This window comes from Luteitalea sp. TBR-22 (assembly GCF_016865485.1).
GTDB lineage: Bacteria > Acidobacteriota > Vicinamibacteria > Vicinamibacterales > Vicinamibacteraceae > Luteitalea.
Genome location: NZ_AP024452.1, coordinates 2139544 through 2197214, shown reverse-complemented (window position 1 = coordinate 2197214; position 57671 = coordinate 2139544). Strand labels below are relative to the sequence as shown.

General features: G+C 71.2%; 46 protein-coding genes (1 of these 46 running past the window's edge). 18 read left to right on the top strand and 28 right to left on the bottom strand.

Annotated elements, in window-relative coordinates; genetic code table 11:
* The 5 genes from TBR22_RS08940 to TBR22_RS08920 all read right to left on the bottom strand — a co-directional run.
* Positions 1-2203, bottom strand: partial view of a xanthine dehydrogenase family protein molybdopterin-binding subunit gene (locus TBR22_RS08940; protein WP_239492628.1) — the 5' portion only. Its footprint begins 20 nt before the window's first position; the window shows 2203 of its 2223 coding nt (coding positions 1-2203); its start codon is at positions 2201-2203; the stop codon falls past the left edge of the window.
* Complete coding sequence (locus TBR22_RS08935) at positions 2200-3177, bottom strand: xanthine dehydrogenase family protein subunit M (protein WP_239492627.1); 978 nt, start codon at positions 3175-3177, stop codon at positions 2200-2202. Before TBR22_RS08935 ends, TBR22_RS08940 begins: the two co-directional genes overlap by 4 nt.
* Positions 3178-3181: 4 nt before the next feature.
* Positions 3182-3649, bottom strand: a complete 468-nt coding sequence (locus tag TBR22_RS08930; protein WP_239492626.1) for a (2Fe-2S)-binding protein — start codon at positions 3647-3649, stop codon at positions 3182-3184.
* A 147-nt stretch (positions 3650-3796) separates the two neighbouring features.
* On the bottom strand, positions 3797-4600 hold the full coding sequence (locus TBR22_RS08925) for an SDR family oxidoreductase (RefSeq protein WP_239492625.1): 804 nt from the start codon (positions 4598-4600) through the stop codon (positions 3797-3799).
* A 31-nt stretch (positions 4601-4631) separates the two neighbouring features.
* Entirely contained in the window at positions 4632-5051 is a 420-nt protein-coding gene (locus tag TBR22_RS08920) for a heme-binding protein (protein ID WP_239492624.1), read from the bottom strand.
* Between the two features lie 237 nt (positions 5052-5288).
* Here TBR22_RS08920 and TBR22_RS08915 point away from each other — a divergent pair, with 237 nt between their 5' ends.
* The 6 genes from TBR22_RS08915 to TBR22_RS08890 all read left to right on the top strand — a co-directional run bounded on the left by TBR22_RS08915 (position 5289) and on the right by TBR22_RS08890 (position 11716).
* Positions 5289-7532 (top strand): PAS domain-containing protein, encoded by a 2244-nt coding sequence (locus tag TBR22_RS08915; protein WP_239492623.1) that lies wholly within the window; start codon positions 5289-5291, stop codon positions 7530-7532.
* On the top strand, positions 7529-8164 hold the full coding sequence (locus TBR22_RS08910; RefSeq protein ID WP_239492622.1) for a response regulator transcription factor: 636 nt from the start codon (positions 7529-7531) through the stop codon (positions 8162-8164). The genes TBR22_RS08915 and TBR22_RS08910 overlap by 4 nt, the downstream gene beginning before the upstream one ends.
* Positions 8165-8292: 128 nt before the next feature.
* A complete protein-coding gene (locus TBR22_RS08905) occupies positions 8293-8604 on the top strand; it encodes a response regulator transcription factor (RefSeq protein ID WP_239492621.1) in 312 nt (103 codons plus the stop codon).
* 22 nt (positions 8605-8626) lie between these two features.
* Positions 8627-9622: a sigma-54-dependent Fis family transcriptional regulator gene (locus tag TBR22_RS08900; protein WP_239492620.1), complete on the top strand. Its 996-nt coding sequence runs from the start codon at positions 8627-8629 to the stop codon at positions 9620-9622.
* Positions 9623-9727: 105 nt separating this feature from the next.
* The gene (locus tag TBR22_RS08895; protein WP_239492619.1) at positions 9728-10732 is read left to right on the top strand and encodes an alpha/beta hydrolase; all 1005 of its coding nucleotides are present in this window, start codon (positions 9728-9730) and stop codon (positions 10730-10732) included.
* A 117-nt stretch (positions 10733-10849) separates the two neighbouring features.
* Positions 10850-11716: an NADPH-dependent F420 reductase gene (locus TBR22_RS08890; protein ID WP_239492618.1), complete on the top strand. Its 867-nt coding sequence runs from the start codon at positions 10850-10852 to the stop codon at positions 11714-11716.
* Between the two features lie 82 nt (positions 11717-11798).
* Here TBR22_RS08890 and TBR22_RS08885 read toward each other — a convergent pair whose 3' ends face one another.
* A complete protein-coding gene (locus TBR22_RS08885) occupies positions 11799-11954 on the bottom strand; it encodes a hypothetical protein (protein ID WP_239492617.1) in 156 nt (51 codons plus the stop codon).
* 472 nt (positions 11955-12426) lie between these two features.
* Here TBR22_RS08885 and TBR22_RS08880 point away from each other — a divergent pair, with 472 nt between their 5' ends.
* Positions 12427-13272, top strand: a complete 846-nt coding sequence (locus TBR22_RS08880) for a sensor histidine kinase (protein ID WP_239492616.1) — start codon at positions 12427-12429, stop codon at positions 13270-13272.
* A 157-nt stretch (positions 13273-13429) separates the two neighbouring features.
* Here TBR22_RS08880 and TBR22_RS08875 read toward each other — a convergent pair whose 3' ends face one another.
* Positions 13430-15409 (bottom strand): PAS domain S-box protein, encoded by a 1980-nt coding sequence (locus TBR22_RS08875; protein WP_239492615.1) that lies wholly within the window; start codon positions 15407-15409, stop codon positions 13430-13432.
* 365 nt (positions 15410-15774) lie between these two features.
* Between TBR22_RS08875 and TBR22_RS08870 the strand changes: the two genes are divergently transcribed.
* The 3 genes from TBR22_RS08870 to TBR22_RS08860 all read left to right on the top strand — a co-directional run bounded on the left by TBR22_RS08870 (position 15775) and on the right by TBR22_RS08860 (position 20612).
* Positions 15775-17322, top strand: a complete 1548-nt coding sequence (locus TBR22_RS08870; protein WP_239492614.1) for a bifunctional aminoglycoside phosphotransferase/ATP-binding protein — start codon at positions 15775-15777, stop codon at positions 17320-17322.
* A complete protein-coding gene (locus TBR22_RS08865) occupies positions 17319-17816 on the top strand; it encodes a universal stress protein (RefSeq protein ID WP_239492613.1) in 498 nt (165 codons plus the stop codon). The genes TBR22_RS08870 and TBR22_RS08865 overlap by 4 nt, the downstream gene beginning before the upstream one ends.
* Positions 17817-17885: 69 nt before the next feature.
* The gene (locus TBR22_RS08860) at positions 17886-20612 is read left to right on the top strand and encodes a GNAT family N-acetyltransferase (protein WP_239492612.1); all 2727 of its coding nucleotides are present in this window, start codon (positions 17886-17888) and stop codon (positions 20610-20612) included.
* A 97-nt stretch (positions 20613-20709) separates the two neighbouring features.
* Here the strand turns inward: TBR22_RS08860 and TBR22_RS08855 are convergent, their stop codons facing one another.
* The 5 genes from TBR22_RS08855 to TBR22_RS08835 all read right to left on the bottom strand — a co-directional run bounded on the left by TBR22_RS08855 (position 20710) and on the right by TBR22_RS08835 (position 24159).
* Positions 20710-21180 (bottom strand): cytochrome c, encoded by a 471-nt coding sequence (locus TBR22_RS08855; RefSeq protein ID WP_239492611.1) that lies wholly within the window; start codon positions 21178-21180, stop codon positions 20710-20712.
* Positions 21181-21374: 194 nt separating this feature from the next.
* Positions 21375-22016 carry a response regulator transcription factor gene (locus tag TBR22_RS08850; RefSeq protein ID WP_239493483.1) on the bottom strand — a complete coding sequence of 214 codons (642 nt, stop codon included), beginning with the start codon at positions 22014-22016 and terminating at the stop codon, positions 21375-21377.
* Between the two features lie 111 nt (positions 22017-22127).
* Positions 22128-22823: a response regulator transcription factor gene (locus TBR22_RS08845; RefSeq protein ID WP_239492610.1), complete on the bottom strand. Its 696-nt coding sequence runs from the start codon at positions 22821-22823 to the stop codon at positions 22128-22130.
* Positions 22824-23039: 216 nt separating this feature from the next.
* Positions 23040-23486 carry a TerB family tellurite resistance protein gene (locus TBR22_RS08840; protein ID WP_239492609.1) on the bottom strand — a complete coding sequence of 149 codons (447 nt, stop codon included), beginning with the start codon at positions 23484-23486 and terminating at the stop codon, positions 23040-23042.
* A gap of 1 nt (position 23487) precedes the next feature.
* Positions 23488-24159, bottom strand: coding sequence for a phosphoribosyltransferase (locus tag TBR22_RS08835; RefSeq protein WP_239492608.1), 672 nt, complete (start codon positions 24157-24159; stop codon positions 23488-23490).
* 479 nt (positions 24160-24638) lie between these two features.
* Between TBR22_RS08835 and TBR22_RS08830 the strand changes: the two genes are divergently transcribed.
* Positions 24639-24929, top strand: coding sequence for a hypothetical protein (locus tag TBR22_RS08830; protein ID WP_239492607.1), 291 nt, complete (start codon positions 24639-24641; stop codon positions 24927-24929).
* Between the two features lie 88 nt (positions 24930-25017).
* Here the strand turns inward: TBR22_RS08830 and TBR22_RS08825 are convergent, their stop codons facing one another.
* Together TBR22_RS08825 and TBR22_RS08820 are read right to left on the bottom strand one after the other, a co-directional pair.
* A complete protein-coding gene (locus tag TBR22_RS08825; RefSeq protein WP_239492606.1) occupies positions 25018-27684 on the bottom strand; it encodes a cation-transporting P-type ATPase in 2667 nt (888 codons plus the stop codon).
* Positions 27685-27862: 178 nt separating this feature from the next.
* A complete protein-coding gene (locus TBR22_RS08820; RefSeq protein WP_239492605.1) occupies positions 27863-30409 on the bottom strand; it encodes a sigma 54-interacting transcriptional regulator in 2547 nt (848 codons plus the stop codon).
* A gap of 168 nt (positions 30410-30577) precedes the next feature.
* Here TBR22_RS08820 and TBR22_RS08815 point away from each other — a divergent pair, with 168 nt between their 5' ends.
* A complete protein-coding gene (locus tag TBR22_RS08815) occupies positions 30578-32365 on the top strand; it encodes an ATP-binding protein (protein WP_239492604.1) in 1788 nt (595 codons plus the stop codon).
* Positions 32366-32369: 4 nt separating this feature from the next.
* Here the strand turns inward: TBR22_RS08815 and TBR22_RS08810 are convergent, their stop codons facing one another.
* Positions 32370-33005 (bottom strand): porin family protein, encoded by a 636-nt coding sequence (locus tag TBR22_RS08810; protein ID WP_239492603.1) that lies wholly within the window; start codon positions 33003-33005, stop codon positions 32370-32372.
* Between the two features lie 466 nt (positions 33006-33471).
* Here TBR22_RS08810 and TBR22_RS08805 point away from each other — a divergent pair, with 466 nt between their 5' ends.
* The 3 genes from TBR22_RS08805 (at position 33472) to TBR22_RS08795 (ending at position 35653) form a co-directional block, all read left to right on the top strand.
* Complete coding sequence (locus TBR22_RS08805) at positions 33472-33648, top strand: hypothetical protein (protein WP_239492602.1); 177 nt, start codon at positions 33472-33474, stop codon at positions 33646-33648.
* A gap of 57 nt (positions 33649-33705) precedes the next feature.
* On the top strand, positions 33706-34095 hold the full coding sequence (locus tag TBR22_RS08800) for a hypothetical protein (protein WP_239492601.1): 390 nt from the start codon (positions 33706-33708) through the stop codon (positions 34093-34095).
* Between the two features lie 91 nt (positions 34096-34186).
* Positions 34187-35653, top strand: coding sequence for an Nramp family divalent metal transporter (locus TBR22_RS08795; protein WP_239492600.1), 1467 nt, complete (start codon positions 34187-34189; stop codon positions 35651-35653).
* 22 nt (positions 35654-35675) lie between these two features.
* On the opposite strand, the gene TBR22_RS08790 is transcribed toward TBR22_RS08795, so the two are convergent.
* Positions 35676-36275 carry a YdcF family protein gene (locus tag TBR22_RS08790; protein ID WP_239492599.1) on the bottom strand — a complete coding sequence of 200 codons (600 nt, stop codon included), beginning with the start codon at positions 36273-36275 and terminating at the stop codon, positions 35676-35678.
* A gap of 351 nt (positions 36276-36626) precedes the next feature.
* On the opposite strand from TBR22_RS08790, the gene TBR22_RS08785 reads away from it, so the two are divergent.
* The gene (locus TBR22_RS08785) at positions 36627-38279 is read left to right on the top strand and encodes a M20/M25/M40 family metallo-hydrolase (RefSeq protein ID WP_239492598.1); all 1653 of its coding nucleotides are present in this window, start codon (positions 36627-36629) and stop codon (positions 38277-38279) included.
* A 12-nt stretch (positions 38280-38291) separates the two neighbouring features.
* Here TBR22_RS08785 and TBR22_RS08780 read toward each other — a convergent pair whose 3' ends face one another.
* The 12 genes from TBR22_RS08780 to TBR22_RS08725 form a co-directional block, all read right to left on the bottom strand.
* Positions 38292-38591 carry a peptidyl-prolyl cis-trans isomerase gene (locus TBR22_RS08780; RefSeq protein WP_239492597.1) on the bottom strand — a complete coding sequence of 100 codons (300 nt, stop codon included), beginning with the start codon at positions 38589-38591 and terminating at the stop codon, positions 38292-38294.
* A gap of 95 nt (positions 38592-38686) precedes the next feature.
* Entirely contained in the window at positions 38687-39430 is a 744-nt protein-coding gene (locus TBR22_RS08775) for a sensor histidine kinase (protein WP_239492596.1), read from the bottom strand.
* 60 nt (positions 39431-39490) lie between these two features.
* Entirely contained in the window at positions 39491-40912 is a 1422-nt protein-coding gene (locus TBR22_RS08770) for a DUF1254 domain-containing protein (protein WP_239492595.1), read from the bottom strand.
* Between the two features lie 72 nt (positions 40913-40984).
* A complete protein-coding gene (locus TBR22_RS08765) occupies positions 40985-41833 on the bottom strand; it encodes a hypothetical protein (protein ID WP_239492594.1) in 849 nt (282 codons plus the stop codon).
* The gene (locus TBR22_RS08760) at positions 41830-42831 is read right to left on the bottom strand and encodes a transporter (protein ID WP_239492593.1); all 1002 of its coding nucleotides are present in this window, start codon (positions 42829-42831) and stop codon (positions 41830-41832) included. Before TBR22_RS08760 ends, TBR22_RS08765 begins: the two co-directional genes overlap by 4 nt.
* A 120-nt stretch (positions 42832-42951) precedes the next feature.
* Entirely contained in the window at positions 42952-44793 is a 1842-nt protein-coding gene (locus tag TBR22_RS08755) for a histidine kinase (protein ID WP_239492592.1), read from the bottom strand.
* A 20-nt stretch (positions 44794-44813) separates the two neighbouring features.
* Entirely contained in the window at positions 44814-46874 is a 2061-nt protein-coding gene (locus TBR22_RS08750) for a TonB-dependent siderophore receptor (RefSeq protein WP_239492591.1), read from the bottom strand.
* A gap of 257 nt (positions 46875-47131) precedes the next feature.
* A complete protein-coding gene (locus tag TBR22_RS08745) occupies positions 47132-47548 on the bottom strand; it encodes a response regulator transcription factor (protein ID WP_239492590.1) in 417 nt (138 codons plus the stop codon).
* 127 nt (positions 47549-47675) lie between these two features.
* A complete protein-coding gene (locus TBR22_RS08740) occupies positions 47676-48302 on the bottom strand; it encodes a response regulator transcription factor (RefSeq protein WP_239492589.1) in 627 nt (208 codons plus the stop codon).
* 66 nt (positions 48303-48368) lie between these two features.
* Positions 48369-51935, bottom strand: coding sequence for a hybrid sensor histidine kinase/response regulator (locus TBR22_RS08735; protein ID WP_239492588.1), 3567 nt, complete (start codon positions 51933-51935; stop codon positions 48369-48371).
* A gap of 174 nt (positions 51936-52109) precedes the next feature.
* Entirely contained in the window at positions 52110-53600 is a 1491-nt protein-coding gene (locus tag TBR22_RS08730) for a reprolysin-like metallopeptidase (RefSeq protein WP_239492587.1), read from the bottom strand.
* 195 nt (positions 53601-53795) lie between these two features.
* Positions 53796-54755 carry a DUF1080 domain-containing protein gene (locus TBR22_RS08725; protein ID WP_239492586.1) on the bottom strand — a complete coding sequence of 320 codons (960 nt, stop codon included), beginning with the start codon at positions 54753-54755 and terminating at the stop codon, positions 53796-53798.
* Positions 54756-54996: 241 nt separating this feature from the next.
* Between TBR22_RS08725 and TBR22_RS08720 the strand changes: the two genes are divergently transcribed.
* Both TBR22_RS08720 and TBR22_RS08715 read left to right on the top strand, forming a co-directional pair.
* Positions 54997-55944, top strand: a complete 948-nt coding sequence (locus tag TBR22_RS08720; RefSeq protein ID WP_239492585.1) for a sugar phosphate isomerase/epimerase — start codon at positions 54997-54999, stop codon at positions 55942-55944.
* A gap of 78 nt (positions 55945-56022) precedes the next feature.
* On the top strand, positions 56023-57588 hold the full coding sequence (locus TBR22_RS08715; protein ID WP_239492584.1) for a M20/M25/M40 family metallo-hydrolase: 1566 nt from the start codon (positions 56023-56025) through the stop codon (positions 57586-57588).
* Positions 57589-57671: the final 83 nt, after the last annotated feature.

Genomic DNA, 57671 nt, shown 5'->3' with positions numbered 1-57671 from the left:
TGATTGGCAGGCGACCGACGCGGCGGCCGGTTGCGTGGAACACCGCGTTGGCAATCGCGGGAGCAACGCCGACCAACGCCAACTCGCCGATGCCCTTGACGCCCAGCGGATTGACGTGGGGGTCGTGCTCCTCGACGAAGATCGCCTCGAGGGCCGGCATGTCCGCGTGCACCGGCACGAGGTAGTCGGCCAGCGTCGCGTTGACGACCCGTCCAGACGATCGATCGATCACGGTGTGCTCGAGGAGCGCCATGCCGATGCCGCCGACCATCCCGCCCAGCACCTGACTCAGCGCCAGGCGCGGGTTGACGATGCGGCCGGCGCCGTAGGCCCCGACGAGCCGACGCATCCGGACGAGGCCCAGGTCGGGATCCACCGCCACTTCCGCGAACACCGCGCCGAACGCCTGCATCGAGAACCGCTCCGACTCGGTGGAGGGCCTGACGGTCTCGGTGGCGTCGATCGCCTCGAGGCCGGCCCGCGCGAGGACCTCCTGGTAGCGGGTGCGCCGCGTCGCGTCCTGCCGGACCCACAGCTGCCCGTCCGCGGCATCCACCTCACCGGGCCGCGTGCCGTGCAGGGGCGAGCGCTCGTCGGCGACGGCCAGATCGATCAGCCGCCGACGCGCCGCCTCACACGCGGCGTACACCGCTGGACCGACGCTGGCCATCGTCTGGGAGCCGCCATGTGACGGGGCGTACGGGAACGTCGAGTCGCCAAGCACGACCCTGACGCGATCGGGCGCCACTCCCAGCGCGTCGCTGGCCACCTGGGTCAGCGACGTGTACGTGCCCGGCCCCATGTCGCTCGCAGAGCTCTCGACCACCGCCCGCCCGTCGGCGAGCACGCGCACGCGCGCGCCGGCCGCTCCGCGCAACGTGTGATACGCCGCTGTCGCCATGCCCCAGCCCAGCAGCCAGCGCCCGTCGCGCATGGAACGCGGCTCGAGCGTGCGAGATGCCCATCCGAAGCGCGCCGCCCCCTCCCGGTAGCACGCAAGGGTCGAGCGGCTGGAGAACGGGAGGCCGGCATGCGCATCCGACGTGGGTTCGTTGCGGATGCGTAGGTCGAGGGGATCGATCCGCAGCGCGTACGCCAGCTCGTCGAGCGCGCACTCGAGCGCGAAAGCGCCGCTCGCCGTACCCGGCGCCCGCATGAACACCGGCGTGTGCGTGTCGAGCGGTGCCAGACGGTACCGCAGGCGCACGTGCGGGCACGCATACAGCAATCCGGTCACTTCATGGAGGCGCTCGGTGTACTGCTCGTACGTCGACGTCTCGCCGGTGCCCTCGTGGACGATCGTCTGCAACCGCCCCTCACGATTGGCGCCGACGGCCAGCCGCTGCCACGTCTCGGGGCGGTGGCCGGTGCCGGCGTACATCTGCCGCCGCGTCAGTGTCAGCCGGACCGGCCGACCCGTGACCCGTGCGGCCAACGCCGCCAGCGTCACGTGTCCCCACGCCCGCAGCGTCGTGCCGAACGCGCCGCCGACCAACGGCGAGATGACGTGTACCTGTTCGGGCAGCAACCCGAACACGGCCGCCAGTTCATCGCGCACCGTGACCACCCACTGGCTCTTGTCCCAGAGCGTCAGTCGATCCCCGTCCCAGCGCGCGACCGTCGCGTGTGGCTCCATCGGGTTGTGCTGCTGCCTCGCGATGCGGTACTCGCGGTCGACGCGCACGTCGGCACGCGCCAACGCCTGCTCCGGCGCGCCGCGCACGTGGTCGGCCGGGACCCGCGAGTCGGCCGACCGCCCTGCCTCGGGTACGATGGCCTCGCGCCGGGCCGCCTCGAAGTCGAGCCGAGCCGGCGCACTGGCGTACTGGACGAGGACCAGCGACGCGGCGTGCTCGGCCTGCTCCAGCGTCTCGGCCACCACCACGGCGACCGGCTGCCCGTTGAACCGCACGACGTCGTCCTGCAGCACGTGCAGGCGCTCGCCGTGCGGGTCGAGGACGCTGCGGTGAGGCCGGTACGGCAGGCGCGGTGCGTTGAGGTGCGTCAGCACGGCGACGACGCCGGGGGTCCGCTCCGCCCGCGAGGTGTCGAGCCCGACGATCCGCCCCGTCGCGATGGTGCTGGTGACCAGCACGGCATGCGCCAGGGACGGCAACGTGATGTCGGCGGCATAGGCGGCGCGTCCGGTGACCTTGAGTTCGCCATCCACCCGCCGCAGCGGACTGCCGATCGCGGGACTCATGCTCGTCCTCCGACGTGCTCGAGGGCCCGGACGATGGTCCGGGGCAGCAGCGTGAGCTTGAAGGCGTTCTGCGGCAGTGACTGCGCTCCCACCAGCGAACGGTCCGCGGCCTGTCGCCAGACCTCGGGCCGATTCGGCTGTCCGACCAGGGCCTGCTCGACGGCGGGCAGCCGCCACGGAATCGTGCCGACGCCACCTGCGGCAACTCGCGCATCGCGAATGACCTCGCCGTCGAGGTCGAGGGCCACGGCGGCCGATACCAGCGCGAACTCGTACGAGGCCCGGTCCCGCACCTTCAGGTAGTGCGACCGACGCGTGTGCGGACCGGCCGGGACGCTGACGCGCAGGATCAACTCGTCCTGATGGAGCGTGTGCTCGAGCTGGGGCGTCGTGCCGGGGCGCCGGTGCAGCTCGGAGAGCGGCAGCAGGCGCCGGCCTCGGCTTCCCTGCACTTCCAGCACCGCGTCGAACGCCAGCAGGACGACGGCGAGGTCGGAAGCGTGCGTGGCGATGCACGCCTCGCTCGTGCCGAAGATGGCGTGCATGCGGTGTTCGCCCGTCCGGGCCGGGCACCCCGATCCCGGTTCGCGCTTGTTGCACGGGGTGCCAGGATCGCGAAAGTACGTGCAGCGGGTCCGCTGCAGGAGGTTTCCCGCGATCGAGGCCATGTTGCGAATCTGCGGTGAGGCGCTGAGCAGCAAGGCCTCGCTGATCGCCGGGTAGGCGGTGGCGACCCCTGGATGGCGCGCCACGTCGGCCATCCGCGCCAGCGCGCCGAGCACCAGCCCCGCGTCGCCGACCTCCACCTCGGCGTGGGCGAGTCGGGACACGTCCACCAGCGCGGTGGGGCGTTCGACGTGCTCGCGCATCAGGTCGACCAGCGTCGTGCCGCCGGCGAGGAAGCGGGCGCCGCGCGATGCGGCATCAATCGCCATCGCGTCGTCGGCTGCCCGCGTGAACGTGAAGGGGTCCATGGCGTCACTTCCCGTCCGCGAGCTGCAGGATGGCCGTGGCGATGCCGTGGTACGCGCCGCAGCGACAGAGATTGCCGCTCATCCACTCACGCACCTCGTCCGCGCTGCGAGCCCGCCCTTCCGCGAGACACCCGAGGGCCGACATGACCTGACCGGCCGTGCAGAAGCCGCACTGCAGCGCCTCGTGCGCGACGAACGCCTCCTGCAACGGGTGCAGGCCGTCGGGTGCGCCGATCCCCTCGATGGTCGTGACCTCGCGTTCGTGGCAGGTGACCGTCAGCGTCAGGCAGGCGAGCGCAGGCCGGCCGTCGATGTGCACGGTGCAGGCGCCGCAGGCGCCGTGATTGCAGCCCTTCCTGGTGCCGGTCAGCCCGAGGCGGTCGCGCAGCAGGTCCAGCAGTGACGTCCGGGAGTCGCCCGACAGGACCTGCCGATGACCGTTGACCGTGATCGTCGTGGAGACTGGAGCCATCGTCGACGCTCCCCCGTCCGTCGTGCGGACGTTCGCCTGGCCCGGGGCAACGACGCCCCGAGCGCCGGCCGCCAGTCCGCCGCCGGTCTGCAATGTGCGCCCGAGGAAGTCCCGCCTGGTCCACATCGCCTCACCCACCTCGTGCGATCAGATGGGCTGCGTCCAGGCGGCCGCCTGGTGCTTCTTGAGCATGTCTTCGATGGCCTTGGGGACGACGTTGCGGAAGAGACCCGTGTCGGCCGGGACGATCGCGATCATCCTGTCGATCATCTCCTGCGGGTCCATCCGACCCTCTGGCGTCGCGAAGAAGTCGTCGAAGCCCTTGCGCAGGTCGGCGCGCTTGGTGAAGTGCTTGCTGTCGTCGAGCCAGCGGAACGGGTTGTCGGCCATCGTCTCGTTGTAGCCGGTGTAGTAGGCGCCCGGATTGATCGTCTGGACCTTGATGCCGTAGGCCGCCAGCTCCTGCTGCAACGCCTCGGCGATCGACTCGAGCGCGTGCTTGGTGGACACGTAGGTCCCCCAGTTGGCCGGCGTGAACAGGCCGCCCATCGACGACGTGAAGACGACCTTGCCCTTCTTCCCCTCGGCGACCCACTTGCGGACCACGCCCTGGGTCAGCACGAGCGGCAGGAAGACGTTGATCTCGAAGTTCCGCCGGACCAGATCGACCGGAATCTCCCACACGGGCCCCGCTTCGCCCTGGGCGGCGTTGTTCCACAGCACGTCGAAGTCCCACGACTGCGCCTGGGCGATGTCGTAGGGATCGGTGAGGTCGAGTCGCTCGACCCGGACGTTCGACAACCCGAGGGCCGCGACTTCCTGGCGGAGCGGCATCACCTGCGGCGACACCTGCACGGTGGCGATGACCGTGTGCCCGTTGCGCGCCATGCCGATCGCCGCGCCCTTCCCGAACCCCGAACCTGCCCCGGTCACCAGAATCGTCTTCGACATCGTGTCCTCTCCTGTCGTGTGCGTGTACGCGTCACCTGGTCGACAGTGCACTGGCCAGGACGGCCGCGGCCGCCTGCGCGATCTGCTGGTCCTGACTGACGGCCCCGCCCGACACCCCGACCGCCCCGAGCCACTCGCCCGCCGCGCTACGCAGCGGCACGCCGCCGCCGAACGGCGCGAGCCCGTCGTTGGACAACTCGAGGGCCGGCGCCGGCGCCCCGGGCCGGCAGTACTCCCAGACCGCGTCGCTGTCGGCCTGGAACAGCGCCGACGTGCGCGCCTTCTTGAGTGCGACGTCGATCGACCCGAGCACGGCGCCGTCCATGCGGCTGAACGCCTTGAGGTGCACGCCGGCATCGACCACCGCCACGATGACCGGCACGCCGAGGGCCTGGGCCGTGGCCTCTGCCGCGTCGACCACGGCCCGCGCCTGTTGCGAGGTGAGTGGCATCAGGACTCTCCAATCGTGTGAACGCGGGCGGTCATTGCACGACGCGATCCATCTGGCGTCGACCACCGGGTGCCCGTGATCGCGCCCCGCGTATTGCGTGCGTCTGCGCTTGCGCGTCCGTCTCGACACCCGGCGTGTCGTCCGGTCGTCGCAAGCAGTGCTGAAGGATCCTTTAGGCGCGACGACGGGTCAGGCATGGCATGATCGGGAGCGTCGCGCCATCTTCCAGGGGCCCCAATGCATCAGCTCGAGCGGAACCACGCGTCCGGACTCGGCCCGACGGCGCTCGGCATCTCCACGCTGGTGGATGCCCTGCCCGTGCTGGCGTGCACGGGTCGCGCCGACGGCACGGGCCTGGAGTTCGCCAACCGCCGCTTCGTCGAGTACACCGGCGCCGCCACGGCACAGCTGTCGGGCTGGGGCTGGACCACCTGCATCCACGCCGACGACCGCGAGCGCGTCCTCGACGAACTCGCAGCGGCGCTCGATCGACCGCTCGAGCTCGAATTGCGACTGCGCGGTGCCGACGGCACCCATCGCTGGTTCCTGTTGCGCGCCGAGCCGTGGCGCGACACGTCGGAGACCGTGGTCGGCTGGTGCGGCGTTCTCACCGACATCGAGCGCCAGCATCGGGCCTTCGACAGCCTGCCGGGCATCGTCTGCACCAACACGCCCGAGGGCAAGATCGAGGACGTCAACGCGGCGGCGGTCGAGTTCTACGGCCGCTCGCGCGAGGACCTCCGCAACTGGGCCGTGGCCGTGCACCCGGACGATGTGCCGATGGTCGTCGCCAGGAAGGCGCAGGCCGTCGCGACCGGCGAGCCGATGGACTTCGACGTCCGCAATCGTCGTGCCGACGGCGTGTACCGCTGGCTCCACTGCCGATCGCTGCCGCAGCGCGACCGCGAGGGCCGCATCGTCCGCTGGTACAGCCTGCTCACCGACATCGACGATCGCCGACAGGCCGAAGAAGCCCTGCGGTCGCGCGAGCGGGAGTACCGCTCGATCATCGATACCGTCCCGGGCCTGGTGGCGATCTGGACACCGGACGGCCGTGCCGAGTTCGTCAACGCGCAACTGCTGGCCTACATCGGGCAGGACCTCACGGCCATCCAGGGCTGGCAGGCCAGCGACATCATCCATGCCGACGACCGCCCGCGCGTCACCGCGGCGTGGGCCCATGCCATGACGTCCGGCGAGCCCTTCGACAGCGAGCATCGCCTGCGGCGCAGCGACGGGGTGTATCGCTGGTTCCACGTGCGGGCCGTGCCCGATCGCGACCCGGACGGCCACATCATCAGGTGGCCGGTGCTGATCACCGACGTCGATGCGCGCAAGCGCGCCGAGGAGGAACGGCGCCGGAGCGAGGCCTTCCTCGTCGAGGTCCAGCGCCTGAGCCGCACGGGTGGCTTCCGCTACGATCCCGTCGCCGACCGCGTCGAGAGCTCGGCCGAGATCGAGCGCGCGTACGGGGTGCGCCCCGGCGACGACGTGACCAGTCCCGCGTTCTGGTTCGGGCGCATCCATCCCGACGACCGGCCGCGCGTGCAGGCCGCCTTCGAGCAGTGCGTGCGTGCGCGCACCGCCTATCGCGCCGACTACCGCATCCTCCGCGGCGACGGCACCATCGGCTACCAGTACGCCGTGGGACGGCCCGTCCTCGACGCGGCAGGCGATCTCGTCGAGTACATCGGCGCGTCGATGGACATGACCGACCAGTGGCTGGCCAGCCAGGAACTGGCGCAGGCCTCGCGGGCCATCGGCGAGATGCAGGGGAAGCTGTCGCGAGCCGCGCAGGTGGCCACGGTCGGCGAGCTGGCGGCGGCCATCGCCCACGAAGTGAACCAGCCGCTGGCGGCCGTGGTGACCAACGCCCACGCGTGCCTGCGGTGGCTGTCCGGCCCGACGCCCAACGTCGAGCGCGCCGTGGAGGCGGCCGAACGCATCGCAAGCGACGGCCGCGATGCCGCCGACGTGGTGACGCGCGTCCGTTCGCTCTTCAAGCGCACACCGACGGAGAACGCGCTGCTCGACCTCAACGAAGTGATCCGCGAGGTCCTCCGGCTGCTGGAGGTAGAGTTCACGCGCAAGCAGGTGGTCGTCGCGAGCATCCTGGACCCGACCCTGTCCGGAGTCCGCGGCGATCGCGTCCAACTGCAGCAGTTGGTCTGGAACCTGGCGGTGAACGCCCTGGAAGCGGTGGCGGGCGTGACGGACCGGGAACGCCACGTGTCCGTACTGTCGCGCCGTTCCGGGCCACACGCGCTGCTCGAGGTGTCCGACAACGGGAGCGGCCTGAGCCACCCCGACGTCGTGTTCGAGCCCTTCTTCACCACCAAGGCCGACGGACTCGGGATGGGACTGACCATCTGCCGGTCGATCGCCACCGCGCACGGCGGGCGCCTCTCCGCGGTCAGCCACGGCGACCGCGGCACCACCTTCTCGTTCACCATGCCACTGGCGCCGGACGGCCGGCCATGACCGCAGATCACCCGACCGTCTTCGTGGTCGATGACGACGCGCGGGTCAGGACGGCGGTGGCCGATCTGCTCGCCGCAGCAGGACACCGCGTCTCGGTGTTTGCCTCCGCCACGCAATACCTCGAAGCCGAGACGCCAGACGCGCCAGGCTGCCTCGTGCTCGACCTCGAACTGCCCGACATGCATGGCCTCGACCTGCAACGGGGGCTGACAGACCGCGGCGGGCCGCCGATCGTGTTCATCACCGGCCACGGCGACGTGCCCTCGTCGGTGCGCGCGATGAAGGCCGGGGCCGTCGAGTTCCTGCTGAAGCCGTTCGGCGATCGTGAGCTGCTCGCGGCCGTCGAGGACGCGATCGGTCGCGATCGCGACGCGCGGGCGAGGCGCGCTGCCGCCGACGAGGTGCGTCGCCGCCATGCGCGACTGACGCGGCGCGAGCGCGAGGTGCTGTCGTACGTGGTCTGTGGCTTTGCCAACAAGCACACGGCCGCCGAGCTCGGCACGAGCGAGATCACGATCGGCGTCCACCGCGGACAGGTCATGCGGAAGATGGGGGCGCACTCCCTGGCGGAGCTGATCAGGTTCGCGGACACGCTCGGCATCCGGGCGCCGGCGCCGCGCGTCACTGAATGAACCTATAGCTGTTCGCGGCCCGTGCCCGCGGCTACGATGCCGGTGTCGTGGGCGCCCCGGGGTCATCGCCATCCGATTCTCCTCGCGTCGTCGCGGCGGTTGACGACGATCGGCGGATCCGGGCGTCGATGCAGAGCGTGCTCGAGTCGGCGGGATTCGAGGCGGAGACCTTCGCGTCGGCCGAGGCCTTCCTCGACACGGATGTGATGCACCGTGCCGGATGTGTCGTCGCCGACGTTCGCCTGCCCGGCATCGACGGGTTCGAACTCCATCGGCGTCTCCGCGCGGCGCGGCCGACGCTCCCGGTCATTTTCGTGACGGCGTACGACGACGACGAGGCGCGCCGGCGTGCGCTTCGTGACGGCGCCCTCGCCTTCATGGGCAAGCCCTTCGACGCGGCCGAGCTGCTCGCGTACGTCGGCGCGGCCCTCGCGAGGTGACGCGCATGGCCACGCGTGAACGATGGGGTCGATGATGGCGGTCGAGTTGATCGGGAACAGCGAAGCGCTCAGGAGCGTACGGGACGCCATCGAGCTGATCGCCCCGGTGGACAGTTCGGTGCTGCTGCTCGGCGAGACGGGCACCGGCAAGGAAGTGGTGGCGCGCGCCATCCACGCCGCCGGGCCGCGCCGGGCCGGCCCGTTCGTCGCGGTCAACTGTGCCGCCCTGCCAGCCGGTCTCCTCGAGAGCGAGCTGTTCGGGCACGAGCGGGGTGCCTTCACCGGCGCCCTGGCCCAGTCCGACGGCCGCTTCGCAGCCGCGCACCGCGGCACCCTGTTCCTCGACGAGATCGGCGATCTGCCGCTCGAGCTGCAGCCCAAGCTGCTGCGCGCGCTGCAAGAGCGCCAGATCGAACGGCTGGGAAGCGGGGGACGGGCCGTCGACGTCGACGTCCGGGTGATCGCGGCCACCCATCAGGACGTGTTCGACATGGTGCAGCGGCGCGCCTTCCGCGCCGACCTGTACTATCGCCTCAACGTCTTCCCGATCGTCATTCCGCCGCTGCGCCAGCGCCGCGAGGACATCCCGCTGCTGGTCCGCCACTTCGTGCGCACATTTGCCCGGCGTCACGGCAGGCACGTGCCCGAAGTGCCGAGCGCCCTGCTCGATCGCCTGGCCGACCAGCCCTGGCCGGGCAACGTGCGCGAGTTGCAGAACGTGGTCGAGCGCGCGGTGATCGCGACGCGCGGCGAGACGCTCGCGACGCCACACGGCCTCGGGCCGCTGCCGGTGCTGCAGGGCACCTCGCTGCGCACCCTGGCCGACGTCGAGCGCGATCACATCATCGAGACGCTGCGCAGCACCAACGGCGTCATCGGCGGCTGGAATGGCGCCGCATCGCGCCTGGGCCTGCCACGCACGACGCTGCTCGCACGCATGCAGCGGCTCGGCATCCCCAGGCAGGCCTCATCAGCGCCGGGGGCCCGCGCGCTGGTCACCCGCGACGACAGCCCCTGAACCACGGTGGCCTGCGTCCACGTGAGAACACCCGTCCTGCCGCGCGTCAGACGGTCCCCCCAGCGTCCACCGTCGTTCGTCCACCCGAAGCACAGGAGCGTGTCCATGTCATCCAGCAGCCTGCCCCAGGACCACCCGACCCGAGACGAGAGGGGAGGCCACTCGCGTGATCGGCTCGAGCCAGTCACCCGGGCGTTCATCGACAGCCTGGCGGGGGCGCCGCCGTTGTACACGATGTCGCCGGCGGCCGCGCACAAGGTACTCACCGACCTGCAGTCCGCGCCTGTGCCGGCGCCCCCGGCCGACGTCGTCGACACGACGTTCCCGGTGGGCCCGACGGGCGAGACCCGCATCCGCATCGTGCGACCGCAGGGCGCCAGGGGGCCGTTGCCGCTCCTGCTCTATTGTCATGGCGGCGGGTGGGTGCTGGGCGACACCATCACCCACGATCGGCTGGTTCGTGAGCTGGCGGCCGGCGTCGGCGCGACCGTCGTCTTCGTGGACTACGTCAACTCACCCGAGGCCAGGTACCCGACGCAGAACGAGCAGGCGTACGCCTCGTTGGTCCACGCCGTGGCGCACGCGGCGGACCTCGGCATCGATCCCTCGCGCGTCGCCGTGGCGGGCGACAGCGTGGGCGGCAACATGGCCGCCGCCCTGACGTTGATGGCCAAGGCGCGGCAGGGGCCCAGCATCGCATACCAGGTGCTGTTCTACCCGCTGCTGGACTACCTGTCGGACCGGCCGTCGTACCGGCAGTACGCCGATGGCCCGTGGCTCATCGCCGACACGATGAAGTGGATGTTCGACCTGCAGGGCCTCGATGGCAGCGAGACCGACGTCACGGCCTACCCGGTGCGCGCGAGCGTGGAGCAACTGCGCGGGCTGCCCGACTGCCTGCTGATCACCGACGGTGACATCCTGCAGGACGAGGGCGAGGAGTATGCGTCGAAGCTCTCCGCCGCCGGGGTGCGCGTGACGTCGGTGCGCTACAACCAGACGGTCCACGACTTCGTGATGCTCAACCCGCTCGCCGAGACGCCGGCAGCGCGAGGGGCGATTGCCCAGGCGATCACCGCGCTCCGCGGCGCCCTGCATCCCGGCAGCTGAAGCACCGACCGGGCCCGGTCGGCGAGGCACCACCGCGCCAGGGTCGGGGCTGCTTCGCCGGCCTCACGGACGAGACCTGCGGGGTATGCTGAGCATCGATTCAGTCAAGGAGGCCTCATGCATCGAGTCCCGCTCGCGGTCGTGTGCGCGTGCGTCATGGCGACCGTCGTGCCGTCGGCACAGCAAGCGGCACCGCCAGCGTCGGCCCCGGACAAGCCGGTCGTGGCCGTGATCGGCACGGGCACGCTCGCCGGGACGCTCGGCCCGGCGATCGGCCGCGCCGGGTACCGCGTGGTCTACGGCAGCCGCGATCCGGTCCGCGACTCGGTGCGCGCGCTCGTGGCGAGGAGCGGGCCGAATGCGGCCGCCGTCACGCCTCGCGACGCAACCGCCGCCGCGGCGATCGTCGTCCTGGCGGTCCCGAGGAACGTGCTCGACGAGGTCAGCGACGGCCTGGGGACGCTGGACGGCAAGATCGTCATCGACGTGAGTGGTGGACAGAAGCGGGTCGCAGCCGATGGCTACCTGGAACTCGTCCCGGGGCCGTCGGGAAGCGAACGCCTCCAGTCCCGGCACGCGACGGCCCGAGTGGTGAGGGTCAACCTGCCCCTGATGGCGTACTTCGTCGATCCGCTGCTGGTCGGCACGCCACCGACGATCCTGATTGCCGGCAACGACCCGCGCGCTCGGGAGTCGGTGGCGCGGCTCATCTTCGACCTCGGCCTCGATCCCTGGGACGCCGGTCCGCTCCGCTTCGCCCAGGTGTTCGACGCGATCAACACCATGGCCCTCGTGCCAGCGCAGCAGGGCCGGAACGAGGGGTACGAGCTTCGCCTGATGCCGAGCGCTCCCCTGTCGTGCTTCGCGGACATGTCGCAGCTGTTCGGATTCGGCCGCCCCGGCGAACTGGAGAACGTCCGCCCGTTCCCGCGACGTGCCCCGCCGATTCCCTGCGAGGAATGGCGACGACGCCTCGGCTGGTGATTGGTGGGGCGAGTGGCGGGCAGCGGCTGCCTCTACACCCCTCGGACGGCTGATGCCGCGATGGCCCGGGGCACCTGCCCCGTCAGCCCAGCGGCGTCGCGGGCGTCACGTCCGGCTTGGCGACCATCCGCCGGTGTCCGCACCACTGGCAACGCGCGTACAACGTGTCCCTGGACCGGACGTCGACCTGCAGCGGGAGGTGACACGACGGGCAGTCGGGCAGCGCGAGTCGACGCACGCGGCGATCCGCGGGAGGCGTCTGCGAGCGTCGGGTGGGCGCGAGGTTGCTGACCATGTCGGGTCGTCGATCAGGTCATCGGCATGCGCGGCGGTCACGTGAATGACCCGGAGCCGGCCAGTCGCGGCGTCGATGCGGCCCCGGGTGCGAGGCCAGGCGCCCGTCGTACCAGTCGATCACGGGCACCGTCGACCAATCCGTGGCATGACGACTCGTTCTCGACGCGCCTCGAGCAGCTCGACCATGAAGTGCTTGCGGTTGGCCTCCGTACCGACTCGTAGTTTTTTCGCCGACGACTGCGTGTAATTTCACGCGCCGCCGCCGAAAGCCGGTTGCTGGCCTGACGCGCCGACACGTATGGTGCGGTCACGGCACACGGCACACGTCGATCGGAAGGCTCGTGCGGCATTCATGGGCCGCCCGATCGCGCCACGCCCCCACGTCCGCCCGGAAACCTAGCTGAAGGATCGCCATGGGCAAGTTGCATGCACTCCTCCCCACGCTCGCGGTGACGGCCCCCCTGCACCCCGACCAGCACTCGCCGGTGCGCGAGCGAGCCCGGGAGCACGCCGAGGAGGTGAGCCCCGGCCAGGAGGCGTTCGCCGCGGCCCTGGCCCATGAACTGACGCAGCCGCTTGCGGCGCTCATCCTCAACGCAGAGGCGGCCCGTGTGCTGGCCACACGCCTGCCGGCCACGGCCGATCAGGGCGGGGCCCTGGCCGACACGCTGGTCGACATCGAGCGGGAGGCCGCGCGAGCCGCGACCGTGATTGACGGACTGCGTGCGCTCTTCAGCGGCGAACGGCTGACCGCCGGCCGGGCGACCGTCAACGACGCGCTGCGGGCCGCGATCGCGGAAGTGGCCGTGGCGATGGACGAGTGCGGCGTGCGCGCGCACCTGGCGCTGACCGAACCGCTACCAGACGTCTGCGGGCAGCAGACGCTTCTCTACCTGATGTTCCTGAACCTGATGGTGAATGCGATACAGGCGATGGCCGCCACACCGCCGGGTGAGCGGGAGCTGTACGTGGGGAGCCGGCAGGACGGCGACCGCATCCTCGTCACCGTTGCCGACACGGGCTGTGGGTTCCCGGCCGCACTTCGCAGCCGCATCTTCGATCGCGGCGTCTCGACCAAGACCGGTCATCTCGGCGTCGGCCTGGCTCTGGTCAAGCGGATCGCCGACGTCCATGGCGGCCGGCTCGACGTCGACGCCTCGGCGCGCCGGGGCACCGCGTTCGTCATCGCGTTCCCGCCGGCCGCGACCATGCCGTCATGCGCGACTGCCATCCGGACAGGTGCTCGTGGAACGCCCTGATGCGCGACACGTCATGCATGTGGAGTACGGACGAGCACATGGAGCCGGTCATCGACGAGGCCTTTCGACGCGGCCGGTGCCGTACCTCGAGGCGACGCCGGGCTCGCGGATTGTCGACCCGACACGTCGACGACAGCACGTTGCCGGAGCGCTGCGGTCACGAGCGTGCGGTCACGCTCTGCGGGGCAGTGCCTGCCGGTACGGTGATCTGCACGGCCGAGCCGGCGCCCCGGGTGCTCCGCACGTCGAGCGTGCCTCCCACCAGCAACAGGCGCTCGCGGATGCTCAGGAGGCCGAGGCCGGGAGCGCTCCGCGACGGGCTCGCCACGAGGGCGGTGTCGAACCCCTTCCCGCCGTCGGTCACCGTGATCTGCAGCTGGTCACCGGGCACCCTGACGACGGCGACCGCGGCACGGCCGACCTGTGCATGCTTTGCGCAGTTGAAGAGCAGCTCCCGCACCGAAATGAAGACGAGGGTGCGCAGATCGCGTGCCTGCAGGTCGGCATCCTCGCCGACGGTCAGCGCCACCTCGAGGCCGTGCTTGTGCTTCATCCAGTCGACCAGCCATTCCAGCATCGGGCGCAGGCCGTCCTGCCGAAACGCCGGGGGGGCGAGCTCGATCGCCAGCGACCGCACCGAGCCGATGGCCTCGTCGAGATCCTGCCGCGCCGTTTCCAGGGCGTCGCGGTTGAGGCCCTGAGCGCCGTCGACCCGCCTCGCCACGCGGTCCAGGCCGAGCTTCACCCCGAAGAGGAGTTGCTGGACACCGTCGTGAAGCGTGCGCGACAGCCCCTCGCGCGCGTGCTGCTCGGCCAGGGTCAACTCCGTCGTGAGGACCCGCAGACGCTGGTTGTAGAGCTCGAGGGTGACCGCCTGTGCCTTTCGAGCCGCTTCCTCGCGCCAGCGCGTGCTGATGTCGCTCACGAAGGCGAACACGAGGCGCCCGTCCTGCGTCTGGACCACGGCGCTGCGCACTTCGACCGGGACCTGCGAGCCGTCCTTGCGCGCCGCGATGAGCTCCCGCCCTTCATCGTTGACGTCAGGCGCGTTCCAGAACGACGAGAGACAGGGCGTCTGGCCGTTCACGGGTCCGGAGGGCACCAGCGTCGAGCACGGCTTGCCGAGCAACTGGTCCGGCAACCACCCGAACGTCTTCTCGACCGCTGGATTGGCCGACCGGATGACGCCGTGCTCATCGACGCCGAGGATGGCCTGCGGCGCGGTGGCGAAGAGCGCGTGCAGGACGCTGGCATCTGACTGGTGCTGGGCCTCGAGGCTCCGGATGGCCTGGGCGGCCCACCGGCGCTCCGTGATGTCTCGCACGACGCCCTGCCAACGGCCGTCGGGAAGACGAAGGGCGAGCACTTCCCCGAGGAAGGTCGAGCCGTCGGACCGGCGGCAGGACCGCTCGTCCTGCACGAGCCCACCCGCATCGGCCCGAGGCAGCAGCGCCGGTGCCGTGTCGCCGAAGACCAACAGGTCGTGCAGCATGCGTTCGCGCAGGTCCGCGAGCCCGTACCGGAACATCCGGCATGCGGCCTGGTTGGCGTCGAGCACGCGTCCCGCGCCGTCGAGCACGAAGATCCCTTCCGGCAACTGCTCGGCGAGTCCCCGGTACCGCGCCTCGCTCGCCTGAAGGGCGTCCGAGATCGCCTTCTGCCGAGTGACGTCACGGCCGATCACGACCGCGCCGATGATGCGGCCGCTGCCGTCTCGCACCGGTGCCAGGTTGTAGCTGCCGATCCAGGATTCGCCCGTGTCCTTGCGGCGCAGGTGGTACTCCTGGTTGACGGCCACCTCGCCGCGGAGAGCCCGTGGCACCGCCCATTGCTCCAGGGGAACGACGTCGCCCGACGACAGCGACACTTCGATCAAGGCGGGATACTCCGCGAGCGTCTGAACGCATGCCGCCCGGCACGGGAACCGGTGGAAGGCGACGAACGCGTCGTTGAAGAGCACGAACCGACCGGCCAGGTCGGAGATGAAGACGGCGTCGGTCATTGCCTCGAGCGCCGCCCGCAACATCGACTCACTGGCGTGTCCGGTCGCCAGCAACCCGAGGTCGCCCGGCGACGTCCCGCCATCGGCAGCCGTGGTGGCTTGGTCGACCGGCGCGCTGGGTTGACCCGTCTCCATCGACATCACGCTCCACGCGCCGTCCCGGGTGACGGCCGCACCACCCTACAGCCTGCCCGGAGGCCGACGCGACCAGAGTGTCAGTGGCGCAGGCGGGACACCATCAGGGAATCCCGTACATGCTCTGCCGACCGCGCGATCGGGCGATCCCGCGAGCGCCGACCGCAGGCCTCAATCGGGCGACACGCGAAGGCTGCACGCGAGAGGGACACGCGTTCGCCCCGGCTGACCGCGACGATGCCGCCGATGCACCAGGCTGCTACGGGATTGCCGTACGCCCGATGCGTGCGCCCACGGATTCCCCACCCCGCGCAGGGGGCGGAGCATTGGACGAAGCAGGCACGCACGCCTGTCCGAGGCCCGCCATGATGACCGAGGATCAGTCGGAGGTCATTGCTTACCTGAGTCAGCCGTCCACGCATGGAAGCGAGACGGTGGAGCGACTGGAGACCCACGCCTCGATGGTGTTCCTGGTGGGCCGGCACGCCCTGAAGCTGAAGCGGGCGGTGAAGTACGACTATCTCGACTACTCCTCCTGCGAGAAGCGCCATCGGATGTGCGAGGCGGAACTGCGGCTGAACCGGCGCGCCGCACCGGCGCTGTACGAGCGGCTGGTGCCGATCACGCAGGAAGCGGACGGGCAACTGGCGCTGGCCGGCAGGGGACCGGTGGCCGACTGGCTGGTCAGCATGCAGCGCTTCGACCAGGAGGCCCTGTTCGATCGGCTGGCGACGCGCCAGGCCCTGCCCCTCGAACTGATGGCGCCGCTCGGCGAGGCGATCGGACGGTTGCACCAGCGGGCCGCGCCGCGCCCCGACCACGGGGGCGTCGACGGAATGGCGCGGGTGATCACCGGCAACGCCCGCGCCTTCCAGCGTGCGGAGGACGTCCTCGATCCGGTGACGACGCGCCGGCTGATCGGCGCCCAGCAGGCACTCCTCGCCCGGCACGAGGCCCGCCTGGAGGCACGCCGCGAGCAGGGTCTCGTGAGGTACTGCCACGGCGACCTCCACCTCCGCAACATCGTGCTCCTCGACGGCACGCCGACCCTGTTCGACGCGATCGAGTTCAACGAGGACCTGGCCTGCATCGACGTCCTGTACGACCTGGCGTTCCTGCTGATGGATCTGTGGCGCCTCGGGCTGCGCGACCACGCCAACGCGGTGTGGAACGCATACCTCTGGCTCACCACGGATTTCGGCGGCATGCCGTTGCTGCCGCTGTTCCTGTCGTGCCGGGCGGCGATCAGGGCCAAGACGAGCCTGGCCACCGCCGACCTGGCGACCGACACCGCGCAGCGCGACGCCGCGCGCGCCCTGGCGCGTCGCTACCTCGCGCTGGCCGAGGCCTTCCTCGCGCCAGCGGCGCCCCTGGTGCTCGCGATCGGTGGCGTGCCCGGTACGGGCAAGTCCACCGTCGCGCGCGCCGCCGCGTCATCGCTCGGCGCACCACCAGGAGCGGTCGTGGTGCGCAGTGACGCGCTGCGCAAGTGGCTCCATGGCGTGACGCCGACGACGCGGCTCGGCCCCGAGGGGTACACCCCCGAGGAGACACGGCACGTGTACGGCGCGCTGTCGGAACGGTGTCAGGTCGTCGCCGGCACCGGCTACGCAGTCGTCGCCGACGCGGTGCTCGGCCGGCCCGAGGGACGCGCCGCCGTCCAGGCCGCCGCGACCACCTGCGGCGTCCCCTTCCGTGGCGTCTGGCTCGAGGCACCGCTCGAGGTGTTGACCGCGCGCGTCGTCGCACGGACCGGTGATGCGTCGGACGCCGACGCGCACGAAGTCGAGCGCCAGCGACGCGCCGTGACGCCTCCGGCCGACTGGCCGCGCATCGATGCGTCGCAACCGGTCGAGCGGGTGCTCGCCGACGTGCTCGCGCACGCCGGTGCCTGCGAGGAGATGACGCAATGACCGAGACACGGGACATCATCGTGGTGGCCGTCGACTTCAGCGAGACCTCCGAAGATGCGTGGGCCGCGGCCTGCCGCCTGGCGGCGCGCACCGACAGCGAGATCCACCTGCTGCACGTCTGTCCCGACCCCTTCCGCCAGGCCTGGACGGTGGAGGGCGTCGGCTTGGACTTCCCGGCCCTGGCCGACGAGTGGCGCAAGCAGGCCAGCGAGCGACTCGAGGCGATCGCGCCGCGCGCGGGCCTGGCCAACGACCGCATCACCCGCGTGGTGATCACGGGCGTCCCGCACACGGCGATCACCGACTACGCCAGCGGCGTGCAGGCCGATCTGATCGTCGTCGGCACGCACGGCTACGGCCCGATCAAGCACATGCTGCTCGGCAGCGTGGCCGAGCGCGTCGTCCGACAGGCGCCGTGCCCGGTGATGACCGTGCCCCATCGTTCGGTGGGCTCGGCTGCGGCCATGGCGCCGCCCGTGAAGGCCACGGCCTGACACACCCGCGCCCCTGGCGCGAACGTTCACGATCTCCGACGACACGCCTGCCGTCGCACGGAGCCTGCCATGACCAGCGTCGACATCGTTGCCAGCCAGTCGGCCGCAAGTGCCCTGACGAGAACCCCGGTGCAGCTGCGCGACGGGAGTACCTTCGTCCTCGGTCCGATGACGCCAGGGGACGAGGCGGCCGTCGTCGAGTTCCTGCAGCAGCTTCCCGAGGGTGACCTGCCGGTCGGCGCGAAGGGCCCACGCCGCGTCGCCGCGCTCGCGGCGGAGGTCTGCGGCATGGGCCACGGGCCGGGACAGGGCGCGCTGATGGCGGTGGTGCGCGTCCGCGGCGTCCTGCGGACGCTGGCGCTCGGGTGGTATGCAGCGGCGGTGGACCGGTGTGCCGAGGCCGTCCTCGTGGTGCACCCGGATTGGCGTCATCGCGGGCTCGGCACGGCGCTGCTGTCCGGCCTCTCCCGTGCCGCCCTCGCGCAGGGGCTGGCCACCTGCCGCGTCACCGCTCCTGACGACGATCCGCGGCGGCTGGGCGTGCTGACGGGCAGCGGCCTGCCCGTCCGCATCGTGCACCACGCCGGTCGCAGCCACGCCGAGATCGACCTGACCCAGACCGACACCAGCCTCAGCATCGCCGCAGCCCGCGAGCAGGAGAGCGTCGCGGCATCGCTGCGGCAGTTGCTCGCGCCGCGCTCGGTGGCCGTGATCGGCGCCTCCCGCGACCCGCGTCGCATGGGGCGACGCATCCTCGATGCGCTGGTGCGCGGCGGCTTCGGCGGCACGATCGTGCCGGTGAACCCCTACGCGACCGACATTGCAGGGATTCCCGCCTGCCACAGCATCGCCGCTGCTCCGGGCCCCCTCGACCTCGCGATCATCGCGGTCCGGTCCGAGACCGTACCGGCCGTGCTCGCCGAGTGCGGGCACGCCGGCGTGCGCACCGTCGCCGTGGTGACGTCCGGGTTCGCCGAAACCGACCCGGTGGGACGAGCCGTCCAGGATCGCATGCGTGACGAGGCCCTTGTCGACGGCATGCGGCTGTTGGGCCCCAACGGGATGGGCATCATCAACGCCAGCCGGCACGTGCGCCTGAACGCCTCGCTGGCGCCGTCCCTGCCGGCCGGCGGCGGCGTCGCGCTCGCCGCGCAGAGCGGCGGCGTCGCGCTCGCCGCGCTCGAGCTCGCGGCGCGCCGCGGCCTCGGGTTCTCGACCATCGTCAGCCTCGGCAACGAAGCCGACGTGACGAGCAGCGATCTCCTGCTGTACGGTGCGGCCGCCGCCGAGACCTCGGTCCTCCTGTTCTACCTCGAGTCGCTCGGCGCCCCCAGGCACTTCAGCCGCATCGCCAGGCGCGTGAGCCGGAGCAAGCCCATCGTCGTCATGAAGTCGGGACGCACGCAAGCGGGCACGCGAGCCGCGTCGAGCCACACCGCCGGCCTGCTGTCGCCTGACGAGGCAGCCGACGCGATGTTCCGCCAGGCCGGCGTGACCCGCGTCGACACGATCGACGAGATGCTGGACCTCGCGCTCCTGCTCGATACGCAGCCACTGCCGTTGGGCAACAGGGTCGCGGTGCTGACCAACACGGGCGGTCCCGGCACGCTCGCCGCAGACGCCTGTGAGGCCCGCGGTCTCGTCCTGCCCGTGTTCGGTGACGAGGCGGCCGGTGCGCTGGCTGCCTTCCTGCCGGCGCACGCCAGCGTGCGCAACCCTGTCGACCTCACCGCCGCTGCGGACGAACAGGGCTACTACCGCGCGGTCCGCTGCGCCCTGTCGAGTGGAGATGCCGACGCGTTGCTGATCATCTACACGGAAGTCGATCGCCGGCACACGTCCGGCGTGCTTGCCGCCATCGAGAAGGCGGTGTGCCGAGCCCGCGGCGACGGGCACGACGCCGTCCCGGTCCTGGCCTGCATCCTGGCCGCCAGCCGGGAGCCGCTGCCGCTCCACGCCTGGGACGAGGTGATCCCGGTCTACCCGATGCCGGAGCAGGCGGCGCGAGCGCTGGCGCACGCGCAGGCCCATGCGCGCTGGCGCGAGACACCTGCCGGAGCCTACACGGCGATCGAACCGGCCCGCACTCATGCCGTCCGCACCGTGTGCCGCTGCGCTCGTGACGCGCGGGGGAGCACCTGGTTGACCTTCGACGAGCTCATCGCCGTGTTCGACGCGCTGGACTGGCCCTTCGTCGGGCGCGTGGCGCGCACCGCGAGCGACGCGTGTGCCCACGCGGCGATGTACGGCTACCCCGTCGCGATGAAGGCGGCGCCGCCGTCGGTCATCCACAAGGCCGCCGCAGGCGCCGTGCGCCTCGACCTGCGGGACGACTCGGCCGTGTCCTCGGCATTCACCGCCCTGCGTGCGCTCCTGATGGAGAACGGCGACCAGGCGGAGGCCGACATCCTCGTGCAACCGATGATCACCGACGCCGTCGAGATGTTCTGCGGCCTGCGGCAGGATGCCCGCTTCGGTCCCATGCTGGCCGTGGGCAGCGGCGGGACGGCCGTGGAGGCGCTGCGCGATGCGTGCATCGCGCCCTGCCCGATCACCGACCTCGAGGCCAGGGACCTGGTCCGGCGGACGCACGGTGGCGCCCGACTGGCCGCAACGCCCGACGGTGCGCCGTCCGATCTCGCGGCCTTCGAGGAACTGGCGGCGCGCGTCTCGCAGCTCGGCGCCTCGGTGCCCGACATCCTCGAGCTCGACCTGAATCCGGTGATGGTGCAGCGCGATCGGCGCGGCGTGGTGCTGGTCGACGCGCGCCTGCGCGTCGGCCCAGCACCAGCCTGACTCACCGGCATGCACCGCGCAGGACGCCGAACGGACACGCCCTCCCCCCGGAACGGACGCCGCACCGCGTCACGCCCCTGGAGGCCGAGGGGCGTGCTCACTCGGTGGGGTGCACCTGGATCGTCTCGAGGTACTTCACCAGGTTGCGGATGCGCAAGGTCGCCGACGCGTTGCCGACGGTGTTCCTGAAGATGGGGCCCCACACCGGCATCTCCAGCGAGCCGTGCGCCGCGGGCATCTTGTCGTCGCCGGCGATGACGCGCTCGAGGGCGATGTTGTCGAACTTGCCTTTTCGCTTGGCGATCGTCGTCAGGTCGGGCACCGGCATCTTGAGCGCCGGCGCCACCGGCCCCTGCCCCTTGCCGTCGAGCCCGTGGCACGAGGCGCAGTAGGCGACGAAGTTGGACCGACCCTGCACTGAGGGAACCGGGTCCATGGTCTTCTGCTTGACGACGGGCGGTGCCTGCGGGGCAGCCTGCTGGGCAGCCTGCGGGGCGATCAGGGCGCAGGCCAGAATGACGCCGAGCGCCGACGGCATGACGAACGGGCGGATGCGATGCGTGGACATAGGCCTCCTGTTGCCTGCCAGCACGCCTGGACGCTCGTCCTCTTCCATCGGGTCGCGCCAGTGGCGTGGCGACCGAATGGTCGGACATGTGCCGAGCCGGGACCATCGGGGTTGCGTGGCGCGAGTGTACGGCCCTGACCTACAGGAGATCCGGAGAAGACCCGGTCGGCATCACGGCCGCCCGCGCCCGCCGGTCAGCGCGTGCCGTGGCCTTCGGCCCACAGCACCGCCAACCGCGTCAACTCACGGCCGGTGCGAATGCCGGCCTTGTGCTTGATGTGCGCATAGTGCGCCTCGACCGTCTTGAACGCCACGTGCAGCTCGTTGGCGATCTCCCGGGTCGACATGCCCCGGCCCAGCAACTGCACGACGTGCCGTTCCCGGTCGGACAAGGCATCGAACGGGTGCCCCTCGGCACCACCGGGCTTCTGCCGGCCGATGCCTGACAGGATGCGATCGGCGGTCACGTCACTCACCCAGATCTTGCCCTCGCCGACGCGGTGGACCGCGGCGACGAGGTCGCTGGCGGCCTGGGTCTTCTCGACGTAGCCGTGGGCGCCGGCCCGCAGCGCGCGCACGGCGTGGGTGCCCTCGTCGAGCGCCGACAGCACGAGGATGCGCACATCCGGCGCTCGCGCCTTCAGCAGCGGAATGAGGTCGAGGCCGCTCTCGTTCCCGAGCGTCAGGTCGAGCAGCACCACCCGCGGGCGCAGGCGCGCCACGAGCGCCAGGGCCTCGGCCGACGTTGCCGCCAGGCCGTCGACACGCAGGTGCGGGTCGTCGCGGAGCATGGCCGCCAGCCCGCGCAACACGACGGGGTGGTCATCGACGACCACCAAGGAGATGGGCGCAGCCGGAGTGCTCGTGACTGGCTGGAGATTGTCCATGTCGCCCACACTCGCGCCTGTGGCCACCGGTGCGCCATCAGGGAATCCCATATGGAGGCATCAGCCGAGGGCCGACGCGGAGGCGGCGTAACACAACAGGTCGCGGGCCGTCTGCAACCCGAGGCGTGCCTTCATGTTCGCGCAGTGCGTCTCCACGGTCTTGACCGACAGGCCGAGTCGCCCCGCCACCTGGTCCACGGGGAGCCCCTGCCCCAGCAGGTGGAGCACCTCCCGCTGGCGCAGGCTCAGTCGATGCGCAGGCGGCAACTCGCTTCCGCCCGCGACCCGCAGCCGTCCCTCGTGTCCGCAGAGCAACTGCTCGGCGAGCCGGGCACTCACATGCCGCTCGCCGACGGCAACGCTCCGGAGCGCCCGACGTATCTCCTCGGGGGGCGCGCCCTTCATCAGGTACCCGCACGCCCCATCGTCGAGCGCCCGCATGGCGTGGAACCGTTCCTCGTGCGCCGAGAACACCAGGATGCGCGCCGTCGGATGGCGCGCGAGCATCAGGCGCACGCCCGCCATCTCTTTGTCGTCAGGCAACCGCAGGTCGAAGACGACGACGTCGGGTCGCTCGGCCTCGACGAGCGCCAGCGCTCCCGCCAGGCTGCCGGCTTCACCGCAGACGTCGAACTCCGCCCAGTCGCCGATCACCTCGCGCAGGCCGCGCCTGAGCATCGGATGGTCGTCGATCAACGCGACGCGGCAACGACGCGTGCGAGTGGGGGGAAACGGGGTGCCGAATGGCGGGCGCATCGAGGCTCCATGGACGGTGGGGAACCGGCAGGCGCGCCTCGGCGGCCGGCCAGGTCCCCATGGGCGCGAGTCGGGCGGCCGATGACACCCCACACTCGACCACAGAACCGGCGGCGATTCAATTACCCATTCATGTGAGCATCAGCACTCGTTGAACGTGAGGCCTTCTGCTCATGGCGCGGCCCGGTGGCGGCCTCGCCACTCCCCTGGCGCCGCCTACGCCCGACTCCGTATCACCAGCACGTCGATGCACGCCGCCGCCCACGCCTCGTCCACGGCGAGCGCCCGCTGGAGCTGGTCGATCAGCCGCTTCTCGCCGTCGGCGATGCGACCGTCGACCAGGACCAGTTCGACGGCCAGCGCGAACAGCGCGGGGCGCAATGGCTCGGGCACGACCGCCGCACAGGCCGTGAGGACGTCCTCGATCGGCTCGCGTCCCACCAGATCCACTGCGGCAGACAGCAACGCCTGCAGGTGCTCGGGCGTGACGTCACGGAACAGCCGCATGCTGGCCAGCAGGCCGTCGAGCCGGACCTTCTCGGTGGGCGCCAGTGCCCCGTCGGCGGCGACGGCCGCGACCAGGAGCGTTGCGCCGGCCTCACGCAAGGTGAGGGGCGTTGCGGCTGTCGAGTGCTGCTGTAACACCTTGTCGATGAGCGTCATGTCAGGCCCCTGCTCTTTGTGTGGCGACGCGTCGCGTCGGGTCGGTGTGCACGAGGGGCCGCGCCAGCGCGTCCAGCACCATGGCGTCGGTCACCTCCGAGAAGTCGTCGAAGAACTGCCCCACGGCCATCAGGTCGCGCGCCGGGTGCAGGCAGACGACCTCGTCGGCCTCGGCACGCACCCGCAGGAGGGCCGACGGCGGCGCCACGGCGACGGCCACGATCACCTGTCGCGGCGCGCGCGCCCGCACCGCGCGGACGGCGGCCACCATCGACGACCCGGTGGCGATGCCGTCGTCGACGATGATCACGATGCGGCCAGCGCGATCGATGGGGCCGCGTACGCCCGAATAGAGCTCCCGCTTCTGCCGCAGGACCTCGGTCTGCCTGCGGATCTCCTCGCGCACGTGCGCCTCGCCCGCCCGTACGAGCCCGCTGTCGCACAGCACGGTGCCGTGCTCGTCGACGGCCCCGATGGCCAGTTCGGGCTGGCCAGGGGCGCGCAGCTTGCGCACCAGCACCACGTCGAGGTCGCCGTCGAGCGCGTCGGCGAGGACGCGGGCCATCGGTACGGCGCCGCGCGGCACACCCAGGACGAGCGGATGCTGCCCGCGGTACGGGAACAGGCGAGTGGCCAGCAGGTGGGCAGCTTCGGAGCGGTTCAGGAAATGCATGGGACCTCTCCACGCGAAGGAGTGGCCGCGAGTCCCCGACGATCGACACGGCCTGCCGACCATGCGCCGTCGGCAGCCAGCACGTACGCCCCGGCCGGGGTACGCCGGAGGAAGCCGGCCTCCAGGAGCACGCTCAGCAGGGCCGTGCCGGTCGTCGGTTCATGGGCGCCTCGGTCGGACGGGAATCGTCAGGCCGCAGTCTCGCGTCCCCTCGACAGCGAGCCCATCGGGGTGCGCGACGCAGCCCTACGGGAAGGCCCTAGCCGCCTGGGCCCGACGCCTGGAGGCTCGCCGCGTGGCACAGACCTCGGACAGGCGGGCCAGGGGCAGGGTCGGGAAAGTCCGGCCGCCGCCCTCCGGCGTTCCCCGAGGGACACCCGGTTGCCCCGATGGAGCACCCAGCGCGAGGGGAACACGATGCTGCGAGCACGCCTCCCGGAGTAGCGGTCATGACACCGAGAACCGGCGAAGTACCTGCCATGCGCGCCATGCCTGCCTCGAGCGGGCCGGTCGACGGCGACGTGGTGGTGTCGCAACAGGTGAACGAACCGGCACGATTCCTCGTGCGTGAAGTGCCGCATCCGCCCGTCCTGAGCCTGCCGTCGCGGCGCGACGCGGTGGGGCTGGGCACACGCTTCGCCAAGCTGCACCTGGTGGACCTGTGGCTCGTCGAAGGGCACGTGCTCACCCGTCTCGAGCGCCGCCGGCGCCCCGCGCTTGCCAACGCCACACGTCTCGCCGCCGCGGCGGCGGTGAGCGCCGACCTGTGATCGGGTGTCGCCTCAGGGAGGCAACGTTCGTCCGCAGCGCCCAGCTGACGACGGCACTGGCCGCCTCGCCCGTGTAGCCGCTGAAGCCCTATCGCGTCCCGGCGTCCTCGGGGCGACCGGTGCCCCACTGACGCCACGAGCCTTGACGCACCTCTCGTCCCAGGCGCTTGACGGCCCGATCCGCCACCAGGAGCGCCAGCGCGAACGGCACCGGCACCAGCCAGGCGAGGCCGTCGATGGGCGCCGTGCCGAAGATGGCCTGCCCCGGCCCGGTGTAGGCGATGCCCACCATCAGCAGGAGCTCGAGCGCGATGCCCGCCACGAGCAGCGGGTTGAGATGCTGCCACCACGCCCCGGCCGCGAGCGCCCGATGTCGGCAGGCCAGGACGTTGGCCACCTGCATCACCACGATGGCCGCCAGGCAGGCCGTGGTGGCCGCGACATGGCCGGAACGGGGACGGACGATCAGGAACGCGGTCATCGCTGCGGCAGCCTCGAACACGCCGAGGAAGAGGTACGCCCGCACCAGCAGCGCACCGGTGATGAGGCGTGACGTCGGGGCCCGGGGCGGACGACTCATGACGTCGGGCTCGGCCGGTTCGGTGCCGAGGCCCAGCGCCGGCACGAGGTCGGTGCCGAGGTCCACGGCCAGGATCTGCGGCACGGTGAGGGCGAGCGGCCAGCCGAGCAGGGCGTAGGCGAGATAGGGCACCGCCTCGGGCACGTTCGACGTGAGGATGTAGGTGAGGAACTTGCGGATGTTGTCGTACACGGCGCGCCCTTCCTCCACGGCCGCAACGATGCTGGCGAAGTTGTCGTCGAGCAGCACCATGTCCGACGCCTCCCGCGCCACGTCGCTGCCCGTGTCGCCCATGGCGATGCCGATGTCGGCAGCGCGGAGCGCCGGCGCGTCGTTCACGCCGTCGCCGGTGGCCGCCACGACGGCGCCGTGCCGCTGCAGGGTCTGCACCACCCGCAGCTTCTGCTCGGGCGCCATCCGTGCGAAGAGCACGTCGGGCGCCTCGAGGGCGGCCCACAGCTGCACGTCGGTCAACTGCGCCACGTCGTGTCCGGTGAGCACGCGAGGGGCCTCGACGTACAGACCGATCTCTCGCCCGATGGCCAGCGCCGTCACGGGGTGGTCGCCGGTGATCATCACGACGCGGATGCCGGCGGCGTGGCAGCGGGCAATCGCCGTCGGCACCTCGGGCCGTGGCGGATCCTCGAGCCCGACCAGGCCGTCGAGGGTGAGCTGCTGATCGGGCGCGGCGTCGGCCGGCAGCGCTGCCACCTCGCGATGGGCCATCGCCAGCACGCGCAGTCCCCGCTCCGCGAGGGCTGCCTGCGTCTGCTCGGCGGCCGTGCGGTCGGCCGGGGTGATCGCGCGAGCCTGGCTCCCCTCCGGGATCAGGGAGCAGAGCGGGAGCACCGTCTCCAGCGCGCCCTTCACGTGGACCACCAGCCCCGCACCGTTGCGGTGCACGGTGACCAGGCGCAGGCGTAGCGCATCGAACGGGACCTCGTCGATCTTCTCGGCGTCCGCGGCCCCTGCCGCCACGGCAGCCTCGACAAGCGCGACTTCCATCGGATCGCCGCACCACCGCCCGGCGGCATCGCCGACCAGTCCGTGGCAGCGGCGCGCGCCCTGCAGCACCGACAACACGGCAGGTTCGGCGGTGCGCCGCCAGGCGCCCTCCTCGTACTGCCCGCCCGCCGCGGCGATGACGCGGAGCGCCATCCGGTTCTCCGTCAGCGTGCCGGTCTTGTCCGTGCAGATGACGGTCGTGCCCCCGAGTGCCTCCACGGCGGTGAGCCGTCGCACGAGCACGTTGCGGCGCGCCATGCGCCGCGAGGCCATCGCCAGCGCGAGCGTGAGGGTCGGCAGCAGCCCTTCCGGGACGTTGGCGACGATGATGCCGACGGCGAAGACGAGGTTGCCCCATCGCGACAGGCCGAGGGCTTCCCCGAGCATGAACACGCCGGCGCCGGCGGCCAGGGCGAGGACGGTGATCACGCGGCTGAGACGGGAGATCTCACGCTGGAGTGGCGAGGCGACGACGGCGACGCCTTGCGTCAGGCGCGCCACCCGCCCGAACTCCGTGTGCATGCCGGTGGCCAGCACCACCGCCCGCCCACGCCCGGACACCACCGAGGTGCCGGCCAGCAGCGCATTACGCGAGCGCACCAGCACCGGCTCGTCGTCGGGCGCGGCGTCCCTGGGAACCGGATGCGACTCGCCCGTCAGGGTGCTGGTGTCGATGCGGAGGCCGTGTGCCTCGAGCAGCCGGCAGTCGGCGGCGATGCTGTCGCCGGCCTCGACCTGCACCACGTCGCCCGGGACGAGCGATTCGGCGGGCAGGCGCGCGGCGCGTCCATCGCGCCACACCGTCACCTCGTGCGGCAGGAGGCGCTGCAGCGCCTGGAACGCCTCCTCGGCGTGGTAGACCTGCCAGAACGCGAACAGCCCGTTGACGAGGATCACGGCGACGATGGCCCAGGCCAGCCGGTCCATCTGCTGCCCGGGCGCCATCACGTGCGCCGTCACGGCGAGGGCGGCGGCCAGCCACAGGACGAGCGCGAAGACGTGCGTGAACTGCGCGGCGAACTGCAGCGCCAGGGGCGCGCGCGGGGCGCGTTCGAGGTGGTTGACGCCGAACTCCCGCTGCCGGCGCGTCGCCTCGCGCGACGACAACCCGGTGGGCGTGGTGCCGAGACTCCCCAGCAACTCGTCGATGGGCGACTGGTGCGCGGACATTTCGCCTCCGGGCCAGGCGAGCCGCACGGCACCCGATGGGGAGGAGTTCACGGCGCGCCCCAAACTTCCGCACCGGTCCGCCGCGATGCGTGGTGTCAGCGAAGCAATTCGTCAGCCATCGACTGTGGAAGCAAGGAGCCTGCCTGTCGCACGGCGACGGGCAACCCGGCCGCGTCCGTCAGAACGTCGGACGCCTGATGCCGAGCTTCTGCATGCGCGAGTGGAGCGTGGTGCGCCGGAGCCCGAGGCGCGCCGCCGCGCCGTGCGGCCCGCCGATGCGCCCACCGGCATCGCGCAGCGCGCTCAGGATCGCGTCCCGCTCCTGCGACGCGAGCGACCGCGACCCGGGCACGGCAGCGGCGGCCTGGTCACCGGTCGGGACCGGTGCCGCCACCTCGCGCAGCACGTCGGCCGGCAGCACGAGGTCGGGCCCGGGCGAGAGGATCACGGCGCGCTCGATGACGTTCTGCAGTTCCCGGATGTTGCCAGGCCAGTGCCACGCGCGCAGCACGTCCATCGACGCGGCGGGCACGCGCAGCACGCCGCGGCGCATCTCGCGGCCGAACGTCCGCAGGAAGTGCTCCACCAGCAGCGGGATGTCGTCGCGTCGTTCCCGCAGCGGCGGGACGACCAGCGGGAAGACGTTGAGGCGATAGAACAGGTCGCTGCGGAACTCGCCGGTCGCCACCATGTCGGACAGGGGCCGGTGCGTCGCGGCGATCAACCGCACGTCGACGGCGATCGTCCGGGTGCCGCCGACCCGCTCGAACTCGCGCTCCTGCAAGGCCCGCAGCAGCTTCGGTTGCACGTCGAGCGGCAGGTCGCCCACCTCGTCGAGGAACAGCGAGCCGCGGTGCGCGATCTCCAGGCGCCCGACCTTGGCCGCCACGGCGCCGGTGAAGGCGCCCTTCTCGTGGCCGAACAGTTCGCTCTCCACCAGCCCCTGCGGCAGCGATGCGGAGTTGACGCGCACGAACGTGCGGTCCCGCCGGCGACTCAGGTCGTGCAGGGCACGCGCCAGCAGTTCCTTGCCGGTGCCCGTCTCGCCGAGCAGCAGCACCGTGGCATCGGTCGGCGCCACCGTACGGACCTGGTCGAGGAGCCGGCGCATGGCCTCGCTGGTCCCGACGATCCGAGAGACGTCGAGGCGCTTGGCCACTTCGTCCTCGAGGTACTGCTTCTCCTCGGCCAGTCGGTCCTTGAGGCTCGAGATCTCCTGGTAGGCGAGGCGGTTGGCCACCCCGATGGCGAGTTGCCCGGCGACCTCGCCGAGCAGCGCGGCCTCGTCCTCGGTGAACGGCCGGTCGTTCCGGCGGCCGAGCGTCAGCGCGCCGACGACCCCGCGGGGCCCGATGAGGGGAACACTGCACACGCCGTCGATGCCGACGCCCCGCAGCGCCGCCGACCAGGGATCAGCCTGACCGATCACGGTCGACGTCTGCGCCTGCCTGGTCACGATGGCGCGGGCGGGGGGCGCGGCGGCCGGGATCGGCGCGCCCTGCGGCTCGAGCAGGCCGCGGGCGTCGTGGTGCGTGCGGACGATCTCGGTCAACGCCTCCCCTGCGGCCCCGCCGGCCACGACCACCGACGCGAAGTCGTGCGGCAGGTCGCGCCGGAGCCGCTCGAGCGCCGCCAGCGGACTGCCGTCGCTGTCGCCGACCAGCGCGTTGTGCAGGTCGAGCATCAGCTGCAGCCGATCGCGCTTGACGACCAGGTCGCGGTGATAGCGCTCGGCCTGGTCCTGGGCGCGCCGACGCGCCAGCGTCGACGCCACCATGTCGGCCACCGTCTGCAGCAGGTGGCGCTCCTCCGGCAGGAAGATCGCCGCCTCGCCGAGCGTCGGCGGTACGGAGCGATACGCGACGGCCAGGCTGCCGCCGACCTCGGCGCCCCCGAAGTCGGTGGTGATCATCCACGGCGTCTCGGTCCAGTCGGCCGCCTGCACCGTCTCCTGCCCGACGCGAATGCGGCAGGTCGCCAGGTGCGGCACCTGGAAGGCCGCGGGCAACAAGGCCACGAGTGCCTCCAGCAGCGCCCGCGTGGCCAGGTCGGCCCGGTCCAGCAACCGCGACGCCTGATGCACCACCCGCAGTTCCTTCACCCGCTCCGACAGTTCGGCGAGCACCTGGTGGGCCTGGTCGCGCTGCGCCTGCAGTTCTCCCTGCAGGCGCGCCAGCGACTGGACGTGCAGTGCGTGCTCGATGGCCAGCGCGATCAGGCTGGCCGCCTGCGACGCGAGGGCCCCCACGTCGCCGTCGCCGTCGTCGGCGTCGTACCGGGCGATGGCCAGGGTGCCGAGACGGGCGCGCGGCGTCGACAGCGGCAACCAGTGGACGGTCCGGAAGCCGGAGCGGGCAAGCGCGGTGAAGGTGGGATGGAGGTGGGTTTCCCCCGCCGCCAGCCGGTCGACCCGCGGCGCCTGCTCGAGCCACACCCAGCCGGCCGGGCCGTAGTCGACCGGGACTTCGGTGATGGTGCCGAGATACTCGCGCAGCGGCTCGGGAACGGCGCGGTGCTCGGCCATCACCATGCGCAGCGACAGGACCTGGCGCACCGGATCGTGCAGCAGCACGCCCACGGCATCGAACGGGGTGATCTCGGCCAGGCGGGCGGCCACCGCATCGAGCAGCGGCTCGAGCGACTCGTGGGAGGCGATGTCGGTGGCCAGGCGGAACAGCGCATCCGCGCTCGCGGCGTCAGGCGCACCGTGGGAGGGCCATGGCACTGCTGTCGAGCTTCCACTGCCGTTCGTCAGGTGTCAAGCCGTTTCGTCACCTGACGACATGTCGACGAATGTCGACACGCCGGGAATCGAGATCGGTGGCAAGACCACGGATTCCGGCCGATCTCTGGCGCTTCACGTGCTGGCAACGACACTGCACCGTCTGTGGCCGTGGAGACGCTCCCCCTCGATCACGATGAACCCTCGATTGACCACACGCCCCTCGCGCCCGACACGGACGGTGCCCGACGGCGCCGGGCGCTGTGGACACCCGCGCAGCCGCCGGCCGACGAGCGCGCGAGATTGCAAGCACTGTGGGCGTACGAGATCGGCCCGGAGCCCGACCCCGTCCTCGACGAGCTGACCGCGCTGGCGGCCCGCCTCTGCGAAGCGCCGATCAGCCTGGTGTCGCTGGTCGACGACGCGCGGCAGTGGTTCAAGTCGCGGCGGGGACTTGCCGTCGGCGAGACCCACCGCGACGAGGCGTTCTGCGGCTACACCATCCTCGCCCCGGGCGAGTTCCTCGAGATCGCCGACACCCGGGCCGACCCGCGCTTCGAGGGCCATCCGATGGTCACCAGGGCGCCCTACATCCGCTACTACGCCGGGGTCCCCCTCGTGACGCCCACCGGACACGCCATCGGCACCCTCTGCGTCCTCGACACGACGCCGCGCCGATTGACGGCGCTGCAGCGCGATCTGCTGCAGATCCTCGCCAGGCATGCGCTCCAGCACCTGGAGCTCGCGCGGCAGGCGCGGTCGCTGGCCTCGCTCCTGGCGGCGGAACAGCGGGCCGCCGACGCGCTCCGCGAGAAGACCGCCATGCTCGAAGCGATCATGAACACGAGCGTCGCCGCCATCGTCCAGGTCTCGCCGGGTGGCGACATCACGTACGCCAATCCGCGTGCCGAGCAGATCCTCGGCCTGACGCGCGACGCGATCGTCGGACGGACCTACGACGCGCCGGCGTGGCGGCACACCGCGCCCGACGGCGGCCCGTGGCCCGCCGACGCGCAGCCGTTCGCCCGCATCCTGGCCTCGCGGGCCCCGGTCTGGGACGTCGAGCACGGCATCGAATGGCCCGACGGGCGGTGGCGGCTCCTGGCGATCAACGGCGCGCCGATCCTCGACGACGCAGGCGAGGTGTCGAGCGTGGTGTTCTCGGTCAGCGACATCACGGAACGGCGCCGGAGCGAGGAGGCGCGCGCCCGCCTCGAGACCGAGCTCCGCCAGGCCGAGAAGATGCAGGCGCTCGGTCGGCTGGCGGCGGGCATGACGCACGACCTGAACAACCTGCTCACCATCATCCTCGGCAACGTGGAACTGGCCCGTTCCGGCGGGACGGCGGGGCGTCCGGTCGAGGACATGCTCAACGACGTCGCCACGGCGGCCCAGCGCGCCCGCGAGCTCGTCGCGCAGGTCCTCACGTCGACCACGCGCCAGCCGCGCGCGGTGCATCGGCGCGTCGACGTCCGCACCATCGTCGACGAAGTGGCGCGGCTGATGGCCCCGACGCTGCCGGCCGCGATCGACCTGATCGTCGATGCCGACGAGCGGCCGCCCGCCGTCTCGGCCGCGCCGGCGCAGTTGCACCAGGTGCTGATGAACCTGTGCGTCAATGCCGTCCACGCCATGGCGTCCGGCCAGGGGCACGTGGTCATCGGCCTGCACGGCCGCGACGTGGACGGCGGCGGCGCCGACGGGCTGGCGCCGGGTCGGCACCTGTCGCTCTCGGTGAGCGACACGGGCATCGGCATGGACGCCTACGTGCAGGACCGCATCTTCGATCCGTTCTTCAGCACGCGCGTCCCTGGCGAAGGCTCGGGCCTAGGGCTCTCGGTCGTGCAGGGCATCGTCAAGGCGCACGGCGGCGCCATCCGGGTCGAGAGCCGTGTCGGCCGCGGCACCACGATCGAGGTGCTGCTGCCGGCGTGCGCCGAAGAGCCCGAGTGCTCGTGACGGATCAGAAGCGCACCCCGACGCCGATCGACGAGCCGAAGCTGGAGGTGGCGCAGGCCGAGCCGCACGGCGGCGCGCTGCCGCGATGCCAGACGCGCAGCACCCCGAGGTCGGCGCGCACCAGCCACCGCGACGAGGGATAGAGCTCGACGACGCCGCCGATGTCGAGCGCGAACTCGGGTCGATACTCGGGTACCGCGAGCAACAGCAGCGCGCACACGTCACCCAGGCAGTCGACGCCGCGATCGGTGAGCGACGTGACGCCGGGGCGCACCCTGGCGAACAGGCCGATGCGGTCGCCACGGTAGCCCGCCTTGACGCCGAACAGGGCCGTCGATCGACGACGCTCGTAGCGCAGGCCCGCCGTGCGCCCGTCGGCCTGCACGCTGCTGAGGGTGAACTCGTCGTCGGGCACGAACTGGTACTCGCCCTCGAGGCCCAGCCACCGGGTGAGGTTCACCGTGAGGCGGCCGCCGACGCCGACGCTGGTGTCGGGCGCCTCGGCCAGGGCCAACGCGCTCACCAGGCCACCGACCTCGACGCGTGGCACCGACGTCTGGGCCACCGCGTCGGGCACGGTCGCCGCCACCACGAACATCACCCCGATCACCACGCGCCTCACCCACTCGACTCTCTGCATCGCTCCCTCGCCTTGACGGCACTCGTTCGGCATCGCGGTGCGACGTTCGTGCAAGGCCGGTGCCGCTACCGGCTGCGATTGGTCACGGCTCTACCGCCGTTCATCCCACGACGAGTCCTCCGCGCAGGACGATTCAGCGAGGCGTGTCGCCTGTGTGCAACACCTCGGGGCCGTCCCACGCGCCGTTCGGGCGACGCGGGGACGGTCGCGAGCTGAGCCGCCACCATCGGGCACGACGCGAGGACGTCGGGCGCGGCGTGATCGACGGAAATGGGCCGACATCTGCACCGGTGCGGCTGAGCCACGCCCGATGTGACACACTGGATCAGGACACACGCGCCGCGGGCGATGGCGGCCCCTTGCCAGGGTGGCATGGGCGACGCTCGCGGTCCCTCGTGCACGCCTGGCCTTGCGGCCGGCGACGAGGCCCACATCGAAGGGAGACAGGGTGAGCCGAAAAGGAAAGATGACGCAAGTGAAGCTGCAGCGTGAGCGTGCGCTCGCCGACCGTCGCCGCGAGAAGCAGGCACGGCGCGCGGCCCCGAAGGAACAGTCTGGCGCGCAGAACGGCGCGGAGGATCCGGACCTGGCAGGCATCCAGTTGGGTCCGCAGCCGCCACAGGAGTGGCAGATCGACGAATAGCTCCCCTTTCACCCCCGGGGAGTACAATGCCGCGCGACCCATCCCCCAGGAGGAATCATGCGGCAAGGACTTTCGATGCTCGCGATGGCGCTGTGCCTCGCGATTGCGTCCGTCACCATCCATGCGGCCGACGTCACCGGCAAGTGGACGGCCCAGGTGGCCGGCCGCGATGGGCAGACGCGCGAGCAGATCTTCACGTTCAAGGTCGAGGGCGAGAAGCTGACGGGCACCGTCTCCGGCATGCCGGGCGGCAGCGACGCCGAGATCAGGAACGGCTCGGTCAAGGGCGACGACGTGGCCTTCAGCGTCGTGCGCAGTTGGCAGGGCAACGAGGTGACCATGCTCTACAAGGGCAAGGTCACCGGTAACGAGATCAGCTTCACCCAGACACGCGAGGGGGCCGACACGCCGCCGCGGCAGTTCACCGCCCGGCGCGTCACGTCCTGAGCCCCCCGCACGCGGGCGCGGCGCCGTCACGGCCCCGCGCCTGCCCGCAGCCGCCGCCCGGCGGCCGCACGGCCGTGGCATAGTGTGCGCCATGCCGACATCCCAACGCGGGACGGACCTGCCGCCCGCTCACGGCGCCCTGCCCCCGTGGTCGGTCGCCGACCTCCCCGCGCCGCCGCCCTTCTCGATCCGCAACGCCTTCAAGGTGATCGGCCCCGGCGCCATCATGGCGGCCACGTCGGTGGGCGGTGGCGAGTGGCTCGTCGGCCCGGCGGCGGCCGTGAAGTACTCGGCGGCGATCTTCCTGGTGGCGACGGTCGCGATCGTGCTGCAGGTGCTGTTCAACCTGGAGGCGATCCGCTACACGCTCTACACGGGCGAGCCCATCTACGGCGGCATCCTCCGCCTCAAGCCCGGGGCGAAGTTCTGGGCCGCCTTCTACAGCATCCTCGGCTTCTTCCAGCTCGGCTGGCCGGCGCTGGCCGGCAGCGCGGCGGCCACCCTGCTCGGCGCCGCGATGGGACGGATGCCCGGCGCCCCGGAACAGGCCACGCAAGGCTGGATTGCCAGCGGCCTCATCGTCGCCGTCGTCCTGATCCTGTCGTTCGGCGGCACGATCGAGCGGATGCTCGAGCAGTTCGCCTGGACCATGCTGGCGGTGGTCTTCGGCTTCCTCGTCGTGGTCAACGTCCTGTTCGTGCCGGCGGCGCACTGGTGGCAGACCTTCACCGGCTTCTTCAGCCTCGCCGGCCTGCCGCAGCCGATGGACTGGGCGCTGATCGGCGCGCTGGCCGCGACCGCCGGGTCTGGCGGCATGGGTAACCTGACGGTCACCAATTGGCTGCGCGACAAGGGCTTCGGCATGGGCGCGCTGGTCGGCGCCATCCCGAGCGCGGTGGGCGGGCACGAAATCACCCTGTCGCACGTCGGCACGGTGTTCCCGACCACGCCGGCCAACATGGCGCGGTGGCGGGACTGGATGCGGTACGTCCAGGTGGACCAGGTGTGGGTGTGGGGCCTGTTCTGCTTCGTCGGGATGTTCCTCAACGTCAACCTGGCGACCGCGGTGATCCCGCACGGCACCGACCTGCAGGGCCTGGCCGCCGGGGCGTATCAGGCCGAGTACCTCAGCCGCGTCTGGAAGGGCTTCTGGTTCCTCACGCTGTTCAACGGCTTCTGGGTGCTGTTCAAGACGCAGCTGGGCAACACCGACATCCTGGTGCGCACGATCACCGACGCCGTGTGGATGGCCAGCCCCGGTGCCCGGGCCGCCTCCAACATCCGCACGATCTACTACGGCGTGCTGGTCACCTTCTCGATCTGGAGCGCGGTCGTCATCCAGTCCGCTTCGCCGTTCCAGTTGTTCAAGATCCTCGCCAACATGGCCGGGGTGGTGCTGATGATCGCCGGCGTGCAGATCTTCATCGTCAACCGGCGCTTCCTGCCGCCGGCGGTGCGTCCGCCGCTGTGGCGCGAGGCAGGCCTGCTGCTGTGCGCCGCGTTCTACGCCTTCTTCGTGTACTTCGTGGCGCGCGACCTGCTGCGCGGCTGGTTCTGAGACGCGCCCCCGGTGGGCCGCCTCACCTGAACAGCTGCACGTGCAGCGCGCCGACCTCGCGCACCACCGACATCACGTAGAAGAGCGGGCTGCCGACGCGGCTGACCGGCACCGGACTGGTCACGACGTCCATGCCGGCGCGGCGACACAGGACGCGCGCCCGGAACACGTGGTAGCTGTCGCTCACCACCAGCGCGCGCCGCCAGCCGTGGCGCGCCATGATCCCGCCGGCGTTGCGGGCGTTCTCCGCGGTCGTGCGACTTGTCTCCTCGAGGACGATCCGATCGCGAGGCACGCCGTGGCGCATCAGGACTTCGCGACAGCCGTCGGCCTCGCTGCGCTGAATCCAGGCATCGGGCCCGATGCCTCCCGCGCAGATCACCATGCCGGCGAACCCCTGCGTCCACAGGTCGGCCGCGTGCTCCGAACGGCGCGTCAGCGCCTTGCCGGGCGCCCCTTCGTCGGTCAGGGCGGCCCCCAGGACGACGATGACGTCGGCCGGGGCCGGTCGGTCGATCATCCCGACGCTCACGACCGCCGCGACGAGCACCGCACACACCATCGCCCAGGCCACGACGACGCGCCGAACGAAACGCATCACCACACGGAAGACGCGCCTCACCGCCTGCCCTCCGCGCGCGTGCGACCGACCATCCGGCTGCCATCGCCCCCGTGCCGGCTCACCTGGCGCCATTGAACATCGCGAGACTCCACCATGGGCTCGATCATCCCGCCATCGCCGACGTCGTGCACGGCCTGAGTGCCACTCGATGCGCCCATCGAAGCGTCCCAGGGGTTCGTCTGGCGCCCGCGAACCGCGCTCTCCCCGTCCCTGGCCCGCGGTGCACAGGCTCAGGTCGGTGATGCTCGCACGACCCTTGTCAGTTGGCGGATAGCAGCGCACGCCCGGCCCGAGCCACACTCTTGCTGAGCCAGCGAGTCGTATTGAGGCACAGAGGGTGGAGGCGCCGACGTGGAACATGTGAAGAGGCATCGGAGAACCGGCCGGCACCTGCGCGGCCTCGTGGTGGGCCTGTTGTGCGTGCTGGGTGCGGGCGGTTCCGTATCGGCCCAGCCGGCCGGGCTGTCCGCGGCTGAACGCGATGTCGTGCGCCGCGTGAAGGAATCCAGCATCCGCGAGGCCACGGCCGCGCTCGCCAGCGATCGCATGGAGGGCCGCGGCACCCTCCAGCCGGGTGGCGAACGGGCGGCGGCGTGGATCGCCGATCGGATGAAACGGCTCGGCCTCGCGCCTGGCGGCGACGGCGGCTCGTACTTGCAGCAGGTGCCCCTGCGGGCCACCGAGTTCGTCCCTCCCACCCACGTGCGGGTCGACGACGTCGATCTCCCCTATGGCACCGACTGGTCGACCCTGGGCACGTTTGCCGACCTGCAGACGACGGCCCCGGTGGTGTTCGTGGGCTACGGACTGGTGTCGAAGACCTTCGGGCGCGACGACCTGAAGGACGCCGACCTGCGGGGCAAGATCGTGGTGGTGGTGGACGGCCCGCCGGCCGGCGTCACACAGCAGAAGTGGGACGAGATCTCCAAGGATGCCGACCTGGTCCCTACCCTGCTCGCGCGCGGCATCGTCGGCTTCATCAACATCCCGAGCGGACGGGGGCTGTACCCACGGCCGTTCGTGATCGATCAGACGGCTCGACGGAGCATCAGCGCGCCGACCACCGACGCTCCGAGTTCGGTGCCGTTGATGTTCTTCAGCACGGCGGGCGCCGAGCGGCTGCTGGCCGGCTCGGGCAGGACGCTGGCCCAGGCGGTCGCCGAAGCCGACAGCGCGACGTTCCGTCCGTTTCCGCTCACCGCGAAGGTCGACGTGCAGTTCAGGTTGTCACGCAAGGACGGCACGTCGCCCAACGTGATCGGCGTGATCAAGGGCAGCGATCCGTCGTTGGCCGCCGAGGCCGTCGTGTTCTCGGCCCACTACGATGCGTTCGGCGTGATGCGGCAGGCTGTGTTCAACGGCGCGGCCGACAACGCGATCGGCGTGGCCGAGATGCTGTCGGTGGCCGAGGCCTTCGCGAAAGCAAAGGCACGCCCCCGCCGCTCGCTCGTGTTCATCGCCTTCACCGCCGAGGAGTACGGCCTGCTGGGTTCGCGCCACTACGTCGCCCATCCCACCTGGGATCTCGCCAGGACCGCCGCCGTCCTGAACCTCGACGGCATCGGCACCGAGATCATGGGACCGGTGAAGGACATGGTGGCGTACGGCGCGCCCCTCAACTCGATGGGAGCGCTGTTTGCGGAGGTCGCACGCGCCTACGGCATCACGCCGATGGACGACCCGATCCCGGAGGCCGGCGTGTTCTCCCGGTCGGATCACTTCCCCTTCGCCGAGCGGGGCGTGCCGGGCCTGATGCTGGTGGGCTCCCCGGTGGAGACTGGCGCGGCCTTCAAGGAGCGCTTCGAGGCCTTCGAGGCCACCAGGTACCACCAGCCGTCCGACGACATCTACCGCGACTGGTACTGGAAGGGCGCGCGGACGGTGGCCGACATGATGGCGCTCATCGGCCACCGCGTCGCGCAGGCCGACGCGATGCCGACCTTCAACGCGGGCACCCCGTACTCCGTCACCCGCGGCCAGGCGCCGGAGGCCGGCAAGCCCTAGCGACGGCAGGCATCAGCCGGGCGTGTACCAGATGGGCGACGTGTAGGCACGCTCCTGGATGCTCGCGGGCACGTCCGTGGGCGATGGGACGCCGAAGATCAGGAAGTCTTTCAGCACCGCCTGGCGCACGTGCTCGAGCGGCGGCTCTCGCCCGTCCGCACGCCCGGTGATCAGCACGAGGTGGGCTCCGTAGGGTGACTCGATGGGACCCTGCCATTGCCCGACGGGCACGGCGCGGATCGCCTCGGCAAACCGGGCCCCGAAGATGCCGGCAATCTGCTCAGCGCTGGCGTCGTCGGTGTGTGGGCGCATCCTACGAGGCGCGCGGCGGCAGCGCATCGGGGGAGTTGCGCGGTCATGGATGTGGAAATCACCTGGCAGAGGTGGCGATGGCGGCACCGCCGGCGCTACTGGCGGCGAACCACCGTCGACGTCGGCAGCCGAACCGTCACGATGGCGCCGGGCGCGCCATTGGCCAGTTCGAGCCGACCACCGTGGGCCCGCGCCACCCTGGCCGCCACTGCGAGGCCGAGCCCGGATCCATCGCGCTTGGTCGTGGCCAGACCAGCCGGGTAGGCCAGGACGGCCGCCGGAAAGCCCGGGCCGTTGTCGGCCACCGTGATCACGAGTTCGCCGGCTGCCTCCCGCGCCTCGATCACCACCTGGCCCCGGTCGCGCGCCCCCGACAGGGCGTGCAACGCGTTGACGACGAGGTTGTCGACGACGCGCTCGAGTTGCACAAGGTCGCCGCGCACGCGTAGATCGCGTCCGCATCGCACCGCGATGCCGATGCCAGACGTCGCGGCCGGTCGCGCGTGCCGCTCTGCACAACCGACCAGCCACTCGGCCACGCCGATGTCGGATCGCTCCGTCCGCTCATCGCGCACCAGCGCCAGGACGTGACGCACGATGGCGTCGGCCCGCGCGACGTCTGCCGCCAGGTCGGCGAACACCTCGCGGACCCCGTCGAGCGACACCGGGTCGCAGCGAAGGTGATGCGCCGCCGCGTCGAGGTTGGCCATCAACGCCGCGAGCGGTTGCGCCAGTTCGTGCGCGACCATGGCCGCCGCGATGCCCTTCCGCTGCAACCGGCGCCTGGGCTCGATCGCGCCTCGCCATGAGGCGGTCGTTGCGAGGGTGTGCGTATGCATGTCAATCCCCTTGCTGCTTCCGTGACGAGGGCCGATCCGGAGGAAGGTGACCAGCGGTGTTCAATCGACGCGCCGCAGCGGCGGTTGCGTCCACGCGCCCGACAGCGCCTCGGGCCTGGGCCAGTAGAGGCGCAGGGTGGTCCAGAAGGGCCCGGCGGGCGCAGGCAGCCAATTCGATTCCTTGCCGGGGCCCGGGGACTCGTGCTGGATGTAGAGCGTGATGCCGCCGTCCGGGTCGCGGGCCAGCCCCGGCAGCATCGCCGAGTTGATCAGGTAGCGCTCCAGCGGATTGGCGTACAGCAAGCTCTCCGGCAACTGATAGAGCGTCAGTGACCAGAACGAGTGGACCGGCGGCAACTGGCCGGGGCCGAAGCGCAGTTGGTAGCGGTGCGTGCCGGCGAGCGGCTTGCCGTCGGCGTCGACCCAATAGGCCGGGTACAGCGCCTCTTCCCGCGAGTTGCCGTAGATGCCCAGGACGGCGGCCGAGAAGCGGAACATGTAGTTGTTGGCGAGGAACTCGCGGGTACCGAAGGCATCCGCGGCGTTCTTCTTGCCGGTGTCGATCTGCTCCCGCTTGAAGGTGTCGAACGCCTGCCAGGCGTCGGCCATGCCGGCCGCGAGCGCCTCGCGCATCTCCGGCGCGAGGGCGGCGACGTCGAACGGCCTGCCAGCCGCCACGCCGATGCGCGCCAGCCGCCCGCGGAGCGCGACTTCGGTGGGGTGCGGCGGGCAGAACTGCAGCAGGAAGTTCAGCACGGTGAAGAACTGCAGCGACTGACGGTCGCCGGCGCGCAGGGGCGGCGTGAAGGTCAGCGGCGGCGCGGGCGGCGGTGATGGTCGCCGCAGGAACGCCGACAGCGGCTGCACGGTGTACCTGGCCTGAATCGCCTTGACCTTCGCGAGATCGTCTGGTGCGAAGAGCTGCGTGCGGAACTGCGCCGAAGCCAGTGCGGTCTCCGACCGGATCACGCGCTCGATACCCGGCGGAGTCTCGCCCTGCCACCCCGGTCCGGCGATGGCGAAGCTGCCGCCATCGTTCCCGGTGGTCCGGCTGCCGAGATAGTCGAAGTTGTGCGTGTACAGATCGATCAGCTGCAGACTCCAGTACCGCCCCTCCTCGATCGGCGGCACCGTCACCACGATGGGCTCGGTGCGGAGATCGAGGCCGACCCAGGAGTAGGGTGTGTCGGAGTTCGGCGTCTGGATCGCGCGGTCCGCCGGCGTGTACACGCGCGGGATGTTGACCAGCTCGTTGTACGGGCCCTTGTAGTCGGAACTCGAGGTGTCGACGAAGTAGGAGTACTGGATCCGGTAGTTCTCGACGATCGGGAAGCCGAACAGCACGGCTTCCTTCGCGAGTTGGCGTGCCTCCGCCGGGCCGACCGCGGGCGCGGCTCCGTCGCGCTGGGCGCGGCCGGGCAAGCCCGACGAAGCAACGGCGAGCAGCAGGATCAGCGTGATCGGGTGGGCGTGACTGGACATTGCAGGCTCATTCCTTTCCCGAGCAGGGCGGCATGGCAGCGCCGACGACGGTCCCTTGCACCATCGGGGTCCTCACCGCGTGCGTTGCTGCGGATACAGCAAGGCGACGGTGAAGCGCACCTGGTGGCCCGGGCTGCCGAGTGGACGCTCGACGTTGCGGTAGTACTGCACGCCGAGGTTCATCGGTCGGCCGTTGAACACCGTGGTGCGCACGATGCCGAGGCCGAGCGGCACCGTCCACTCGTCGCCGCTGGGGGCGTCCCAGTTGCCCGTGATGAGCGGTGCGAACGAAAGCGCCCATCCGGCCCCGAAGTTGTAGTTCACGAAGGGCTGCGCGGTGAGCAGGTGCGTTTCGGGCGCATCACCGCCGTCGCTCACCGGCCAGTACTGGCTCACCAGCGCGCCGATGACGAACGGGCCCGCGTTGCGCACCACGACGACGCCGAGCCCTGCGGCCCACGTCCCGGTCTCGAAGGGCGCGGCCGTGGCGGTGGGCAGCGAGAACACCGGTCCGATGCCCCACGTGAGGGCACCCGGACGCGAGGGCGTGAAGAAGACCTGCGCCTGCACGTCGCCGAGCCCGCTGAAGCGCGTGGACTCCGGCCCCGGCACGCTGTTGATCGGCACGATCGTCCTGGCAATCACGTTGATCCCGTCGGTGAGGCGGAACGGGATGACCGGTTGCACGTTGACGTTGAGCGCGCTGGCGTCGCCAAGGTCACCACCCGAGTTGAAGTTCACCTGAAAGGGGATCGTCGTGAGCGCCGCGACCGGGTTCTGCGTCGCCTTGGCGAGGGCCGCCGCATCGGTGGCAGGGGTCGCCGGCGCTGGTGACTGCGCGCGGGCCACAGTGCCCGTCAGCAGGGCGATGCCCAGCCATGCCGCCGCGCGCACGCGCGAGGCGATCACATGGCCGGTCATGACCGGCCCCCACGCGTTCCGCTCAACGACGACCGCGACGCGGGCGCCGACGGGGCGGGCAGGTGCAGCGGGCGCATCAGCACGTTGACCAGGAGGTTGAACGCGCCACCCTCGGTGGCAACGCGGGCGCCCGTCTCCCACTGGTAACGGGCCGTCACCGATCCGTAGACAGTGCGCTTCCAGGCCAGGGCCATCGAGACCTCGGGGCCGACGGCGAACACGCGGTTGCGTCCCCTCACCAGCACATCGGCCCGCGGCGGAAGCCGGTCGTCGCCGACCTTCCAGCTGGCGTAGTAGGCAAGGCCCGCGCTCAGTCCGCCGCCGAGGAAGTCATGGCCGACGCCGCCTTCGAGGTTGAGGACCGGTCCGGCGCGCAGTTCGGTGTCGCGCTTGTCGGAGTGCACCACGAACGTCGCCGTGGTCGCGGCGTGCCAGAGGCGCGCCGCATCGAGATACACCGTCGTCCCCGCGAGGAACTCGTGCGCCCACATGCCGAGGCCGGTGTCGCCTTCCTCGGCGTCGCCGAATCGTCCGGTCGGCACGTACAGCCCGTACCCGGCGATGACGTCGGTGCGGGGCGATCGCCAACCGAGCGTGATGGGCTGCACGAAGATGTCGGTCAGGCCGGCACCGGGATCCTCGTCGATGCGCCCACCCTGCAGCCGATTGTTGGCACCGGGGATGACGACGGTGAAGCCGTAGGTACCACCGGCGATGGTCCGCGCGGTGACCACCGACACGCCAACACCGAACAGCGCGCTGTCCACCTGTCCTCGCGCGACGACGTCGCCGGCGCGGTCCTTCAGGACGTCAGCGCTGTACAGATAGAGCGGCGCGAAGACGTATCCACCCGGTGGTGCCTGCGATCCGGCCTTGAGTCCGAGATCGCCGCGCATGCTGGGGCTGTTGAGTTGCGCGCGCACCGGCCCGGCGGCCACGCCACAGGCGATGGCCACGGCCACGAGCGACGCACCTGCCGTGACAGGGTTCCACCTCATGCTGCCTCCGTTCACCGGGCGTGAGCTGCCGCGACGGCAGCATGCACGGGATGAAGGCCATGCTAGGGAACGGCGGGCGTGGCAGCATCGGGCCAACCCCGCGAGTGGCAGGCGTGGAAACTACGTGGCGGCGCGATTTTTTTCGACGGGCACCGGCGACGGCGGCACGGGGGCGGGCTCGATCGGCAGCGACACGTGCATCGTCGTGCCCTCGCCGGGGACGCCATGGATGTCGAACGTCCCCGACAGGAGTCGCACCCGCTCACCGATGCTGGTCAGCCCCAGCCCGCGCCGGCTGCGACGCCCCGCCTCGCCGATGCCGCGGCCATCGTCGGCCACCTCGAGGTGCACGCGCGTGGCGCCGCGCGTGAGCGTGACGGTCACCTGTCGCGCCTGCGCGTGCACGCGCACGTTCTGGAGCGCCTCCTGCGCGATCCGGTACAAGCACAGCGCGACCGCTGCCGGCAGATCCCGGCACTCACCCGACGCATGGAGACGCACCACGATGCCGGTGTCGGACGCCAGCTCGGCGCAGCGCTCGCGGAGGGTCTCGACGAGGCCGACGTGCTCCAACGCGCCGGGATGGAGGTCGTGCGACAGCTCGCGCAGGTCGCCCGACAGCGCCTTGGCGTCGGCCTGCACCTGGCCGATCGCCTCCGCCACGGAGGGCGCCAGTTCGGCAGCGACGCGACGGACGCGGCCGAGCCCGATCGCGATCGAGGCCATGCGCTGCCCGAGGTCGTCGTGGAGGTCGCGAGCGATCCTGGCCCGCTCCTCGTCGCGGGCCGTGAGCAGGCGCTCGGTCAGGTCCTGCAACCGCACGTAGCTGGCGCGGAGCTCGGCCTGGGCGCGCGCCCGGTGATGGCGCTGCACCAGCACGAGCGCGACCAGGGCCGACTGGAACAGGCCGATGGCCAAGGCGCCGATGACCGTGCCGCGGTAGTCACGCCACAGGCTCGGTGGCCGTGAATGCACGCGGCTCCCGGGCGGGAGGCGATCCTCGTCGATGCCCCAGCGTGCCAGTTGCCTGGCGTCGAACACCGACGGCACGTAGGCCGACACCGGCACCGTCATGGTTCGCGGCGGGGCGCCCGACAGCCGTTCGAGGACGTGGCGCCCGGCCGCCCGCCCGACGATCGCGTAGTCGGGGAGCGGACCTCCCACCAGGCCGCTCGACAGGTTGTCGCCGACGATGGTGAACAGCGGGCGCGACGCGGCCCTGGCCAGGCGCGGCACCACCTCGCCTGGTTCGTAGTACTGCCCGTCCCGATCCTGCTGGAACGAGAACACGATCGGCACCGTATCGGTGGGCAGGTCGGCCAGTCGTGCGAGCAGGCGCGGCATCGGCAGGTCGACGAGATCCTCGACCTCGAGCCCGTGGGCGCGAATCTGGGGTATCCACCACGCCTCGCGCACCAGTTCGTGCGCCGATGCGCCGCGCACCACCGCGATGCGGCGCGTGCCGGGCAGCAGGCGGCCGATCACGTCCAGCAAGTGCGGCAGCGGGTTCTCCATGACGACGCCGGAGGCCGTGGGATGGGTGGCAGCGATGTCGATCGACAGCGCCCCGAGGGTGCTGTACACGATGGGGACGTCGTTCCACGGGTTGTCCGGACGGCGCTCGAAGAGCTGCAGCGTCGCCTGCTGGCGCACCACGATGGCGTCGATGCGGCGACGGCGATACTTGCGATGCAGCCAGTCGCGGAACTCGGCGACGTACGACTGGTCGCCCCCGAAGCGGGCCTGATCGAACGACTCGCGGTACAGCGTCGGCCGCGGCCCGTCGGCGTTGAGCGCCTGCCGGAGTCCGTCGGCGAACGCGCGGTTGTACGGGCGGTCAGGGTCGTCGGGCGACACGAACAGGATGGCCGGAGCGTCGCCGGCCGGCGGCTGTGCCGGTGCCTGCGCGACGGCCGATCGCGGGCCGCAGGCCAGGGCGACGCCGAGCAGGAGCACGGACACGCCGTACCATCGGCCCACAGTCAGAAGGTGGTCGTACACTGCAGGCTCACCCGACGGAGTGGCGCCGCCACGAACGTGGCGCCGGCGCCCGATGTCACGTATCGCGTGTTGGCGAGGTTGAACGCGACGACGCCCACCGAGACGGGCGAATCGCCCGGGCGATACCACGCCGATGCGTCGAGTCGCCGGTAGGCTGGCGCGACAATCAGGTTGTCGCGCGTGGTGAAGCGGGACGACACCGCGACCACCCCGCCGGCCACGGTCAGGGGCCTGCCCTGCCCCCACGGAAGGCGCGCGGTGATCCACGCGTGCGCGGCATGACGCGGGGCGTTCGGCAGGTGGTTGCCCTCCGCCCCCGTGGCGTCGCGCGTGATGGCCGTCGCCGTCCAGGCGTACCCGCTGCGCACCGACAGCCACGAGGTGAGCGCCCCGAGGGCCTCGACCTCGACTCCGCGACTCTCCGCCTGGCCAATCTGCCGGAACGCGCCGCGACCATCCGCCTCCGCGACGTTGGTCCGTCGGATGTGGAAGCCGGCCGCCGTCACGCTCAGGCGCCGACGGCCGACTTCGGCCTTGATGCCGGCTTCGAGCAGCGCGTGGCGCGCCGGGGCGAGCGCCCGGCCATCGGGGTCGAACTGGCCCGGCGTCGGCGGCTCGAATCCCGACGAGGCGTTCGCGTAGACCGACCACCACGGCCGACCCAGCCAGACCACGCCGAGGCCGGGGCTGACGACGGTGTCTGCCGAGGAGGCCTGCTGCCCGTCGGCGATCCGCTGGTCGACGGCAATGCGACTCCACCGGATCGATGGCACCAGCGTGACGCGGCCGCCGACCCCGACCTGATCGCTCGCGTACAGGCCGGCCCGCCCGATGTCGTACGCGGAACGTCGCGACGGGGGCGCCAGTTGTGGGGGATAGGACGGCATGGTGACGTCCAGCGGCGTGGCGGGCCCGCTCGCGATGGAGCGGTCGGCCGTGCTCAGCCCTGCTTCGAGGCCGGTTACGAGGCGATGCCGGAGGCGACCGGTCGTGAACGTGCTGACGGCGAAGGTGTCGGTCTGGTACTCGTGCCAAGTGCTGTCCTCGTCGTAGGCGATGCGCTGGGCCGTACGGCCGTCGGCCGACAGCCCCACGAGCCCTTGCCCCTCGATGTCGCCGTCGATCCGGGTGTAGCGCCCGGCCGCGTGCAGGCTGGCGCTGCGCCCGAGGGCGACGTCGTAGCGCACGCCCGGGGACAGGTTGCTGCCCACCCATCCCTCCTCCGGGGCGTTCACGTTGAGATCCCAGGGATATCCCGAGAAGTCACCTCGCTGCGCTGACGGCGTCGCGGGGACGAGGTGGCGGTAGGCACGCCCGCGCTGTCGGTACCATTCGGTGTCCACGGTCAGCGATCCGGTCGTGCCGATGTCCACGGCCAGCGTCGGCAGCAGGCTGATGCGGCGCTCGTCGTTGTCGAAGCCGTTGTCGAGACCTTCGACCGCCGCGATCACCCGGTAGCGCACCCGCCTCGACGCCGCGATCGGTCCGGTGACGTCGGCCGTGCCCCGCAGCAGCCCTGCCCCACCGATGGTCCCGCTGAACTCGCGTCGGCCGACCGGCAGCGGCTTCTTCAGCACCATGTTGACCAGCGCGCCCGGACTGCCGTCACCGTACAGCACCGAGGCTGCCCCGCGCAGGTACTGGACCCGATCGACCGCCGCGACTTCGCGCACGCTCCAGGCGTAGGTGCGCAGCCCGTCGCGCCGCAGGTCGTAGAAGTCGATCGGGAATCCTCGCGCCACGGCAAGGCCTCGCTCGTCCAACGGCGTGAGGCCGACGGTGTAGTCATGGGCCTGCGAGAGATTGAGCGCGCCGAGGTCGTCGAGGGTGCGCCTGTCGACGACCGTGACGCTCCGCGGCGTCTCGAGGATCGGACTCTCGGCCTTGGTGGCAATCGACGCATCACGCACCACGGCGCCCGGCTCCGGCGCGACCACCACGGTCTCGTCGCTCAGCAGTAGCCTGCCCCCCACTTCGCGGATGGTCGTCGTCGAGGCCTCCGACGATGGCTCGGCAGATGGCGGCTGCGTTTGCCTCGCCATGGCCGTGCCGGTGGCCATCGTGCACGTCGCGACCAGCAGGCCTGCGGCCAGGGCCCGGCGCCATCTGCGCCGCGAGACAGGCCGCCGAGCTTCGCGTTTCGGGCTGAACACGGCGGGATCTTCGACAGCGAATGTCGGGCTCGACTTACACGATTGAGGACACGCTGTCAGGTCCCCGCGCAGTCCACCGACCCGGGCTCGGAGGGAGAGACGCACCGAAGCCACGGAAGGATTCCGGCTGAGCTCGAAGTCCGTGGTTACGGATGGCGTGACGGCGGGGCGGGGCGCACGCTCGAGGAGAGATATACGCGGCGCGCCAGCGCCGCCAGCACGGCCGGGACCAGTTCCTCGCCGGCGTCCGGCTTGGCGACGTAGCCGCGCACCCCGATGGCCAGGGCACGATTGACGCACGACGGATCGACGTCGATCGTCACGAGCACGATGCAGGCGTGGGCATCGCGCGCCAGCAGCCGCTCGGCGGCGTCAAGGCCACTCAGGCGCGGCAAGCCGATGTCGCACACGATGGCGTCGGGGGCCAGGGCCGTGGAGTGCGCCAGGAGGGCCTCGCCATCGGCGACCTCCGCCACGACGTCGAACACTTCCCCGAGCAGCGCGCGCAGCACCGCCGCCATCGGGGCATGGTCCTCGGCGAGCACGACGCGGCAGCGGGGCATGGCGGGGTCAGGCGACCGCCCCTTGACGATCGCCGCTCGGGCGCAGTCATGCTAGGCGCCGCAGCGGCGACGCACATCCGGTGAACCCCGTGAGCAGGCGGCGGAAACTACGCGGTGGCGCGCCCGCTCATTGCGGCACGATGTGCTGCTTGATCGCGATCCGCACCAGGTCGGCGGTGCTCTCGCAGCCGAGTCGATCCATCAACTGCGCCTTGTGGCCTTCGACGGTACGCACCGAGATGTCCAGTTCGGACGCGATCTCCTTCATGCGCTTGCCGAGCGCGACGAGGCGCAACACCTGCCGCTGCCGGTCCGACAGCGTCGAGACCGCATCGGGAGGAGCGGCCATCTGCCGCAGCACGTGCGCGGTGAGGCGGGGCGTCAGGTAGGTGCGGCCGCCGACGACGGCCTTGATCGCCACCAGCAGTTCCTCGCCCGCATCCTCCTTGAGCAGGTACCCCGACGCCCCGAGACGCAGCGCCTCGGCGGCCAGTTCCGGCGATCGGTGCATCGTCAGGAAGATGAAGCGGGCCGTGCAACCGACCATCCGGAGGTGCCGCATGGCATCGATGCCGCTCAGTTCAGGCATCTCCACGTCGGTCACGATGACGTCGGGCTTCAGGCGCGTGGCGGCCTCCACCAGTTCACGCCCGTCGTGCGCAGCGCCGAGCAGGTCGGCCACATCCGCCACGATGCGTCCGAGTCCGTCGGCCACCATCGAGTGGTCGTCGGCGACGAGGATCCTGGTGCGCACGCATGCCTCCGTGGATTGAAGGGGTCCGGGCGCGAGTGTGCCATCAGGTCGGATCAGCCGACAAGCTCAGCAACGTGTCGCTGCAGCCTCGCCTCGTGCCGCGAACTCGCTGACGATCCCGGCCAGCGCCGCGACCTGCACGGGCTTGGCGATGTGGCCGTCCATGCCGGCCTGCAGGCAGCGTTGCACCTCGCTGGCCATCGCGTGCGCGGTCATGGCGATGATCGGCACGCGCGGCAATCCGAGGCGGGCCTCGCGTTCGCGCACGGCTGCCGTGGCGTCGAACCCCGACAGGTGCGGCATCTGCAGATCCATCAGGATGATGTCGTATGCGCCCTGCTCGGCCGCCGCGACGGCAGCGGCGCCGTCGGGCGCGACGACGACCCGGTGGCCGGCCCGGCTCAGGGCGGCCACGGCAATCCGCTGGTTCACCGGATGGTCCTCGGCCAGCAGGATGGACAGCGGACGCAGCGACGCCGCGGGACGCGCCAGGGCCGTGCCGTGGCGCAGCGCGGCATCGGTCCGCACGTGACCGACGCGTGCCGTGAACCGGAACGACGTCCCGACGCCCGGTTGGCTCTCGACGCTGATGGCGCCGCCCATCATCTGCACGAGCCGGGTGGAGATCGACAAACCGAGGCCGGTGCCGCCGTACAGCCGGCTCGTGGATCCATCGGCCTGCGTGAACGCCTCGAAGATGCGCGACTGCGTGTCCAGGGGAATGCCGATCCCCGTGTCGGTCACCCTGAACGCCAGCGTCAGTCCCTGCTCGTCGCTCCTGTCGACCGACACGTCGAGCCGCACCGATCCCTCCCTGGTGAACTTCAGGGCGTTGTCGAGCAGGTTGAGCAACACCTGGCGCAGGCGATCGCCATCGGCGACCACGTGGACGGGCAGGTCGGGCGCCACCGTGCAGTCGAAGGCGAGGCCCTTCTGTTCGGCCTTGAACCGTAGCGTCCGCATCACGCCGTCGAGGCAGTCGCGCAGGTCGAGCGGCACGGGCGAGATCTCGAGCTTGCCGGCCTCGATCTTCGAGAAGTCGAGGATGTCGTTGATCACGCGAAGCAGCGCCTGCGCCGAGTCACGCACCACTCTGAGGTGTCGCTGCGTCTCGCCATCGGCGGCCGACTCGAGCGCGAGGTCGGTCATCCCGATGATGCCGTTCATCGGCGTGCGGATCTCGTGGCTCATGTTGGCCAGGAACTCGCCCTTGGCCTTGCTGGCGTCCTCGGCGCGGATCTTGGCCTCGTGCAGCGCCCGGGTCCGTTCCTCGACCTGCCGCTCGAGGTCGCGGTGGCGGGCGTGCATCACCGCGGTGCGCGCCCGCACGCCTCCGGCGATCAGGCCGGCGGCGATGAGGCCGAGCAGGCCCCTGAACCACCAGGTCTCGTGGAAGAACGGCTGGACGTCGATGGCGAGCGAGGCAGCCACCGGGCCGCGCCGGCCCTCCGGATCGATCGCCCGCACCTCGAAGGTGACGCGGCGGGGCGGCAGCCACGTGTAGTAGGCGACGCGGCGCGTGTCGGCGGCGACCCACTCGGGGTCGACGCCGGTGAGCCGGTACTCGAACCGGGTGCGATGGGCTTGCGCGACGTCGGGCGTGGTGTAGTCGATCGCGAGGCCACGCGGCCCGGGCGGGACGACCACCGCCCTGTCGCTGAACGGTCCGTCGATCACCTGCCGCGGCTCGCCGAGCGACACGCGCTCGATCACCGCCGTCGGCACGCGCCCACCGCTGCCGAGGCGCGCCGGCTCGAGCGACACGACCCCCTTCAGCGTGGAGAACCAGAGCAGGCCCTGCGCGTCGCGTATCGCCACGCCCTGCGACCCGCTGGTGCCCTCCTGGCTGCGCAGCCCGTCGCCCTTGTCGAAGAAGAGCGGCGTCACGCGACGGCGCGCCCCCCGTGCCACGTCGTCGAGCTCGGCGAGCCCGACCCGGAAGATGCCGCGCTTGCTCGACGCCCAGAGCTGCTGCCGGTCGTCGGTCAGCACGCCGAACACGCCGTCGTCGGGCATGCCCTGCTCCGGCGTGAACGCCACCACGCTGTCCTGGCGGATGCGGGCCAGGCCACTGCGCGAGCCCACCCAGATGGTGCCGACCGGTCCTTCGTACAACGACACGATGTCGTCGCCGGGCAACCCCTGCGCCCTGGTGAACACGCGCAGTTGCCCGTCGGGACGACGCCGGACGAGCCCGCCGCTGTTGGTGGCGACCCAGACGTCGTGAGAGGCGGTCTCGAGGATCCAGCGGACGCCACTGCGGAATGCCGTGCTGCCGGGCACCAGCGGCTCGAAGCGGTCGCCGACGCGCTTGTCGAGGCCGGAGAAGGTCCCGACCAGGAGGGTGCCGTCGTGCAGCCACCGCAACGCCCAGACGCGGTTCTCCGACAACCCGTCGGCGCGCGTCCAGGTGCGCCAGCCGCGCCCCTCCCGACGCGACACGCCGCCCTCGCTGCCCACCCAGAGCGAGTCGTCCGGACCGCCGGTGACCACCCACACGCTGTTGCTCGGGAGCCCCTCGACGTGGGTGATGGCCCGGTGGGGGCCGGCGCGATCGATCCGGTTCAAGCCCCCGCCGTCGGTCCCCACCCACAGGACGCCGTGAGCGTCCTCGTGCAGTCCGAAGGTGCGATCGATCGACAGGCCTTCGTCGGTGCCTGTCGGGGTGAATGCGCCGTCGGACAGCCGGCTGAGGCCGACGCCGTAGCCGCCGATCCAGAGCGCGTGGTCGCGATCCTCGAACAGGCTGCGTATGGGCGTCCGGACGACGCCGCCGGCGCGGGCCCCCGGTGTGAACCTGCCGTCGACCAGCCGCGCCAGGCCGGCGCTGGTGCCGACCCACAGGTTGCCGTCCCGATCCTCGTCGAGGGCCCAGACGTTGTCGGAGGGCAGCCCATCGGCGTCGTCGAAGTGGGTCAGCCGTCCATCGGCGAGACGCCAGAGGCCGGCGGCGTACGTGCCGAACCACATGGCCCCCGATCGGTCCTGCGCCATGCTCCAGATCACCGAACCGGTCAGGGCCGACGGCGGCAGCGCCGGAAGGATCCGACCATCGGCGATTCGCGAGACGCCCGCGCCGTCGGTGCCCACCCAGATCACGCCATCACGGGCCTGCACCATCGACCGGACCTGGTCGTGCGCGAGGCCTCGGGATCGAGTGAAGGTCTCGAAGCGGCCGCCCGACAGGCGCAGCACGCCGGCGCCGAACGTGCCCACCCACAGCGCGCCGGCGCGATCCACCAGCAGGCACGACACCGCCGCGTCAGGGAGCCCTTCCCGGGCGCCGACCACGTTGAAACGGCCATCACGCAGCCGGACCAGGCCGTGCGGCTGCAGTCCGATCCAGAGCGAGCCATCGGGCCCCTCGGCCAGGGCGCGGACGTTGTGTCGGGCAAGGGCCGGCGTGTTGTGCCGGTCGAAGGTGGTGAAACGGACGCCGTCGAAGCGGACCAACCCGGCGTCGGTGCCGAGCCAGATGTAGCCGTCCCGCGTCTGGACGATGGCCTGCACCGTGTTCTGCGTCAGGCCGTCGGCGGCATCCCAGGACTGCCGGACGTACTGCGAGACCAGGCGCGCCGGGTCGAGCGCCTCGACCGGCCGGGACAGCGTCAGGGATGCCAGCGCCAGGCACACGGACAGGAGGCGCGGCGCGCGCCGGCCGCATGTTCCGCCCCGCAGTGCCTCCCTGACCATCCTGAGTCCCTCAATCGGCAGGGCAGGTTCCCTGCTCCAGCGAGGACCGTGAGGGCCCGCAGCCACCTCGGACGACCGGAGTCGTCGTCGGTGGCCGTGCGGGCGCGGTGCCGCTCAGTAGCGCTGTCGCACCGAGACGTTCAGTCCGGCGATCTTGACGGTGGTCTTGCGGGTCGACCCATTGCCGTTGGCGGTGGTGGTGACGACCACCGTGCCGCTGCCGGTCCCGCCCGTGGTGTTGAGCGACACCCAACCCGACGACTCGGTGGCCGTCCAGGCGCAGCCGCTCGGAGCGGTCACCGACACCGACTTCGAGCCTCCACCCACCGGAAACGTCAGCGATGTGGCCGACAGCGCGTAGGTGCACGAGGGCGACGTGGTTGGCGTGGTCGTGGTCGAGCCGCCCCTGAACGCGGCGACGGTGGCGGCGTTCAGGGACAACGTGCGCGCGTTGTCCTCGGTGCTGGTGCCCGTGGGACGTCCGCCGTACGTCGTGAGCGGACTGGACAGGTACGGGATGCGCACCATCGAGCCGTAGGACAGCACCGTGCGGAACGCGCCGGACGGATCCTGGTAGCCGTAGGCGTAGGGCTGCGAGGGCGTCAGGCCGCCCGCGTCGGCGCGGTTGTGCAGCATCCCCTGGTTGTGCCCGACCTCGTGGGCGTACGAGAGGTTGCCCAGCGAGCAGCCGCGGTCCACGACGTTGAACGCCGAGGAGGCGAAGCTCGAGGAGAGCGGGGTCATGATGTAGCCGTAGCCGCACGAGCCGGTGCCGCTGTACTCGCCGAGCATGGTCACGATGTCAGCGGCATACGTGTCGCGCAGGGCATGGATGCCGTCGGCCTTGCCGTCGGTCGGCGACCGCAGGCTGGCCACGTCGGTGCTCGCGCTCGTGGTCTCCGTGAAGCTGATGGGGCCAGCGTAGGCCAGCGTCAGGCGCACGTTCACGCCGCTGTTGACGTACACCTGGTTGGCATTGGCCACGAGGTTCAGGGCGAGGCTGTCCATCGCGGCGCGACCGCCGCCGGCGGTCTCCGACCGCGGGGTCCACACGATCATCACGGCGATGTCGGTGGGCGTGCCCGTCAGGCTGAACTCCCCGGTCGGGGTGTTGGCGACCGGGTCGGTGACGACCTCGCTCACGAGGTCGAGGCCGGCCGCCGCGTCGTCGGGATCCTCGGTGGGGAACGCCGCCGGGTCGATCTCCACGACGCGGTAGTCGCCACCCGGGTCGCGCGTGATCTCGAAGATCCCGAACGGCATGTGTACCGTGCCGGTCAACACGCCGGCGGCCACCGTGATGACGGCCTGCGCGCCGAACTCGTCCTTGCCCACCCATACGAGGCGGTCCGGACCGGGCTGGTCGACCAGCACGCGGTCGACGGTCACCACGACATCGTCGAAGAGGTCGAGCTTGATGCTCTCACGCGCGAGCGCCGGCAAGCTGACACGCACTGGCCGCGAACGTCGCCCCATCGCCACACCCTGTGGGCGTGTCGTGGACGCTTGCGACGGAAGCAGCAGGTCTGAGGGTTGTGCCAGGGCGGTGTTGGGAGCCAGGGCGAGGAGGGCGAGGAGGGTGCCGACGGCGACGGACTTCAGCATGGATTGGCTACGTATGCAGGAGAGGGAAACAGTCGGCCCTCGTCATGCACATTGCGGTCCATGCTCGACAGCAGAGATGGACGCGACGATTTCGCGTCCTATTTACACCGTCTCGCCCCAGACTGTCGGGAAGCCTTACGACAAACTTACACGGGGGTGCCGCCGACCAGCGCGGCACCCCGACCTGCCCATGCCTCAGCGCGCCGTGCCCTTGACCGGCGTGAGGACGATGTTCCGATACTCCACGGGGCCGTGGTCGCCCTGCAGGTAGAGCGGTCCTGGCTCGCCTTCCTTGCTGTCGAGGGCGCCGCCGGTGATGCCCGGAATCTCACGGTTGCAGATGACCATCGTGCCGTTCAGCGTGAGGGTCAGCATCCGCCCCACGAGGGTGACGTCCATCGTCTGCCACTCGCCCGCCGGACGCGCCGCCGCCTCGCTCGGGGCGATGAACCCGTAGAGCCCGCCGAGGTGGTGCGACGACGGCTCGAGCCCGTAGGCATCGTCGATCTGCAGTTCATGGCGACCGCGAAGATAGATCCCGCTGTTGGAGCCCTTGGGCACCCGGAACTCGACGTGCAGCTTGAAGTCCTCGAACGTCCGGGTGGTGACGAGATTGGCCCCGCTCCTGGCGTTGACCAGAACCCCGTCCTTGACGCTCCACTGGCTCTCGCCGCGCCCGTGCGGCTGCCAGCCCTCGAGCGACGCCCTGGCCAGGAGCGTGATCGGTTCGCCGAACACGGGCTTGCCGGCCCGGCGCAGCGCCGGGGCGCGCGTGCCCGTCCACTTCACCACCTGCCCATCGCCCATCGTCGTCGAGCCGCTGATGCGCTCGCCCTCGACGCGGCCCTCGAAGGTGATGTCCTTCGGGTTGCTCTCCCACTGCGGGGGGATCGCGAAGCGGAAGGTGCCGTCGGCGAACTCGATCTTCGCGATCGGCCGAGCGCTGCCGCCGCTGCCCACGAACTGGCCGACGAGGGTCGCGGTACCGGAGCGCTCGACCTCCAGCCACGAAGGCGCCGTCTGCGCACCGCGTTCGACGACGAGATCCCAGCGCCCGATCAGCGCATCGGAGGGCTGCGGCGCCTGTGCGTACGCTCCCGTGGACCCCACTGCCGCCAGCAAGACCACTGCGGCCCCTGCCACCCGACCGATCATCGTGTCTCCTCGATAACGAACCGTGCCGGCCGATGACCAAGGCGCGGCGGCCGGCCTCGTCGCGCTGCGCGCCACGGTACGGGTTCGTTGCCGGGCAATCAAGGGCCTTCTTCGGCAGCGCGGCATGCCGAGCGGTCCCGGGCGCCGCGAGGACGCGTGGTCGGCTCGACACTTGACGGCGGCCCCGCCGCGTGACATGAAGCGCCATGCGCAGCGTGGAGCGCCACGACGGGAGGCGGACGTGAGGTTCGGGTTGCTGACGGTGACGTACGCGGGCTTGTTCTACGACGGCCCCGCCCTGAGCCTGATCGAACAGGTCCGCAAGGCGCGGCACCTCGGCTTCGACGGCCTGTCGATCGAGACCAAGCGTCCGGTGGCCTCGCCGCTCGACCTGACGCGCGCCGACCGCGCCGCCGTTCGCGCCGCCGCCGACGGCGAGGGCATCGAGCTCTGTGCGATCGAGAGCATGTCCAACTTCGCCAGCCCGGTGATGGAGGAGCGCGAGAACAACCTGGCGATGATGCGCCTGGTGCTCGACCTGGCCGTGGACCTCGGCGTGCCGCTGGTCAAGGTCTTCGCGGCCTGGCCGGGCCTGGTCGACGACGAGGACGACACGGCGACCTACGTGCCGTACGAGCGCGGCAACTACTACAGCCGGCTCTACCCGGCCGACCTCCGCCGATGGCAACGCGCCCTCGACGGCCTGCGGGAGACTGCCGACCTCGCCGCCGAGCGCGGGCTGACGCTCGCCCTGCAGAACCACGCCCCGGTGCTGCGCCCCGGCTACGAGGACACCCTCGCGATGATCCGCGAGCTCGATCGCCCGAACGTGGGAGCCTGCCTCGACGCGCCCTTGTTCAAGGAGCGGCAGTCCGATGCCTACATGACCGAGGCGGTCCGGGCCTGTGGCGAGCACGTCCTGCTGACGCACTACGGCGCCTGGAACTTCGTCGACGCGCCGGATGGCGGCGTCGCCCAGGGGCCGTGCCCGTCGTTCGGTGGTCCGGTGAACTACGCGCGCTATCTGGCGGAGCTGCAGCGGATCGGCTACGACGGCTACCTCGTCTCCGAGTACTGCCTGCCGTGCGTGGTCGACCACCGCGTCGCCGGCATCGAGGAGGTCGATCGCGCGACCGCCATGGCCCTCGCCTACATGAAGCGCCTGGTCGCCTCCACCGTTCCGGCATGAGGTGAGACGCGGAGCGGCGCGGTGAGTCCCCGCGCCATCCGCATGTTTCGGCCAGCGGTCGGCGTACACTGCCGCGTCGTGCCGACCCGCATCCTCCTGTCGCTCCTGATCGCCCTCCCGGCGACCGCCCTGCTGGCGCAGCCGCCCGCCCTCGACGCGGCAACGGCACGCATGCGCGCCGATCTCGAGGTCCTGACGTCGGCCGAGTCGGCCGGACGCGCGTCGCTCACGCCCGGCAGCCATGCCGTGGCGCAGTACCTGGTCGGGCGCCTGCGCGATGCCGGACTGCGCCCGGCCGACGGCGACGCCTACCTGCAGCGCTTCGACCTCGTGCCGCTGCACCTCGACCGCGAGCGATCGTCGGTCGTGGTGCGGCGTGGCAGTGACGAGCAGCGATTCGCGCCCCTGTCGGTCGCCTTCCCCGCGCCGACGTCGCCGGTGGACCTCACGCTGGACGTCGTCTTCGCCGGCTTCGGCATCACGGCGCCGGAGTTCGGCTACGACGACTACGCGGGCCTCGACGTGCGCGGCAAGGCGGTGCTCGTCTTCGATCACGAGCCACAGGAAGACGACACCCGCTCGCCATTGCACGGCGCCGGCTTCACGCTGCACGCCAACGCGTGGCAGAAGACGCGCACGGCCCAACAGCACGGCGCCGCGGCCGTGCTGCTCGTCACCGAACCGATCAACACGCATCGCACGGCGCCGCGTCCTCCCGAACGCGCCAACGCCCCGGCGCAGGCGCTCGTCGCGGGGGCGCTCGGCATCCCGCGCGTCACGCTTCCCGCCGACGCCGCCGTCGCCCTGCTGCGGGGCACGGGCCGTGCGCCCGCCGACCTGCAGCGGGCCATCGACGCCACGGGCCGCCCCGCGTCGCAGGCGCTGCCGGGCGTGACGGTCTCGCTGCGCGCCGTCAACGGCGCCGACGCCACGCCCCAGCCCTCATGGAACGTCGTCGGCCTGCTGCCGGGCACCGATCCCCGCCTCCGCGACGAGACGATCATGGTGACGTCGCACTACGACCACCTCGGGGTGCAGCAGGGGCGCCTCTACCCTGGCGCCAACGACAACGGGTCGGGCACGGTGGCCATGGTGGAAGTGGCACGCCAACTGGCCGGCGCCCGCCTCGCACGCAGCGTCCTCTTCGTGTCGTTCGGGTCCGAGGAGCAGTTGATGCTCGGCTCGTATCACTACGCGGCGCACCCGTTGCGCCCGCTGCCGACGACGCGCGCGGTGCTCAACCTCGACATGGTGGGACGCAACGAGGCGCACACGCCCGAGAGCGAGGGCGCCTACGAGATCACCGCGGGCCGGAGCGATCAGCTCAACCTGGTCGGCGCGGCCTACAGTCCGGACCTGGCGGCCGTCCTCCGGCAGGCCGCGCCGGCCGCGGGCCTGACCCTGAGCGACAAGTTCGATCGCGAGTCGTCCATGCGGACGCTGTTCCGCTGCGACCACCTGCCGTTCCTGCAGCACGGCGTGCCGGCCGTCTGGCTGTTCGGTGGGTTCCATCCCGGCTACCACGAGCCGAGCGACACGATCGATCGCGTGGACTTCGACAAGATGGCGCGGACAGTCAGGCTGACGGTCGAAGCGGTGAAGGCCCTGGCGAACTCGGACGCACCGCCGAAGTTTCGGTACTGATCGGGCGGCGGACGCCGGGTACCGGGCATCGGGCACCGGGTACCGGGCACCGGGCACCGGGCACCGAGCACCGGGTACCGAGT

Excerpts from the sequence above, each read along its gene's own strand:
- TBR22_RS08795 (WP_239492600.1), top strand. The coding sequence starts at position 34,187 with ATGCCGACATCCCAACGCGGGACGGACCTGCCGCCCGCTCACGGCGCC.
- TBR22_RS08905 (WP_239492621.1), top strand. The coding sequence starts at position 8,293 with ATGCAGAGCGTGCTCGAGTCGGCGGGATTCGAGGCGGAGACCTTCGCG.
- TBR22_RS08775 (WP_239492596.1), bottom strand. The coding sequence starts at position 39,430 with ATGCATACGCACACCCTCGCAACGACCGCCTCATGGCGAGGCGCGATC.
- TBR22_RS08880 (WP_239492616.1), top strand. The coding sequence starts at position 12,427 with ATGGGCAAGTTGCATGCACTCCTCCCCACGCTCGCGGTGACGGCCCCC.
- TBR22_RS08810 (WP_239492603.1), bottom strand. The coding sequence starts at position 33,005 with ATGCAGAGAGTCGAGTGGGTGAGGCGCGTGGTGATCGGGGTGATGTTC.
- TBR22_RS08870 (WP_239492614.1), top strand. The coding sequence starts at position 15,775 with ATGATGACCGAGGATCAGTCGGAGGTCATTGCTTACCTGAGTCAGCCG.
- TBR22_RS08840 (WP_239492609.1), bottom strand. The coding sequence starts at position 23,486 with ATGACGCTCATCGACAAGGTGTTACAGCAGCACTCGACAGCCGCAACG.
- TBR22_RS08895 (WP_239492619.1), top strand. The coding sequence starts at position 9,728 with ATGTCATCCAGCAGCCTGCCCCAGGACCACCCGACCCGAGACGAGAGG.
- TBR22_RS08915 (WP_239492623.1), top strand. The coding sequence starts at position 5,289 with ATGCATCAGCTCGAGCGGAACCACGCGTCCGGACTCGGCCCGACGGCG.
- TBR22_RS08730 (WP_239492587.1), bottom strand. The coding sequence starts at position 53,600 with ATGCTGAAGTCCGTCGCCGTCGGCACCCTCCTCGCCCTCCTCGCCCTG.
- TBR22_RS08800 (WP_239492601.1), top strand. The coding sequence starts at position 33,706 with ATGCGGCAAGGACTTTCGATGCTCGCGATGGCGCTGTGCCTCGCGATT.
- TBR22_RS08860 (WP_239492612.1), top strand. The coding sequence starts at position 17,886 with ATGACCAGCGTCGACATCGTTGCCAGCCAGTCGGCCGCAAGTGCCCTG.
- TBR22_RS08875 (WP_239492615.1), bottom strand. The coding sequence starts at position 15,409 with ATGGAGACGGGTCAACCCAGCGCGCCGGTCGACCAAGCCACCACGGCT.
- TBR22_RS08920 (WP_239492624.1), bottom strand. The coding sequence starts at position 5,051 with ATGCCACTCACCTCGCAACAGGCGCGGGCCGTGGTCGACGCGGCAGAG.
- TBR22_RS08865 (WP_239492613.1), top strand. The coding sequence starts at position 17,319 with ATGACCGAGACACGGGACATCATCGTGGTGGCCGTCGACTTCAGCGAG.
- TBR22_RS08760 (WP_239492593.1), bottom strand. The coding sequence starts at position 42,831 with ATGAGGTGGAACCCTGTCACGGCAGGTGCGTCGCTCGTGGCCGTGGCC.
- TBR22_RS08835 (WP_239492608.1), bottom strand. The coding sequence starts at position 24,159 with ATGCATTTCCTGAACCGCTCCGAAGCTGCCCACCTGCTGGCCACTCGC.
- TBR22_RS08765 (WP_239492594.1), bottom strand. The coding sequence starts at position 41,833 with ATGACCGGCCATGTGATCGCCTCGCGCGTGCGCGCGGCGGCATGGCTG.
- TBR22_RS08930 (WP_239492626.1), bottom strand. The coding sequence starts at position 3,649 with ATGGCTCCAGTCTCCACGACGATCACGGTCAACGGTCATCGGCAGGTC.
- TBR22_RS08805 (WP_239492602.1), top strand. The coding sequence starts at position 33,472 with ATGACGCAAGTGAAGCTGCAGCGTGAGCGTGCGCTCGCCGACCGTCGC.
- TBR22_RS08890 (WP_239492618.1), top strand. The coding sequence starts at position 10,850 with ATGCATCGAGTCCCGCTCGCGGTCGTGTGCGCGTGCGTCATGGCGACC.
- TBR22_RS08855 (WP_239492611.1), bottom strand. The coding sequence starts at position 21,180 with ATGTCCACGCATCGCATCCGCCCGTTCGTCATGCCGTCGGCGCTCGGC.
- TBR22_RS08910 (WP_239492622.1), top strand. The coding sequence starts at position 7,529 with ATGACCGCAGATCACCCGACCGTCTTCGTGGTCGATGACGACGCGCGG.
- TBR22_RS08745 (WP_239492590.1), bottom strand. The coding sequence starts at position 47,548 with ATGCCCCGCTGCCGCGTCGTGCTCGCCGAGGACCATGCCCCGATGGCG.
- TBR22_RS08825 (WP_239492606.1), bottom strand. The coding sequence starts at position 27,684 with ATGTCCGCGCACCAGTCGCCCATCGACGAGTTGCTGGGGAGTCTCGGC.
- TBR22_RS08780 (WP_239492597.1), bottom strand. The coding sequence starts at position 38,591 with ATGCGCCCACACACCGACGACGCCAGCGCTGAGCAGATTGCCGGCATC.
- TBR22_RS08725 (WP_239492586.1), bottom strand. The coding sequence starts at position 54,755 with ATGATCGGTCGGGTGGCAGGGGCCGCAGTGGTCTTGCTGGCGGCAGTG.
- TBR22_RS08750 (WP_239492591.1), bottom strand. The coding sequence starts at position 46,874 with ATGGCGAGGCAAACGCAGCCGCCATCTGCCGAGCCATCGTCGGAGGCC.
- TBR22_RS08935 (WP_239492627.1), bottom strand. The coding sequence starts at position 3,177 with ATGGACCCCTTCACGTTCACGCGGGCAGCCGACGACGCGATGGCGATT.
- TBR22_RS08830 (WP_239492607.1), top strand. The coding sequence starts at position 24,639 with ATGCGCGCCATGCCTGCCTCGAGCGGGCCGGTCGACGGCGACGTGGTG.
- TBR22_RS08770 (WP_239492595.1), bottom strand. The coding sequence starts at position 40,912 with ATGTCCAGTCACGCCCACCCGATCACGCTGATCCTGCTGCTCGCCGTT.
- TBR22_RS08845 (WP_239492610.1), bottom strand. The coding sequence starts at position 22,823 with ATGCGCCCGCCATTCGGCACCCCGTTTCCCCCCACTCGCACGCGTCGT.
- TBR22_RS08925 (WP_239492625.1), bottom strand. The coding sequence starts at position 4,600 with ATGTCGAAGACGATTCTGGTGACCGGGGCAGGTTCGGGGTTCGGGAAG.
- TBR22_RS08900 (WP_239492620.1), top strand. The coding sequence starts at position 8,627 with ATGGGGTCGATGATGGCGGTCGAGTTGATCGGGAACAGCGAAGCGCTC.